Origin of the sequence: Pseudomonas sp. NPDC090201 (assembly GCF_044746825.1) — a bacterium.
In the GTDB taxonomy this organism is placed as follows: domain Bacteria; phylum Pseudomonadota; class Gammaproteobacteria; order Pseudomonadales; family Pseudomonadaceae; genus Aquipseudomonas; species Aquipseudomonas putida_AD.
The window spans coordinates 1-57220 of record NZ_JBIVCX010000002.1 but is presented as its reverse complement, the minus strand read 5'-3'; the positions used below and the strand labels follow the sequence as shown (position 1 = coordinate 57220).

Annotated in this window: 50 protein-coding genes, 2 tRNA genes, 1 other RNA gene and 1 pseudogene (1 of these 54 cut by a window edge); 31 read left to right on the top strand and 23 right to left on the bottom strand. The window is 59.8% G+C overall.

Going from position 1 to position 57220, the window contains the following annotated elements; all coding sequences use genetic code 11:
* A protein-coding gene (locus ACIPOO_RS06535) for a LysR family transcriptional regulator (RefSeq protein WP_274133616.1) crosses the window boundary here: on the top strand, positions 1-651 show its 3' portion. Its footprint begins 213 nt before the window's first position; the window shows 651 of its 864 coding nt (coding positions 214-864); its start codon lies off the left edge, out of view; it ends in the stop codon at positions 649-651.
* Between the two features lie 252 nt (positions 652-903).
* Here ACIPOO_RS06535 and ACIPOO_RS06530 read toward each other — a convergent pair whose 3' ends face one another.
* The 3 genes from ACIPOO_RS06530 to ACIPOO_RS06520 all read right to left on the bottom strand — a co-directional run bounded on the left by ACIPOO_RS06530 (position 904) and on the right by ACIPOO_RS06520 (position 3947).
* Positions 904-1770, bottom strand: a complete 867-nt coding sequence (locus tag ACIPOO_RS06530; RefSeq protein WP_274133615.1) for an HPP family protein — start codon at positions 1768-1770, stop codon at positions 904-906.
* A gap of 261 nt (positions 1771-2031) precedes the next feature.
* Complete coding sequence (locus tag ACIPOO_RS06525) at positions 2032-2313, bottom strand: hypothetical protein (protein WP_400605293.1); 282 nt, start codon at positions 2311-2313, stop codon at positions 2032-2034.
* 455 nt (positions 2314-2768) lie between these two features.
* On the bottom strand, positions 2769-3947 hold the full coding sequence (locus ACIPOO_RS06520; RefSeq protein ID WP_274133613.1) for a sugar transporter: 1179 nt from the start codon (positions 3945-3947) through the stop codon (positions 2769-2771).
* A gap of 358 nt (positions 3948-4305) precedes the next feature.
* On the opposite strand from ACIPOO_RS06520, the gene ACIPOO_RS06515 reads away from it, so the two are divergent.
* Positions 4306-6972, top strand: coding sequence for an autotransporter outer membrane beta-barrel domain-containing protein (locus ACIPOO_RS06515; RefSeq protein WP_400605291.1), 2667 nt, complete (start codon positions 4306-4308; stop codon positions 6970-6972).
* A gap of 48 nt (positions 6973-7020) precedes the next feature.
* Here ACIPOO_RS06515 and ACIPOO_RS06510 read toward each other — a convergent pair whose 3' ends face one another.
* Entirely contained in the window at positions 7021-7671 is a 651-nt protein-coding gene (locus tag ACIPOO_RS06510; protein WP_400605289.1) for a hypothetical protein, read from the bottom strand.
* A 240-nt stretch (positions 7672-7911) separates the two neighbouring features.
* On the opposite strand from ACIPOO_RS06510, the gene ACIPOO_RS06505 reads away from it, so the two are divergent.
* From ACIPOO_RS06505 to ACIPOO_RS06495, 3 genes are read left to right on the top strand one after another with little or no spacing between them, the layout of a single operon-like run.
* The gene (locus ACIPOO_RS06505) at positions 7912-8529 is read left to right on the top strand and encodes a tetratricopeptide repeat protein (RefSeq protein WP_400605287.1); all 618 of its coding nucleotides are present in this window, start codon (positions 7912-7914) and stop codon (positions 8527-8529) included.
* Complete coding sequence (locus tag ACIPOO_RS06500; RefSeq protein ID WP_400605285.1) at positions 8519-8776, top strand: hypothetical protein; 258 nt, start codon at positions 8519-8521, stop codon at positions 8774-8776. The genes ACIPOO_RS06505 and ACIPOO_RS06500 overlap by 11 nt, the downstream gene beginning before the upstream one ends.
* 56 nt (positions 8777-8832) lie before the next feature.
* Positions 8833-9033, top strand: a complete 201-nt coding sequence (locus ACIPOO_RS06495; protein WP_274133608.1) for a hypothetical protein — start codon at positions 8833-8835, stop codon at positions 9031-9033.
* 42 nt (positions 9034-9075) lie between these two features.
* On the opposite strand, the gene ACIPOO_RS06490 is transcribed toward ACIPOO_RS06495, so the two are convergent.
* Positions 9076-10107: a helix-turn-helix transcriptional regulator gene (locus tag ACIPOO_RS06490; protein WP_400605283.1), complete on the bottom strand. Its 1032-nt coding sequence runs from the start codon at positions 10105-10107 to the stop codon at positions 9076-9078.
* Between the two features lie 111 nt (positions 10108-10218).
* Between ACIPOO_RS06490 and ACIPOO_RS06485 the strand changes: the two genes are divergently transcribed.
* From ACIPOO_RS06485 to ACIPOO_RS06475, 3 genes are all read left to right on the top strand, one after another.
* Positions 10219-10416 carry a hypothetical protein gene (locus tag ACIPOO_RS06485; protein ID WP_400605281.1) on the top strand — a complete coding sequence of 66 codons (198 nt, stop codon included), beginning with the start codon at positions 10219-10221 and terminating at the stop codon, positions 10414-10416.
* Between the two features lie 196 nt (positions 10417-10612).
* Positions 10613-11743, top strand: coding sequence for a GTPase (locus ACIPOO_RS06480; RefSeq protein WP_400605279.1), 1131 nt, complete (start codon positions 10613-10615; stop codon positions 11741-11743).
* Positions 11744-11839: 96 nt separating this feature from the next.
* Positions 11840-12970: a GTPase gene (locus tag ACIPOO_RS06475; protein WP_400605277.1), complete on the top strand. Its 1131-nt coding sequence runs from the start codon at positions 11840-11842 to the stop codon at positions 12968-12970.
* 178 nt (positions 12971-13148) lie between these two features.
* Here the strand turns inward: ACIPOO_RS06475 and ACIPOO_RS06470 are convergent, their stop codons facing one another.
* The 7 genes from ACIPOO_RS06470 to ACIPOO_RS06440 all read right to left on the bottom strand — a co-directional run bounded on the left by ACIPOO_RS06470 (position 13149) and on the right by ACIPOO_RS06440 (position 20344).
* The gene (locus ACIPOO_RS06470; protein WP_400605275.1) at positions 13149-13454 is read right to left on the bottom strand and encodes a YkgJ family cysteine cluster protein; all 306 of its coding nucleotides are present in this window, start codon (positions 13452-13454) and stop codon (positions 13149-13151) included.
* Positions 13447-15081 carry a GTPase gene (locus ACIPOO_RS06465; RefSeq protein WP_400605273.1) on the bottom strand — a complete coding sequence of 545 codons (1635 nt, stop codon included), beginning with the start codon at positions 15079-15081 and terminating at the stop codon, positions 13447-13449. Before ACIPOO_RS06465 ends, ACIPOO_RS06470 begins: the two co-directional genes overlap by 8 nt.
* A complete protein-coding gene (locus ACIPOO_RS06460; RefSeq protein ID WP_400605271.1) occupies positions 15078-16841 on the bottom strand; it encodes a dynamin family protein in 1764 nt (587 codons plus the stop codon). Before ACIPOO_RS06460 ends, ACIPOO_RS06465 begins: the two co-directional genes overlap by 4 nt.
* 7 nt (positions 16842-16848) lie before the next feature.
* Positions 16849-17442 carry a hypothetical protein gene (locus tag ACIPOO_RS06455; protein ID WP_400605269.1) on the bottom strand — a complete coding sequence of 198 codons (594 nt, stop codon included), beginning with the start codon at positions 17440-17442 and terminating at the stop codon, positions 16849-16851.
* Positions 17443-17457: 15 nt separating this feature from the next.
* Complete coding sequence (locus tag ACIPOO_RS06450; RefSeq protein WP_400605267.1) at positions 17458-18324, bottom strand: GTPase; 867 nt, start codon at positions 18322-18324, stop codon at positions 17458-17460.
* Between the two features lie 207 nt (positions 18325-18531).
* Entirely contained in the window at positions 18532-18870 is a 339-nt protein-coding gene (locus tag ACIPOO_RS06445; RefSeq protein ID WP_400605265.1) for a YkvA family protein, read from the bottom strand.
* Positions 18871-19066: 196 nt separating this feature from the next.
* Entirely contained in the window at positions 19067-20344 is a 1278-nt protein-coding gene (locus ACIPOO_RS06440) for a DUF445 domain-containing protein (RefSeq protein ID WP_400605263.1), read from the bottom strand.
* Between the two features lie 479 nt (positions 20345-20823).
* Between ACIPOO_RS06440 and ACIPOO_RS06435 the strand changes: the two genes are divergently transcribed.
* Positions 20824-21354, top strand: coding sequence for a hypothetical protein (locus ACIPOO_RS06435; RefSeq protein WP_400605261.1), 531 nt, complete (start codon positions 20824-20826; stop codon positions 21352-21354).
* 413 nt (positions 21355-21767) lie between these two features.
* Here the strand turns inward: ACIPOO_RS06435 and ACIPOO_RS06430 are convergent, their stop codons facing one another.
* The 7 genes from ACIPOO_RS06430 to ACIPOO_RS06400 form a co-directional block, all read right to left on the bottom strand.
* A complete protein-coding gene (locus ACIPOO_RS06430; protein ID WP_400605259.1) occupies positions 21768-21926 on the bottom strand; it encodes a hypothetical protein in 159 nt (52 codons plus the stop codon).
* A gap of 451 nt (positions 21927-22377) precedes the next feature.
* Entirely contained in the window at positions 22378-22722 is a 345-nt protein-coding gene (locus ACIPOO_RS06425) for a hypothetical protein (RefSeq protein WP_400605257.1), read from the bottom strand.
* 1106 nt (positions 22723-23828) lie between these two features.
* Positions 23829-24220: a transfer-messenger RNA gene (gene ssrA, locus ACIPOO_RS06420) on the bottom strand.
* Between the two features lie 117 nt (positions 24221-24337).
* A complete protein-coding gene (locus ACIPOO_RS06415; RefSeq protein ID WP_274133596.1) occupies positions 24338-24622 on the bottom strand; it encodes a hypothetical protein in 285 nt (94 codons plus the stop codon).
* A gap of 200 nt (positions 24623-24822) precedes the next feature.
* The gene (locus ACIPOO_RS06410; RefSeq protein ID WP_400605255.1) at positions 24823-27633 is read right to left on the bottom strand and encodes an FAD-binding and (Fe-S)-binding domain-containing protein; all 2811 of its coding nucleotides are present in this window, start codon (positions 27631-27633) and stop codon (positions 24823-24825) included.
* A gap of 70 nt (positions 27634-27703) precedes the next feature.
* Positions 27704-28858, bottom strand: coding sequence for an FMN-dependent L-lactate dehydrogenase LldD (gene lldD, locus ACIPOO_RS06405; protein WP_400605253.1), 1155 nt, complete (start codon positions 28856-28858; stop codon positions 27704-27706).
* Between the two features lie 69 nt (positions 28859-28927).
* On the bottom strand, positions 28928-30622 hold the full coding sequence (locus ACIPOO_RS06400) for a lactate permease LctP family transporter (protein WP_400605251.1): 1695 nt from the start codon (positions 30620-30622) through the stop codon (positions 28928-28930).
* A gap of 419 nt (positions 30623-31041) precedes the next feature.
* Here ACIPOO_RS06400 and ACIPOO_RS06395 point away from each other — a divergent pair, with 419 nt between their 5' ends.
* The gene (locus ACIPOO_RS06395; protein WP_274133592.1) at positions 31042-31809 is read left to right on the top strand and encodes a GntR family transcriptional regulator; all 768 of its coding nucleotides are present in this window, start codon (positions 31042-31044) and stop codon (positions 31807-31809) included.
* Positions 31810-31946: 137 nt separating this feature from the next.
* Here the strand turns inward: ACIPOO_RS06395 and smpB are convergent, their stop codons facing one another.
* Entirely contained in the window at positions 31947-32429 is a 483-nt protein-coding gene (gene smpB / locus ACIPOO_RS06390; RefSeq protein WP_274135939.1) for an SsrA-binding protein SmpB, read from the bottom strand.
* Between the two features lie 127 nt (positions 32430-32556).
* On the opposite strand from smpB, the gene ACIPOO_RS06385 reads away from it, so the two are divergent.
* Genes ACIPOO_RS06385 through ACIPOO_RS06375 form a run of 3 tightly spaced genes read left to right on the top strand, consistent with a single transcriptional unit; the run spans position 32557 to position 34715 of the window.
* Positions 32557-33960: a sodium-dependent transporter gene (locus ACIPOO_RS06385; RefSeq protein WP_400605248.1), complete on the top strand. Its 1404-nt coding sequence runs from the start codon at positions 32557-32559 to the stop codon at positions 33958-33960.
* 7 nt (positions 33961-33967) lie between these two features.
* Entirely contained in the window at positions 33968-34402 is a 435-nt protein-coding gene (locus ACIPOO_RS06380) for a type II toxin-antitoxin system RatA family toxin (RefSeq protein WP_274135937.1), read from the top strand.
* On the top strand, positions 34395-34715 hold the full coding sequence (locus tag ACIPOO_RS06375) for an RnfH family protein (protein ID WP_400605245.1): 321 nt from the start codon (positions 34395-34397) through the stop codon (positions 34713-34715). Before ACIPOO_RS06380 ends, ACIPOO_RS06375 begins: the two co-directional genes overlap by 8 nt.
* A 99-nt stretch (positions 34716-34814) precedes the next feature.
* Here ACIPOO_RS06375 and ACIPOO_RS06370 read toward each other — a convergent pair whose 3' ends face one another.
* A complete protein-coding gene (locus ACIPOO_RS06370) occupies positions 34815-35339 on the bottom strand; it encodes an outer membrane protein assembly factor BamE (protein WP_274135934.1) in 525 nt (174 codons plus the stop codon).
* Positions 35340-35437: 98 nt separating this feature from the next.
* Here ACIPOO_RS06370 and fur point away from each other — a divergent pair, with 98 nt between their 5' ends.
* Positions 35438-35845, top strand: a complete 408-nt coding sequence (gene fur, locus ACIPOO_RS06365; RefSeq protein WP_108237931.1) for a ferric iron uptake transcriptional regulator — start codon at positions 35438-35440, stop codon at positions 35843-35845.
* Between the two features lie 180 nt (positions 35846-36025).
* Here fur and recN read toward each other — a convergent pair whose 3' ends face one another.
* Complete coding sequence (gene recN / locus ACIPOO_RS06360; RefSeq protein ID WP_274135933.1) at positions 36026-37699, bottom strand: DNA repair protein RecN; 1674 nt, start codon at positions 37697-37699, stop codon at positions 36026-36028.
* A gap of 276 nt (positions 37700-37975) precedes the next feature.
* Between recN and grpE the strand changes: the two genes are divergently transcribed.
* From grpE to greA, 7 genes and pseudogenes are all read left to right on the top strand, one after another.
* On the top strand, positions 37976-38539 hold the full coding sequence (gene grpE / locus ACIPOO_RS06355) for a nucleotide exchange factor GrpE (RefSeq protein WP_400605242.1): 564 nt from the start codon (positions 37976-37978) through the stop codon (positions 38537-38539).
* 103 nt (positions 38540-38642) lie between these two features.
* On the top strand, positions 38643-40559 hold the full coding sequence (gene dnaK / locus ACIPOO_RS06350) for a molecular chaperone DnaK (RefSeq protein WP_400605240.1): 1917 nt from the start codon (positions 38643-38645) through the stop codon (positions 40557-40559).
* A 324-nt stretch (positions 40560-40883) separates the two neighbouring features.
* The gene (gene dnaJ, locus ACIPOO_RS06345; protein ID WP_274135930.1) at positions 40884-42011 is read left to right on the top strand and encodes a molecular chaperone DnaJ; all 1128 of its coding nucleotides are present in this window, start codon (positions 40884-40886) and stop codon (positions 42009-42011) included.
* Between the two features lie 10 nt (positions 42012-42021).
* Positions 42022-42828 (top strand): 4-hydroxy-tetrahydrodipicolinate reductase, encoded by an 807-nt coding sequence (gene dapB, locus ACIPOO_RS06340; RefSeq protein WP_400605237.1) that lies wholly within the window; start codon positions 42022-42024, stop codon positions 42826-42828.
* 282 nt (positions 42829-43110) lie between these two features.
* Entirely contained in the window at positions 43111-44247 is a 1137-nt protein-coding gene (gene carA / locus ACIPOO_RS06335) for a glutamine-hydrolyzing carbamoyl-phosphate synthase small subunit (protein ID WP_400605235.1), read from the top strand.
* Positions 44248-44371: 124 nt separating this feature from the next.
* Positions 44372-47593, top strand: a pseudogene (gene carB / locus ACIPOO_RS06330) (carbamoyl-phosphate synthase large subunit).
* A 2-nt stretch (positions 47594-47595) separates the two neighbouring features.
* A complete protein-coding gene (gene greA / locus ACIPOO_RS06325) occupies positions 47596-48072 on the top strand; it encodes a transcription elongation factor GreA (protein WP_274135942.1) in 477 nt (158 codons plus the stop codon).
* Between the two features lie 130 nt (positions 48073-48202).
* Here the strand turns inward: greA and yhbY are convergent, their stop codons facing one another.
* Positions 48203-48511, bottom strand: coding sequence for a ribosome assembly RNA-binding protein YhbY (gene yhbY / locus ACIPOO_RS06320; RefSeq protein WP_274135926.1), 309 nt, complete (start codon positions 48509-48511; stop codon positions 48203-48205).
* 102 nt (positions 48512-48613) lie between these two features.
* On the opposite strand from yhbY, the gene rlmE reads away from it, so the two are divergent.
* The 10 genes from rlmE to nusA all read left to right on the top strand — a co-directional run.
* Positions 48614-49273 (top strand): 23S rRNA (uridine(2552)-2'-O)-methyltransferase RlmE, encoded by a 660-nt coding sequence (gene rlmE / locus ACIPOO_RS06315; RefSeq protein ID WP_274135925.1) that lies wholly within the window; start codon positions 48614-48616, stop codon positions 49271-49273.
* Between the two features lie 178 nt (positions 49274-49451).
* A complete protein-coding gene (gene ftsH, locus ACIPOO_RS06310; protein ID WP_274135924.1) occupies positions 49452-51362 on the top strand; it encodes an ATP-dependent zinc metalloprotease FtsH in 1911 nt (636 codons plus the stop codon).
* An 8-nt stretch (positions 51363-51370) separates the two neighbouring features.
* Positions 51371-52222, top strand: a complete 852-nt coding sequence (gene folP / locus ACIPOO_RS06305) for a dihydropteroate synthase (RefSeq protein ID WP_400605232.1) — start codon at positions 51371-51373, stop codon at positions 52220-52222.
* A gap of 16 nt (positions 52223-52238) precedes the next feature.
* The gene (glmM, locus tag ACIPOO_RS06300; protein WP_274135922.1) at positions 52239-53582 is read left to right on the top strand and encodes a phosphoglucosamine mutase; all 1344 of its coding nucleotides are present in this window, start codon (positions 52239-52241) and stop codon (positions 53580-53582) included.
* A gap of 66 nt (positions 53583-53648) precedes the next feature.
* Entirely contained in the window at positions 53649-54404 is a 756-nt protein-coding gene (gene tpiA / locus ACIPOO_RS06295; RefSeq protein WP_274135921.1) for a triose-phosphate isomerase, read from the top strand.
* 3 nt (positions 54405-54407) lie between these two features.
* Complete coding sequence (secG, locus tag ACIPOO_RS06290; protein WP_274135919.1) at positions 54408-54791, top strand: preprotein translocase subunit SecG; 384 nt, start codon at positions 54408-54410, stop codon at positions 54789-54791.
* A 45-nt stretch (positions 54792-54836) separates the two neighbouring features.
* A tRNA-Leu gene (locus tag ACIPOO_RS06285) sits at positions 54837-54922 on the top strand.
* Between the two features lie 97 nt (positions 54923-55019).
* Positions 55020-55096, top strand: a tRNA-Met gene (locus ACIPOO_RS06280).
* A gap of 129 nt (positions 55097-55225) precedes the next feature.
* On the top strand, positions 55226-55684 hold the full coding sequence (rimP, locus tag ACIPOO_RS06275; protein WP_274135940.1) for a ribosome maturation factor RimP: 459 nt from the start codon (positions 55226-55228) through the stop codon (positions 55682-55684).
* A 47-nt stretch (positions 55685-55731) separates the two neighbouring features.
* On the top strand, positions 55732-57220 hold a 1489-nt coding region (nusA, locus tag ACIPOO_RS06270), incomplete at its 3' end, for a transcription termination factor NusA (RefSeq protein WP_400605229.1).

The following is a 57220-nucleotide window of genomic DNA, read 5'->3' as shown; positions in this document are numbered from 1 at the left end:
GTCCAGACCTGGGACGCCGCGCGGCGCGACCTGCCGCTGCCCGATGGTTATCACCACGTGCTGCGTATCGGCGCGCAGATGAGCCTGTGCAATCCGCTGCTGCTCAGTTGGGTGCGCGAGATCAAGCGGGTGATCCCGGACCACGCGCTGCACGCCGAGGTCAAGGATGACGACGTGCTGATGAAGGATGTCGAACGCGGCGTGCTGGATGCAGCCCTGGTGTATCAACCGGCCTACTGGCCCGGGGTGCAGGTCGAGGAGTTGCTCGAAGAGAAGCTGATTCTGGTGCAGGTGGTGGGTCGGCCCGAGCCGTATGTCTACATCGACTGGGGTCCGGCGTTTCGTCGGCAACATGACGATGCCATGCCGGAAAGATCCAAGGCCGCCGTAGCCTTCAACCTGGGGCCGTTCGCCTTGCAGTACATCCTCGACAATGGCGGCTCCGGTTACTTTCGCACGCGAGTGGTGCAGTCCTACCTGGATCGCGGAATTGTCGAGCGGGTGCCGATGGCGCCGGAGTTCAGCTATCCGACTTATCTGATTTACTCGCGGGACAATCCCTCACCCACGCTGCAACCGGCGTGTGACCTGCTGCGCGATATCGTCAAGCAAGAGGGTGACTGGTCCCAGCGCTGGGATCCGCTCATTTGAGATAACCCGTAGCAGTCCGGCTTGCCGGCGACGGCGATCTCAAATACGCCCCCGCCGGCAAGCCGTGCTGCTACGGTCCCGCGCACCCCCCAATCCGTAGCAGTCCGGCTTGCCGGCGACAGCGATCTCAAATACGCCCCCGCCGGCAAGCCGTGCTGCTACGGTCCCGCGTCCCCCGCCAATCCGTAGCAGCCGGGCTTGCCCGCGGGGGCGATCTTGAGGGCGCCGACGCCGGCAAGCCGCGGTGAAGCTTCAATCCACCAGGCTGATGATTCCGACCACCTTGCGCTCGGCGTCGAGCACCGGCAGGTATTTGCTGCCTTGCTTGCTCAGCAGCTTCATCGCATCGGCCATCGAGTGCTCAAGGGACAGACTGGGCGCGGTGCGGGAAATGACCTGCCGTGTGTCGATGTCAGTGCGGTTGCGGTGCTGGGCGATGTCTTCAGCCTTGTGCAGGATGCTTTCAAGATCAGCGCGGGACACATCGACAAACGATCCGACCTCATCCAGCGCCTTGTCCAGATCCTCGCTGCTGAAACTCCCCGGCACAGGCGCGCCAGCCTGCGCAGGCTCGATCACCTGAGCCGCAACGGCCGGCTTGGCCTGCGCCCTGGGGTAGCGCATGCGGGTCAGGTTGTTGTAGACCAGAGCGAACAGCAACAGGCAACCGGCGTTGAACATCACCGGCAACAACACGTGCAGGCCAAGGGCCGAGAGATCGTGTTTCGACACGACAATGCTGATGGCAATCGCAGCACCCGGCGGATGCAGGCAGCGCAATATGCACATGACCACAATCGAGGACAGCACCGCGACACTGGCCGCCGCGACTGTGTTGCCGAGCATGTGCACACTCGCCAGGGCGACCAGTGCAGCGATCAGATAACTGCCGATGATCGACCACGGCTGGGCCAGCGCGCCGGTCGATACAGCGAACAACAGCACCGCCGACGCACCCAGTGGGCCGAGCAGATGCAGCGTGGCATCGGTGCCGAACAACTGCTGGCTCAACAGGGCGCTGAGCAGGATACCCAAGCACGCGCCGATGGCCGCGCGGGACCATTCAGCAGGGTGGGTATTGAGTGAATGAGGGATGAAACTGCGCAAAAGCGTTTTCAATCGAATCTTCCAGGGCGAAAAAAGGAGCTCGTCTCAAACGACTGAGCTCCTGCACAGGGAGGGCATGTGCCAAGTGTTTCAAAACAGCAGTGCGACAGTGGAAAGCTGTTGCGGCAACTTTCCGGTCACATTTGAAGCACGGCGATTGTGGTCAGAAACACGCTGTGAGGCAAATTCAAATTAATGCAGTCATCCATCAATAATTTTGCACTGAACGGCCGTCCCACGGATTTTTGGCGATCCAGGCGAAGAAATTTTGAATTACAGACTGCGTGCCTGGGCCGATTGGCGGCCCCTTCTGGCAGGACGTGCGTCTTCGACTTCCAGCAGGTGCATGGCCAGCGCGTCAGTCAGAAAACGGAACTGATCGTTGAAGCCCACCACCTCGTTACTGAAGTGCTGTTCCGCCGCCGGCATCATGAAGGCGTCGAAGCGTTTGTCCTCGATCAGGCTGTGACGGTTTTTGCGGACGACGACATGTTGTGAGTAATAGTTAGTACCAAAGTTGGGAAAACTAACGTGCAGGGTGACGTCTCGGGCCATGTCGAATGCTCCGCAAAAAACAGAAAGTTGAAGGGTAAAAGGTGCTGATAAGTTTCAGCTACTTGGGCGGCTGATAAGTAATCAGCGAACCCGTGCCATGACACGATGGCTGGTTTCGTCTGCGGTGACTGGCACCGGAGTCAGAGCGAAAAGTTTGAGGGCCACGACATAACTGGTCAGCGCTGTCAGTGACAAGCAAGTCAGAAGATGAATAACCATTTTTCCTGCCCTCGGTTCGTGTCTGGGTGTGAGGTGATAGTACGCCCATGGATTTTGAGCGGAAGGCAATCGGCGGAATGTTGGTTATCGATGGGAATGATGGTTGCGCAGGATGTTGATCGTGCCCACGCTCTGCGTGGGCATGTAGCCCAGGACGCTCCGCGTCCAGCGACGCGGAGCGTCGCAGGAGCCGTTACCACGCGGAGCGTGGGAACGATCAGAAGAGGCTGCGCCAATCAGGCGCGGATGCTCTCGGCATAGCGATACGATGCAAGGCACGCCAGCGCCAGGCCGCTGAGGGCCACCAGCCCACCCACCAGGCCGATATTGGCGATGCCCAACTGGCTGATGACCATGCTGCCCAGCAGCGCGCCGCCGCCGATACCGATGTTGTAGATCCCCGAGAACAGCGACATCGCGACATCCGTGGCGTCTGGCGCCAGGGCCAGTACTTTGGCCTGCATCACCAGGCCAAAGCAGATGATCGCCATGCCCCACACCACGCTCAGGATCGAGATCCACGAGCTGCTCCCCGACAGCGGCAACAGCAGGGTCAGGCACACCGTCAGCGCGCCAATTGCAGCGATCAGCAGGCCGCGTGGGTAGCGGTTGTTGAAGCGACTGAACGCCACCGAGCCCAGCAGGCCGGCGCCACCGAACAGCAACAGGATAACGGTGGTCATTTCACCGCTCATCTTCGCCACGACCTGCACGAAAGGTTCGATGTAGCTGTAGGCCGTGAACTGCGCGGTGATGACCAGTGCAGTCAGTACGTACACCGTCACCAGCGCCGGACGCTTGAACAGCATCGGCAGACTGCGCAGCGACCCCGAATTCTGGCTGGGCAGCAGCGGCAGCGATTTGATCAGAATCAGCACCGTCAGCCCCGACACGACGGCGATGGCGAGGAATGTCGTCCGCCAGCCCAGCGCCTCACCCAGCACCCGGCCCAGAGGGATACCCAGCACCATGGCCATGGACGTACCGGTGGCCAGCAGCCCCAGTGCCTGCACCTGCTTGCCCGCCGGCGCCACACGCACTGCAAGGGAGGCGGTGATCGACCAGAACACCGCATGGGCCAGGGCGATGCCCACCCGGCTGACCAGCAGCATTCCGAAGCTCGACGCCACGCTGGACATCACGTGGCTGGCAATGAACAGCAGGAACACGAAGGTCAGCAGCTTGCGCCGCTCGATGTTGCGCGTCATCAACATCATCGGCAACGACGCCAGCGACACGATCCAGGCGTAGACCGTGAGCATCAGGCCCACTTGCGCGGTGGTCATGTCGAAACTGTGGCCAATGGCGCTGAGCAGCCCCACCGGCACGAATTCGGTGGTGTTGAAGATGAAGGCCGCCAGGGCCAGCGCGATCACGCTGAGCCAACTTCCAGTGCGAGCATCGGTAGTGTTCATGTAAAAAGCGCAAGCCTCGGGCAAACATCGAAAAGCAGGATCGAGCCCCAGCCCATGAAAACGCCGACAAGCAGAAACGCCGCACGAGGCTCATGGCCTGGGCGGTGTAGGCGGTCAGCAAACTATTATGGGTATGGGGACGAGCGAATGAGGCGAATTCTACGCCGTTGTTATCGTTGTCACAACCGAGCCGCCCTGCGTCAAAAGCGCTCAGCGCGGCTTGTGGATAACTTGACGTTTTCTTGAGGTTGCTCTTAGCTGAATTAAATAAGGAAGTTAATTCGGTGCACGGCCTATAACGGGCGCCGGTTTCGAACGGATGCAACCCTCCCGGGCCATGCCCGCAGGAGTATTTCTGATGAAACGGCCCCTACGGGCTAGTGTCAGCAATATTCTCTATCTGTCTTGCGTATCTATGCTGTTATTGCTAGCCACGGAGATTAAGGCGGCCTGCACACTGATTGCCGGTGCAGGTAATGACAACTATGTCTGCGACAGCGGTACCAGCCCCGGCCTGACCGATTTGCTGGGCAACAACACCCTCACTTTTCCCGTCGGCGGCACCGGCGTCATCAATGGCAATGTGCTGTTTGGTGCGGGCGCCATCGTGCTGCAGATGGACTCGGGTTCCATTCGCGGCTCCATCGACCTGGGCGACGGTGGCAACGTCATCCGCATCGGCGGCGGGACCATCACCGGCGCGGTGATCCAGGGCAACGACATCGACAATTTCCTGATGACCGGCGGCACGATCCAGTCGCTGGCCCAAAGCGGCGGCCGCGATGTGTTCTCCATGACCGGCGGCACGATCATCGGCGCCTTCGAAGACGGCGATGTCGCGGCCATGAGCGGCGGCACCATCGGCCGCGTTGACATGAAGCTCGACGACAACATCTTCGACCTGTCTGGCGGGCGCATCATCGGCAACCTGGTCGCAGGCTTTGGCCGCGACACGATCAGGGTGTCCGGTGGCAGCATCGGCGGCAACCTCAGCGTCAGCGGGGGCGATGACCGGGTGACGGTCACCGGCGGCATCATCAGCGGGCAGATTCGCGCCAGCACCGGCAACGACATTTTCGTCTGGGACGGCGGCGGGCAAATCCAGTCGGCAGTGCTCATGGGCGACGGCAACGACACCGCGCAAATCGCCCGCCTGACCGAGAGCGCCCTGGCCCCGACGCACGCAATCGATGGCGGCCTGGGCGCTGACACCCTGACCTTCATCGACACCTCGTCTGCCACTGCGGCGCGCTACATCGGCTGGGAAACCGTCAACCTCACCAGCGGCTCGCGTTTCGATCTGGCCGACGATTTTTTCCTGGGTGACAGTGCCAGCAACACCGGCACCGTCAACATCGACGTCAGCAGCACCCTGACCGCCACCCAAGGCGCGATCCGCCCCTACGCCGCCGGGCAACTGGCGACACTCAACAACGCCGGGGTGATCGACCTGACTTCCGGCAGCACAGTCGCAAGCGACACCCTCAGCGTCTACGGCAACTACGTCGGCAACAACGGCCAGTTGCGGGTACAGACCGAACTGGGCGGCGACGGCTCGCCCAGCGACCGCTTGGTGGTGTCCCAGGGGGCCATCAGCGGCAACACCCAACTGGCTGTGACCAACCTAGGCGGCCTGGGCGGGCTGACCCGGTCCGACGGCATCGAAGTGGTCCAGGCCCTCAACGGCGCTACCAGCACCAGCGACGCCTTTGCCCTGCGAGGCTCGCTGTCTGCCGGCGCCTACGAGTACTACCTGTTCAAGGGCGGCGTGAGCGCAGGCACGGAAAACAACTGGTACCTGCGTTCATCGGTGGTCGCCGTGCCCGCACCAGTCGAGACGCCCGCGCCACCGGTGGTCGTCCCGCCGGTGGCGAGCCCGCCCATCGTTGCCGCCGCACCCACCGTCAGCCCCGACGAACCCCCGGTCGAGCCACCCACCGCGACACCGGTCGCCCCGGCGGATCCTCCGGCGGCGCCTGCGCAACCCGACACCCCGGCAGCCACGTCGCCCATCCCGGCCGTCAGCTCGCCGCCCATTCCACAGGCTGTCGCGGGCGCCGCCCCGATTCCACTCTATCGCCTCGAAGTACCGGTCTACTCCGTCGTCGTGCCCGCCGCCCAACTCATGACACTCACGGCACTCGGCACCTTTCACGAGCGCCAGGGCGATCAAAGCCTGCTCGGCGAAACCGGCGCCGTTCCCGCAGGTTGGGCGCGGATGTACGGCGGCGATATGAAGAAAAGCTGGTCAGGCACCGTCTCTCCGCGCCTCGACGCCTCCAACCAGGGCTACCAGATCGGTCACGACCTCTACAGCGTCACCACCGAAAGCGGCCAGACCCAACGCATCGGCCTGTTCGTCGGCCAAAGCCGCCTGCGCGGCGACGTCGACGGATTCGCCGAAGGCTTCCAGCACCGCAAGGCCGGCCATCTGAAACTCAACGGCGACCACTACGGCGCCTACTGGACCCTCGTCGATCCTCAGGGCTGGTACCTCGACGCCGTCGCCATGGGCACACGCCTGGACGGCAGCAACCGCTCGGATCGCGGCGTCAAACTCGACACCGAAGGCCACGCCATCACCCTGTCCCTTGAAGGCGGCTACCCGATCCCGGTCTCCGAGCATTGGGTGGTTGAACCACAAGCCCAGCTCATCCACCAACGCATCGACCTCGACAAACAGAACGACGGCATCTCCGACGTCTCCTTCGACTCACAGCCCTACTGGACAGGACGACTTGGCGCACGGCTAAAAGGGCGATATCTGATCGACAACCTGCCAATCGAACCCTACCTACGGACCAACCTCTGGCACAGCTTCGGCGGCAAAGACACCACGACCTACAACGGCCTGGACCGGATCAAGACCGAGCACAAGGCGTCGTCGATGGATGTGGGCATGGGGGTGGTGGCGAAGGTGTCGGGGAATGTGAGTGTGTATGTGACGGCGGATTATGCGGCGAATCTGGACAGCGAGGCGCTGGAAGGGGTGAGCGGGACGCTGGGGGTGAGGGTGAGTTGGTGAGCGTACACGGGGCGCTGCCGCCCTCGCGGGCGACGCGCAAACACCGCCTTACTGCTTGACCACCGGGTAGCAGGCGTCGCCCCAGAGTGTGTCGGGGTTGTCGAGCATCAGCAGGATAATCAGCGGCACCAGCTTGCCGAGCAGGCTGGAGCAGTCGCGCAACTGGGAGCGGTTGACGCTGCCCTCCCAGGTCGCCCCGCCGTGCATCACCTGGTTACGCAAGGTGTAGATGCGGTTGAACATCACGCCCAGCACCTTGGCCGTGTCGCGGTTGGCCAGCGCGGTCTGCGCGTTGCGCTTGCCGCTGCGCAGGCGCTCTTCCCACGTGGCTTCGGTGATCTTGCCGTTCTGGAAATCCCAGAAACTCTGGAACACATAAGGGTTGTCCAGCAGGGCGCGAATGCTTCCCGGGAATTCCGACCACACCAGTTTCTCGATCAGGTGTTCGCTGTCCAGCACGCAGAGCTTTTGCAGAAACGCCTTGAACGACTCCTGCTCGGACAGCCGATGCTGCTCGTCGATGTCGGTCGCATAGGCCGCGTTGAAAGCGATCCACAGGAAGATGAAACGGCCATCGACGTCTTCTGCCTGCTCGGCGCGGTTAAGCCAGCTCAGGGCTCGATGCACGCGCAGGGCGAGGTTGGGGTGGTGCGCATCGCGCTCGTTGCGGTGGCGGGTTTTGAGCGACTGGTAATCCATTCCGGGAAGATTCCTTAAACGCAGAAGTGTCTAGCCGTATCGGCCGTAGACCGCCGCGCTTGAGCCGTCGCGGGCATCCATGGCGGTACGTGGCTGGGTAAGGTGTGGCCAGATGCTACTGTGTTTAATGCCGACGATCCATCTGCGATTCGACAGCTACCGCAGTTTGCGCACGACACAAAATGACGCGCCACTGCGAATAATGGCACTCATCGAATGATGAATCACAAGGCTGTCCGAATGAGCCCTGCCGAGAAAGTGTTCCAGATGCTGGACACGCTGTTGCCTGATCCCCAGGCCATGCGTTTTATCGATTCCACCCGGGCGCCCGCTGCCAGCCCGAGCATTGGCATGCCGTCGTTGCGCGTCTTCAAGCCGGCCACGTGCGACACATTCACCTACCACAGGCTGCAAGCGCCCAGCCCGCTGGCAACCATGACCGACCCTGCGCTGCTGGGCTTTTTGTACCGCTCGTTGCGCGATGACGCGCTCGCCTCTGACCCCGACGCCCTCAACGATCTGGGCTGGCTGTGGATCAACGGCAGCCGCACGCCACAGGACACCGTACTGGCGCGACGCCTGTTCAAACTCGCCTATGTGCTGGGCTCGGCCGAAGCCGCGTTCAACCTGGCAGAGCAGGCCCTTCACGGGCAAGGCATGCGGGTGGATCAGGATTTGGCCGTCAGCTATTACGAACAGGCCTACGAGCGCGGCATCGTCCAGGCCGCGCGGGCCCTGGGGCGACTGCACGAGCAGGGCGTGGCAGGGCAAGCGCCGGATTGTCGCCAGGCGTTGCAGTGGTATCGACGGGCTGCTGAACATGCATTCGTGACAGGAGAGAAATGCTATGGGTATTGAGGCTTGGCTGACGCTGGCCATGCTGTGCGTGATTCTGGCGCTGCTGTCGGCGTTGTACCTGCAATGCCGCAAGTGCTGGCGCCTGCTGACGCATTGGCAGGACACCCCGTTCGGCGGCAAGACGCGGCCGGGCAGGCATGCCGAGGAAAACCGCGAACTGAAATCGGCGCTGCGGGCCCACAAGGCGCACGTCGCCCAGTTGCAGCGCAAGGTAGAACTGCTTCAGGCCCTCGTGCCTGCTGCCTGACACAATTGAATTGACCATCCCCGCGTGGCGGCCACGCGGGACAAAGGAGCGATGAGATGCCCGTAAGACCCCAACCCTTTACCTTCACCTGCGACAGTTGCGGCTGGAAGAAAACCATCGCACCCCGCAGCGACGCCCTGGGCCCAGGCGAATGGTGCGACCGTTGCGAGCGCTGCGGCAGCACGTCTTTGAGCTTCAAGACCGCAGGCGTGATCGACCGCACCCTGGCCCAGTGGTTTGCACGGCTGCGTCGATAGGCAGCCTGCCGATGCCGCGCAATCATCCGCGCGGCACCAGGATTACAGCGAGGCCGCCTCGACGGCCTCATCGGCATAGGCCGCCGCTGCACGGCGCAAGGTGTCGCCAACGTGCCGGCGCAAGTCCGGCGGCTCCTGCACCACCAATGCGTCACCCAATGACAGAATCCACCACTGCAACTGCCAGGTATTGCTCACCGTCGCCTGCAACTCGAAACCGTTGGCCAGCGCCTCCAGCGTCATGTCCGCGCTCAACGGCGTCTCCCGGATCAGACGCGCCTGATGCTCACTCACCCAGGCCTTGAAACGAATCTTCTCCGGCTTGCCGAACTGCAGCGCATCACTGTCCAGATAGCCCTGCAACTCAAACGAATCCAGCCCCTGACACGGCGTGTCCAGCGCCGAGACCGCACGAAAGCGATGCACCGCAAACTGACGAATGTCAGTGTAAGGCGCAGCCGTGGCAATGAGGTATGTGATCAAACCGCGCTGCACGATTGCCAGCGGGTTGAGCGTCAATTCGCTTTCTTTATTGGTATGCGCCGAATAGTACTGACAGTGCAGCTGCTGCTCGCTAATCACCGCATGCTGCAACGCCTCCAGAATATCGGCACGAATCTCCGGCGCCCGCAGATTGAAGTCCGGCCGCACACTGGCCACCTTGTCCGGCCAGCGCGCCGTAGGATTACCCTCGCCCAGCCCCTTGAGTTTCTGCCGGGCGTGCTCGAAACGCGGCTCCAGCACACTCAACATACTGCCCGGCAACAACGGCCGCACCGCATCCTCCACCAACGCCAGACTCACCGCCTCCGTCAGCGTGATCCCCTGCAACTCCACGCTCACACCCGGCTGCCAATACCAGCCAAACGGCGTACCACCGTCATTGCACTGCAACGGAAACACCGACGACAGATCCCGCAAATCCCGCTCGACACTGCGCCGACTGATCGAATAACCGGCGGCAGTCAGGCGAGCCAGCAACTCGGTGACCGTGATGCCAGGGGAACGCTTGGGGAGGTGCTGCAGCAGCTCCCACTGACGGCTTAGGGCGGTGTGGATTTTGGCTGAGGGCACGGGAGTCTTCCTTTCAATGTTGATGCTGGCTGCGGGCCAGCTAAAAATTCCTTCGTCTGCCTATCGGCGATACCCGGGCAACCTTTAACCACTTGGTGCACGGCTGCGCGATTGACCCCGACGCAATTTGTCGCGGTTCAACGGCATGGTGTGAGCACATTGCAAACAGAGGAATGGGTCATGGTGAGGAATGTGCTGGCGGCGGTCGGGTTGGCGGTGGTGGTGAAGGCCGGGTTTGATGCGTATGTGGAGTACCGGCGGATGGCGCGGGAGAATGAGGCGTTGAGGCAGGCGGCGATGGGGGAGTGAGACCTGCTCTGAGGGTCGAGTGGTGCTGTCCCTGAAAGAGGCGGCGCGTCGAATGACGTTCAAGTTCCTGGCTGAAAACCTGTGTCGTTAATGGCAGTTTGCAATTGGTGCCTAAAGGTTTTCGGATCCAAACCGATGTATTTTTAATGCGTGAAATATGGGCGCACACACGTGGCGCGGTGACGGAGACGAATCTATGGCAAGTATGGAAACGCGGTTCGAAGAGCAGTTCGACAATGAGATGGCTCAGGTCAAAAAACCCAACCTGATGATCGTTGGCGGAACCGGGGTGGGCAAAAGCAGCCTGATCAATCATATCTTCGGCAAAGCCATTGCCAAGGTGGGTACAGGGCAGCCGATCACTCGCGGCTGCGACCGCTACGAGGATCCCAAGGTGCCGTTGGTTATCTTCGATACCGAAGGTTACGAGGTAGCCGAAGGCAAAGCGTCGGCGGGCAATTTTCGGGAAAAAATCATCCCTGAAATCAAGAAGCGCAAAAGCCAGGCCCTGAATGAGCAAATCCACCTCATTTGGTACTGTCTGTCAGTTGCCAATCACCGCATCACTGATTTTGATCTGGACAACCTGAGGTTGATCACTGGTGAACTGGATGTACCGGTGGCCGTTGTCCTGACGCAATGCGACTCCGAGCCAGTCGACGAACAAGGTAATGGTCTGACTTCCCAGGCGTTTCGCAAAGTCCTGCGCGAAAACGGAGTGAGCTGCAAGGTTTTCGAGACCTGTGCCGAAAATCCCAGCCATGATCCAGAGCTGAAGCTGGACCTTGAAAAACTGATCGACTGGTCCAGCGCATCGCTCAAGGATGATTCGTTGCGCCAGTCGTTTATCGCCGCGCAAATTGCCTCGCTCCCTGCCAAACGCAGCGAGGCCATGACCATCATCATGACCTACAGCGCCACGACTGCCACCAGTGCCGGTCTCAATCCGGTGCCGATGTCCGATGCATTGCTCATCGTGCCTCAGCAGATCGCCATGGCCGCCTCGCTGGCCAAACTCTATGGTTTCGATTCGATGGGCGAAATCGCCGTAAGTATGCTCAAGGGGCAGATCCTGAGTTTGATGGGGCGCCAGTTGGCAGCCAGTCTTACCAAGTTCATCCCAGTGCTGGGGCAGGTCATCAATGCGGGCGTGGCGGGGGTCATCACCGGCGGACTGGGACTGGCTTTGGTGGAGGTATATGAGCGTGCCATCGATGGCTATCTGAAAACCGGCAAGTCGCCGGACTGGACCAAGTTACTGTCCAGTGAGCTGTTCATGCAGGCTTTCAGCAGCGGGTTGAGTAAGTGGAAGTCGGGTAAAGCCTGATCCCTGCTCGTGCACGCCAAGGGCTGGGGAGGCGCGAACCGCCGCGCTTTCTCCCCAGGCTTTCTACGATTACAGCTGTTCAGGGTTTTCAAGTTAATGGATCAGTTCGCAATCAATCTCATCGTGTTGGGCAAAAGTGGCGTAGGCAAAAGTAGCTTCTGCAATTACCTGTTCGACAAGCCCGGCCTATTTGAGACCGGAAGTGGCAAGCCTGTCACCACGTGGGAAAAAAATTTCCAGTCGCATACTTTTGAGCACAAGATGCACTTGTTGAATGTGTTCGACAGTGTGGGTTTGGAGGCTGACAACCACACACGGTGGCTAGAACAGTTTGACCGCTTCATGCACGAGCGACGTGCACGGCCCATGCAGCCGGAAACCTGGATACATGGCGCTTTTTATGTCATTAACGCCAGCTCCGCACGGCTTGAGCCCGTGGACTTGTCCTTGATCAGAGTGATCGGCCAGGATGAGCGAATCCCCCTGCAAGTGATCCTGACCAATGCTGATGTGGCAGGGGACAAAGTCGAGGCCCTGACGCGGGAAATTCATAAACAGTGCCCAGGTGTGGCGGTAACACCTCTATGTTCCGTGTCGATTCGCAAGCGCGGTGGCCAGTCGACGCAGGCGTTCGGCCGTGAAGAAGTGCTTGCTCTGTACCTTGAGCAATCTCACGCCTTTCTGAGCAAGCGCCTGGCGGCGATGAGCTGCTTGAACTTCAAGCGTCTACTCACCGACATGCGTAATGCAGTGGTTCGCAAGATTGAGCAGGCGGATCTGAGTCTGTTGAAAATCGCCGATCTTGATCTGGACGGCGAGATTGAACTACCCAACTTTGACGAGCTGCTCGGCGACCTGCAAGGCTTTGATGATTACCTTTCGTCCTTCGGGTTTGTCGGGGACTGGGAAACCAGCGATGAGTTGGAAAGCACGATGACTCGTGCATTCGACGACTTCCAGGCCGAGATGGAGGGCCGATTCAAAGAGATAGAAGACGGGTTTGAGTCGGACAGCCTTCTAAGTAAAGTGGGTGCGCTCTATGAGATGGCAAAAATTATACTGACCTTGAAATCGACTCTGATCGGTTGGTTTGACGAGGGCTTTGGTCGGGTGAATGCTGAGCTCGACCGATTGTTCGTCAAGTACGCCGAGCAAGACCAATTCTTTGCCCGCTGCCTTCCGCTGTCCGGCGTGGTTATCAAACCCAAGTTGTTTGGCATTTTCTAACCCAGGTGCTGCTGCGCTGCCAGTCCTCTCGCTACGCAGCGCTTGCCAACCGCTCTGTTCGAGCAGTTCTACCCGGGCTGCTCGCTCGGCGTCTGAAGATGCTGAAAGTGTTCTGCAGGGTATGTGCGAGTTCGATCAATAGACTGAACTCGCTTCTCCTCGTGTTGAACGGGTCTGATCAGGCAGCAGGGGCGGCGCAGATCGTTTGGGCGAGCGCCAGTACCTGCAACTGTTTGCACCCATCCTCGTTCATCTTGACGTACGCGTCCCACGTCATCGTCTGCTGATAGTGGAGCGCGTATTGCCGATCAACGCGGCAGATATCCGGTCGGTCGTCATAGATGCGACACGCGCCCTCGACTTCATCAAGGTGCCGGCATGCACCATCGCCGCGGTCCATCGCGGCGGTTTCAGGAAGCAGGTTCACCCGCCGGCAGCACTCCATGCACCGGTTGCAGGCGAATGCCCGAGGAGTTTCAGGCATATTCGTCCATGGCAGCCTGGCATCTCACCAGACGTTCACGATCTTCGCTGAGGCCGCGTTGATTCTGGCTGAGGCTGCCGCGCAGGCTTTGCAGTTTTTCCTTGATCTCGGCAAAGCTGGCTTTCAAATGGGTATCGACAACCGAGTTGAGCGATTGAGAGAACTCCCAGGCCGTTTCCTCACCGAATGCCTGAATGGCCTGGTCACGACGCTCCCGCTCCTGGGCTTCCCGTTGGGCCTGTTGATTCAATCGCTGCTGCTCTGGGTCGCCGGCGAAAGCCGAATATAGTGTGCTGCCCACCTGGAAGGCGATACCGATGACCGGGATGACCTTGCCGATGATCTGCTCGGCCATCTTTCCCATCGTTACGGGGCCGATGCCCTTGAACAGGGTAGGCAGCCACTCCTTGCCGACCTTCAGCACACTGACCACATGTTCAGCCTTCAGCAGGCCACTTGCCTGGCGCACACCCGATTCAAGCAGGGTCAGGTCGATACCGGACGATGCCGGCCCCTGAGCCGTTTCATTGCCCTGCGCATCGAGGTCCGGCGCAGCCTGGCCATTGTAGGCCTGGGGCTGGATTCGTACTTCGCGGATGACCTCTTCGAGCATTTCGGAAGCGTCCAGGCCCAGGCGGGTAAGGGCTTCTTCAAGCTCGGTGCACACCTCGTGGTTCGCCTGGCCGATGATTTGCTCGATCTTGGCTTGCGCGCCGTCGCTGTTGAGGTGCAGTGCATTGATCGTGCTCTTGCTGATATAGGCCGCCTTGGCTTCGATCAGTGATTTCAAGCCACGGCGGATATCGAGTTCTCGACGTGCAATGTCTGCGTAGAAAGTGTCCAGGCGCTTGATCGAGGCGTGGTCTTGCTGCTCATCCAGTGCATCCACGGTCTCCTGGATGAAACCGCGCAGTTCGGTGGCGACCCGTGCAACGATTGCCTTTTGTTCGACCGATGCGAAGAACTCGGCAAGTGCGCTCTCGAATTTCGGGAAGCCCGAACTGTTCAGCAGATTCTGCTTGTTCTCCAGTTTTGCCTTGAGCGCAGAGCGGGCGTTCACATCGACGATCGGGATGTGATCCAGTAGCTGCCGGGCGCCTGCCTTGAGCTGGATGCGCTCGCGCAACTCATCCTTGACCTTCGCAAGATCGATCGGATCAAAGCGGTTTTTGCAGTTGAGCACCAGGAAGATCATTTTGCCTGCCAGCACGAGCTCAAGCAGTACATCGAGGGTCTTTTCTTCTTCAACGACGCCTAGCGGGTTGACGACGAACACCACGACATCCGACTGAATCAGCTGCTCGCGAGTGATTTCTTCGTGCTCAAGTGGCGCGTCGATACCGGGTGTATCCAGGACTTCGAAATCGCCCCAGCGATAGCCTTGTACCCGCGCAGTCTCGGGCACATCAGCCACTGCAGCCAGCTCCTGGCCGAGAAGGGCGTTGATCAAGGTGCTCTTACCGGCGTTGTAGACGCCATACACCATGATGGTCGCACCGGCTTGGGCCTTCTTCGCCCGAGTCAACTCGCGAATGCTGGCGATGTCGTTCGGGTTGTAGGTTTCGCACAGCGGATCTACTTCGTCGTAGAGGGCCAGCAACTGTGTCATCGGACCTGGTTTTGTCATTGCACGGTGCTCGTTTCTAGAGTGTTGAGAGCCTGGCGCAGGCGCTGCATTTCGATGGTCAGGACCTGACAGTATTCGAGCATGGAGTCGCGATGGGGCTCGTAGATGCCCAGCACTTGCTCGTTCAGATAGGTGGGCAGCGCGTTCGCGTACTGCTCGATTGCAATCTGGCGTTGCTCTTCGAGGTTATCGCCGACGACCACGTTGTGTTTGGCCATGATGGCCTCTGCGCTTCGTCCGATCATGCTGGCAGCGCCACCAAGGGAAGCCCCTGCTGCAGCGCCCGCAGGGCCGCCGACGAAGAAACCGATGGTGCCGCCAATGACGGCGCCGGCGGTCCCCCATGCAGCTTTGGTACTGCTCCGGGTGCCGCTCATGTATTCCTTCTCGACCGTGACTTCCTGATAGTCCGGAATCGCACCGAGGCGGCTCATGTCGAAGGCGCGTTTCAGCGCATTCTGCTGCGTTTCACCAATGGTCTTCATTGCCTCACTGGTCAGTTGGCCGACAACCTTGGCCAACTGCTCCTGCAACTGCGCTTGAACGTTGGCAGGGCGAAGGCCGTTGAACAGTTGATTGATGAAACTGCGCATCTGCGTCGTGCCTTTCTGGCCGAGCATGTGCAGTTCCCGCTCCACCGTCTGGTCCTGTTTCTGGATCTGCTCTTCGAATGATTCGGTCAGTTCCTTGATCAGGCCCAGATCGTCGTTGGTTTCCTTGACGGCCTTGCGCAGGTTGTTCAGCGGCGTGTTCAGCTTGAGCTGCAAACCCTGGCCCTCAGAAAGGGTCTTGAGGGTCTGGAACAATGTTCCCAAACCACTTTCCTGCAAGTGCGAAGGATGCCGTTCAGCGAAGCGGGTAGAGATGGGCAGTATGCTGATTTTATCCACAGCATCGTGCTCCATCGCCACGAGGTTGTTAGCGACCTCCTTGATCTGGCGCTGCTGCGTCTCTTTGGATTTCATCAAAACTTCGGTGACGAGCTGCCCGTCGTCATCCTCATCTTCGTCGGTAAGGTCGCTACCGGTCAGCAGGACCATCAGCGAACGCTGGCCGCTCAGCAGGGCGCTGACTTCGCTCATATCCGACTGGCGGCCAGGGGCTTGCGAGTTCATGGTGTAGAGGATCAGGTCCGCCTGATCGACGTACTTGCGCGCAAGGTCACCGTTGGCGCTGTTGGTCGAGTGCAGCCCGGGGGAATCGACCCAGGTGAAGCCCGGCAACTTGAAGCCCTGGATAGAACTGGTGGCCTCGGTTGCGCCCACTCGGAATTGCTCCGAACGGAACGCTTCACCTTCCTGATCACCGCTGGCGACAGAGGTGCGCTCATGGGAAAAGTAAGCGGGTTTCAGGGCGGCCTCTGCTTTCAAATGAGCAGAAGGCTCACTATGTCCCCAGGCCACGTAGTTGCCCAGCGAACTCTTGCCGGACTTGACCTTGCCGTAAACGAATACCAACAGAGAATCGTTGTAATTTTCCCGAAACGCCGCTCCACTGGCCCGCAGCTTTGCGCGTTTTTCCCAGACGCAGAACTGGTCCGTCAGGCGCTGTGCGAGCTGAGCGGCGTCATTTGCAAGCGGGTTCTGCTTGTTGACCGACGCGGCCATGCGTTCCGTATTCTGGCGCATCAGCTCGACGAAGCCTGTGCGCAGCGTATCGAAGCGCTGCTGGGTATCGGCAAGGCTCTGTTTCTTGCTGGAGAATTGCCCCTGCAATTGCTGAAAGACCTGCATCAACTCATCGCGAGTAACAGTGCTCATGGATCGTTTACGCCTGGGCTAGAAGTTGACGTTTGAGCTGCTGTAGCCGCTCGATGCGTTGCTGGGCGGCCTGTGCCTTGGCCAGTGCTGCAAGGTCGCTGGCAGAGGCATCGGCGGGCGCGGTCACGGTTTCAAGCAGATTCATCCCTTGCATGAAGTTCACGACCTGTTCGCCTTCCAGAGCCGGTGACGCCTGGAGGATGGCTTTGACGGTCTTGCCGTAACCGGACGTAGAAGACGCGGTGCTGCGGATACGTTGTTCAAGCTGATCGCCCGTCACACCTTCTAGCGTGAGCCTGGTCATCTTGCTCAAGCCTTCGGAAACCGGATTGTGCTTGTCCGATGTTGCCGCCAGTGTCGTCGCCGCCGCTCTGAGTCCGGTCTTGAGCTGTTCACGGCGCTCCCCAGCAAGCGACCCAACTCGGGCCTTGAGGTTATCGCGTTCACGCTGGCGTTTGGCTTCCTCCTCCTGCTTGCGCCGGTGACTATCGTCGTGGGTCGTCGTGCTGCTGGAAGAGGAGGGGCTGTCATCGGAAACAGCTTTGGCAATGGCGGCTACGGCAGCGACTGCTGCGGCGCCGATCAACCAGGGTAGAGGCATTGCAAGTCTCCTTACTTAAAGGCTCTCGAGTTTTTTGCGGGCTTTCTGCATGTCTGACGTGTGGGTCCTGAACGTCTGACGGGCACCGTCGATGAGTTCGACGAACGCTTTGGCCTTCACTACGTATGGCTCGGTGATCTGCTCGATCAGCTTGATCTCCTGTTCCATCGCCAGGTCGATACGCTGGCAGAGATCAAGTGCCCGGCGCGCCAGGCGTTTTTGTCGTGCTTCTTCCAGCGAGCGGGTGAGGCTTTTCGATAGGGCCTGCAGATGTTCCGTCAGTTGCGGAATCCCGCTTTTGCTGCGCAACCCTTCCTTGTCCTTCTCAACTCCGCTTTTGAAGCGAGTGTTGGAGATAACGAAGCACTCGGGCATGGCACCGAGATGAATCAGAGCCTGACGCTCGATGGTCTGTCTGACGTCAGTCAGATCGGCGTCCTGGAGTTTGTCCAGTTGGCTTATTACCAGCACCACGCGCTCGCCGACATCGTCACCATAGGTCTCGCGCAGCTGATCGAGCAGGGCCACTTCTTCCTCGTCCAGCTCGCCCGGTGGCGCGTGAACGAAAAGCACGACATCAGCGCTGTCGAGCCCCTCGTTGGCCTGCTGAGTGTCACTTGCATCAAAGCCCAGGCCCGGCGTATCGATCAGTACGTAATCATCAAGCTCAAGGGCCTGATTGGTGCGGGTGGTGCGGGTATCCCCCGTCTTGAAATGCTCATCGCTGGCGTGCCCGCTCAACATGTTGAGCAAAGAGCTTTTTCCCGCCTTAACAAGACCCCAGGCGGCGATGCGCGGCTTGGCCGGAGCGGTATCACCGCGCTGGCTGGCGAGCTGCGCGTATTCCGCCTCAAAACCCTCGACCCTTTGTGTTCGATCCATCAACTGCGTCTCCTGTCGCATGCATCACTGTCCAGGCAGCGCTCCTGTGCGCCGCTAAAATTCAGGGCAAGGCCAATGATGTCATATGGCCGCATACTTTGCAGCGTGGTCCAACAGCTTTTCCGGATGCTCTAGTCAGCGCCTTCTAGCCACGCCGAGGATAGATTGCGATAGCCTCGCCGGTTCAAGTGAGCCCCTGCAGGCCAATCAAGAAAACCACTGCCTCAGCGTTTCCTTCGCCCGCGTCACATGCTCATCCTTGATATGGCTCGCCGTCGCAGCCAATGCTGCGCACAGCACGCCGATGTCGTCGGTGTAGCCCACGATTGGCGTCAGGTCCGGAATCACGTCGATAGGCGAGATGAAGTAACCCAGCGCGCCGTAGATGGTGGTCTTGGCCCAGGTCGGGGTGTCTACGTCGGTGGCGGCGTAGTACATCTTCAACGCAGGTTCCAGAGCCGCTTCGCCGGCGGATTTCGCATAGTTCTTGACCTTGTCCCAGAACGAGTCGTCCGAGTAGTTCTTTTCAAATGATTGGTCTGCCATGGTGCTCTCTTCGATGTGTTGTGTTGTTCGAGTGTTGGCGGTGCGGCGTCAACCGGTGTGGCGTGGGTTGACCGAAAAGCGAGGCATGCGCAACGTCCCTGTGCGTTTAGGAAAGAGTGTCTAAAAGAGTGTTTCGGCCTGGATCCAATAAAGTTGAGCCCTTGAGCCAGCCGCTCGATCGCCCGGAATCAGTCGATCAAACTCCTGCCAGCAACTGCGTCCCACCATGGATCATCAACCCTGCAAGGCCGCCCACCAGCGTGCCGTTGATCCGGATGAACTGCAGATCTTTGCCGACCTGAGCCTCCAGTTGCTCGACCAACTCGTGCTCGTTCCAGGCGTCGATGCGTTCGGAGATGTAGTTGCCGATCTGCGCGCGATAGCGTTCAACCATCGGGCCGGCCGCGATGAGCAATTGCTCGTTGATCCAGCTACGCATCGCCGGGGCCTCGCGCAAGGCTTCGCCCAGCTTCAACACTCCGCTGTTCAGATGCAGGCGAAGGGTGGAGTCGTCGCTGCGGATATCGGTTTCGAACCAGTTGACCAGATCGTCGACCAGCCCCGTCAGATAACCATGAAGCGCTGGATGCTGAACCAACTGCGCCCGCAGTTGACTGGCGCGCAGGCGAAACGCCGGGTCCTCTTTCAGCTTCTCGATCAACGTGTGCAGTTGCTCATCGAAAGCCTTGCGCAACTCATGCTCGGGGTCCGCGTTCACCTCACTGATGACCGTGGAAATCTTCCTGACCAGCTTGTCCGAACTCCAGTTACCCGCCATGCCACTGAACGAAAACTCCTTGCCGAACACGCTGAACCGCAACACATCCAGCTCCGCCGCGATCATCTGCGCAATCCGCTGTTGCGTCGTCTCGCTCTGCATCATGGCGTCCACCTTGTCGAGGACGCCCTCCAGCACCTCCTGAGCCCGGCCGTCATCGGTCAGCACCTCCAGCAACTGCCCACTCATACGCGCCAGATCCACCTGCTCCAGCCGAGCCAACGCCGTGGTTCGCACAAACTGCCGCACCCGCTCATCCCGCAAAGCCCCCACTCCATGCCCCGCCAGACTCACCGCCAAACCGGACAGTTGCGTCGCGTTAGCGGGAATAGACAGCCACTCCGACATACGTTTCGCCGCATCGAACTCACTGACCTTCGCCAGCACCTGCTCACGGGACAGAAAGTGCGTGCAGATGAAATCACCCAGGTTCGACCCGATCCGAGCCTTGTTGCGCGGGATGATCGCCGTATGGGGGATCGGCAGGCCCATAGGACGGCGGAACAGCGCCGTGACGGCGAACCAGTCAGCGATCGCACCGACCATGGCCGCCTCGGAGAAGGCTTTTAGGTAACTGGCGAAGGTGGGGTAGATGTGGGTGAGCTCCAGCGCGGTGATGTAAAGGCAGGCGGCGATCAGGAGCAAGCCGCTGGCAACTGCTTTCATTCGGACCAGAGGGGTTTGGGGTTTGAACATCGATGGTCCTTGGTGCGGATGGGGGCGTTTTAGATCAGTTGATCGTTACGGCGTGTCAGTGATCTCTCCTGACCTCTCGGATGGTGCTCGGGCAGTTCGAAGACTGGGTATCTGAATGGTGCTCATCGAGGGGGTTAGGCTGGGGCGGCTGATGGTGGAGAACAGCATGGGTGCTAGCATCAGGCAGGTGTATCAGGTAAGGCAACTGGACAGCGAATAATTCGCAGCCGGGGGAGGGGGCGTGCTCGATCCGGCAACTTTTGTATTCGGCTTGCTTGTGTTTGAGGAATTCCAGACACAAAAAAAGACGTCCGTGGACGTCTTTGATTGATCATTTGGTGGAGCCGGGGGATTTGAACCCGTGTCTAGGGTCCATTTTACGAGACTATGAGGCCGAAGGCGGGCATAAAGCTGTTATCCTCGATTCTGTACAAAGTAAGCGTGTATGATCCGGCGTGGAACATTAGGAACTTGATGCCATGCCTCTGGGCGAACCCAACCCGAATGATGTTTTTTCCCTTCTAGGCTTCGCGGTCTGTCATGCCCAGACGGTAGAGGGGATGCTGCGCTTCTGCATCACTTTTGTTCTGCAAAAAAAAGACGGCCCGCTCACCATGGAGAAGCTGCAAAGCATAAGGTCAGATGAGCGAAAAAAAGGACTTGGCTATTTTCTAGAGCAGGTCCGACGCCGATCGAGTATTCATCCAAAATTTGCAGAAACTCTAGAGACCTATCTGCAGCAACGGAATGACATGGTCCACAACCATAAAAATATTTCAGGATGGGATTTGGATACAGAAGATGGAGTTAAAGTTATCCAGCTGTTCCTTATTAATTTCATTCGTCGCGGTAATCACATACTAGAAATCTTTACAGCATTGACTAGAAGTTGGGAAAATCAGGCAGGTCTTCAGACCTCATTCCCCGTTGATGTTGACAGCTATGTTGAAGAAATCGAAAAGAAATCCGGTCATCTCATAGACGATTTGTTTGGTCACGAAGAGTCTTGATTGTGGAAATTAGATATGTACGCAGCCTCTACTTTCCATAGTTTTTCCGCTTTTCCGCCGGTGCCTACATTTGCGTCGGGCGTCCATCGTCCGTACCCCGCGCAATCATAGTCCAATCGCTATGTCCCATCTGCTGTGCTACTCACACCAGATGCTCGCTAGCCTAGATCATCATCGAGGCACAGGCGCGCCGAGTTTGACACGGACGCCGATACCGAACGCCAGCCTTCTTCAACGCGTGCGCCCGCATACCCCCAATCCAGCGCGATCAGCTCACTTGTCTGTAGCTCGGTCCAGAGTGCGAACCGCACCAAGTTGGCGGGCTGGCCAGTGAGCGTTGCGATAATCGCGTGTTGCTCCTCGGGACTGAACTGATCGATATCGTCATCTTCAGTCTGCGCGGCCTTGCGCTTTTAGGTACAGCCGGCCAGCGGGTTGCCCTCGATCAGTTCATCCATTGCGTCGGTCAGCCCCGACCTAGGGCAGTTTTGGATATTGCTCAGCGTTTTCTCGCCGATCTGAAGCGTGTCGAGCCAGTCCCTGATCGTCTTCCGCTTCAAATCGACCATCATGTGTGCGTACAGCTCCGGCCCAAGCGATGCTCGAGGATTTTACCATAGCCTTCGAAAGAACCGCTTGAAAGGTGCCTTGTCTTGGATGCGAGCCACCTGGTCAGAAACACCGCGACAGTCTCTCGCGAAGCTCAGGCGCGAACTTCGCGAACCTGGCCGAGCTTGGGAAGGTAACCGAGTAATCGAAGCGGATGACTTGGCGCTAACCGTGACGGTGCTGTGACCCGACTGAGCAAGCGCGATACGCCAGTAGGTGACTTCGTCTGGATTTACTTCGGAATGAGGTACTCTGCTTTGCGGGGCGGGCGCGAGACAGGCGTGGGGAGTATACGATCAGCGAGATTATCAAGGCCGGCGTACCGGGGGGCGATTGCGCGATAGAGGGACTGCTAGAAGCTTCTCAATAGGCTGATTAAAAAACAGGCATGCAGATCTGCATGCCTGTTGGTTCCTACTTCTTGTAATTGACATACAGGGTAGGTGATATTGGATTCTTGCCAATCTCATAATCTGGGGACCACGTGGCGATGTTGTGAGCGGCAATAGCGATGCCAGAGGCTGCTGCTGCGATGGTTCCGAATCCCGTCCAAACTGCAGCCCCCATCGCTGCGGCTCTTCCCACCATGTAGATTCTGACCTTCATGCCCTGGTCTTCTATGTTTTTTTCAAGCCATTCCAGCGTACGCGAATACCGTTCGGCGTCGCCGCATTCGAGCGTAAATGATTCATGATTCTTGATTTTCTGCAGAATCTGCTCGTTGGTCACTTCTGCAATTTTAAAGACATTGACGTCCATGTATGGCTCCGAGGTGATGGTCATGGTTATGGGCTATTTCGCAGTCTATCGTCCAGTTTTCAAAATACTTTAGAAATCTCTTTCCTCGCGACTCAAACCCCTATTTTCAGAGTCGGGTTTTTGCTTTCTAGAGTCTCTGTTGCAATAATCTGCTCCTTTCGTAATGAGGTGGGAATGCAATGCAAGCAAGGAACATGGCGGCAGAGATCTTTTTCAGTTTTCCGAGTCATTTGTGGGTGATTATGGCTGCTGGGGCGATTACGTATATTGGTTTGAGGTGGGCGGATAGCTCTTACCAACATGGCGACAAAATCAAGTGGGCGACGTATGCCTTACTTTTCGCTTTGGCGGTTTTGCCTAACGGGTTCTTCGCATTGTTCACGCCAGGCCCCGAGATGGGCAGCCTGATCGAGAGCCGGCAGTTACCCCATAACTATGTAGGGCTATTTTACCTTGACGCATTTTTGACTTTTGTAGGATGGGCCTTAGCCAGCTTCTTCAGGCCTCGATACTAATAATTTGTGATTTGAGCCTCGCTGACGGCGAGGTTTTTTATTTTTGAGAGCAACCTCATGTCCGGGGGGGGGGGGGCGCGATCCCAATAAATGGACAGACAAAAAATTAGGCCGCTTCCACGGAAGCACTCAGACGTTTACCGAGCGCTGCCTCGACCTGTTCGATTTTTGAGTTGTGCTCGAAATCATCCACTTGGGAGGCAGGGATGGTGGCCCTTGTCTAGTCGACCCGTAATCGGGTTGACATCGTTCTGCACAATGGAGGCAAGGCTGATTTGTGGGGTGGGGGCTACGTCGATGTCTGCCAAAAGCCCTGGCAGTTCGTCTGCTGGAAAAAAAGCGACCCGAATCAGTCATACCTGACCGGCGCCAAGGCAATCCTATTCCGCTCCTCCCGCAAAGCTTCGCTCCCTGCTTATATCAGATGAAGGCTCTCTGCTTCAGAATCAACGCTCATCGTGATGGGGTGCATGAGGTATCGCTAGATCCGGTTCGCGGCAAAGACGCTACTCACATTCCCAAGCCAAAACAGCCCCGCGCAGGCACAAAAAAAGCACTTGCGAGATACGCTAAGTGCTTGATTTGCTTGTGTGGTGGAGCCGGGGGGATTTGAACCCCCGTCCGCCAGTACTCCGCTTTCGGGCCTACATGCTTAGCCGTGTCTATTAAGTTAACCCTCAGCGACCCGACGGGCAGGGTGCTTTGGGCGAGCTGTGTAAGTTTTAGCCGATTCGTCCACAGCGTACTGCACGGCGATCCTGTTCTGTATGACAATCATTTCGGGTTTACAGGCATCCCCTGATGATTGCTGGAGCCGAAGCTACCAGAAGGAAGGCTAGCGCCGCTTACGCAGCGAGAGCTTGTTCCCCGTAGGTTTCGTCATTGGCAACTATAGAAAGTTGCAACAGTGGATTTACGACTTCTGTTACCAAGTCGGCATGCCCCTAGAGTTTCATCACCGGCGTCGAATCCTAATCGGCCCCAATTCTGCTGCTCCAGGCAGTCAGGGGACGGAGTCTACCCGAATCAATGGGATACGTCACCTTGTGCGGGATGCGACCTGCGCTGGACAGGTCGAACCCCGTTTGCCGAGGCGAAGGTTACTTCGCGCCTTCGCTGCCCGAGCCCATGGTTTTCAGCTCTTGAATGGTCTTGCTGGTTTCGGCGATGCATTTCTTGTCGTCGCCGGCTTTTTGCGCGGCTTCGCCGGCCATCATGGCGCGTTCGACCTCTTCCTTTTTGTCCGGGCTGAGGTTGGTGGCCGATGAAGTGTGGGCGTCCTTGAGGGTTTGCAGGTTGGTGCCGCACAGGTCATCGGCAGCGAATACCGGGGAACCCAACAGTGCAGCGGTCAGAAACAAGCCAGTCAGTGCTGTACGTTTCATGTGTATCTCCTTAAGCCTGTGGACTGGGCATTCAATGGGGCCGATGCCCGGATAGGGAATGACAAGCAGCCATGTGTGGCGCTTAAAGAGATGGACTGTCCGCCGTCGCAGGGGTTCTATTTTTTTCGCAGGTGGTGTGAAAAAGCCATGTTGCGAGATGTGTCGGGGAAATGGGGCGATTGTCGCCCCATTTGGGTGCATCAAGCGGTTCTTGGTCGGGTGACTCTGTCCACGAGATAAACCAGCCCGTGGTAGTCGATGCCGCCGTGTTGGGTGAGGCCGATTTCGCAGGTGCGGCTGGTGGAGATGCCTTCGCTGCAGTACTGCACGGCGTCTTTTAAAGTGCGCAGGGAGTGGGCGTTGAGCTCGGGTGTGGTGAAGCCTTTGTCGCCGGCGAAGCCGCAGCAGTGAATGCCTTCCGGGATTACCACGTTGAGGCTGCACATGCGCGCCAGTTCGATCAGCGCCTGGCTTTCGCCCAGATGCTGGGTGCTGCAGGTGACGTGGACGGCAATGGCTTCCTGTTGCGGGGTGAACACCAGTTTGTCGAGCAGGTGGGTGCGGATGAAGCGGACCGGGTCGTAGAGGTCCAGGCGGGTGTCCTTGAGGTCCTGCACCAGGCGCAGGGTGCAGGGGCTGGTGTCGCAGTAGATCGGGTCGAGGCCGCCGCGGCTGGCTTTGGTCAGCGCTGCGAGCAGTTGCTGGCGTTTTTCTTCGGCCTGTTCGGCGTAGCCTTTTGAGGCGAAGGGTTGGCCGCAGCAGAGGGCGTCCTGGTCTTCGGGGAAGACGACCTGGTAACCGGCTTTTTCCAGCAGGCTGCGGGTTTTGTCCATCAGCGAGGTCTGTTCCTGGTCGGCGGCTGCCGGGCCCATGACGCGCGATACGCAGGCTGCCAGGTAGACGACGCGTGGGCGTTGATCCTCAACCGGCGGGGTGAAGCGGATGGCGTTTTCCGCTTGCGGCATGGCCGGGGTCCACAGGGGCATGCGGCCTGAGGATGCCTTGGTCAGGGCGGCGGAAATCTTCGCCAGGCGAGGGGCGCCCAGCAGCATGCGTGCGCCGTTGGCGGCGTGCAGGGTGAAGCGTGCGCCTTTGAGGGCGGTGGTGAAGTGGTCGGCCAGCCAGTCCGCGGTCTTGCCGTGGGTGGCTTGCTGGGCGCGCAGTTTTTTCACCAGCTCGCCGGTGTTGATGCCGACCGGGCAGCGTTGCGCGCACAGGCCGGTGGCGGCGCAGGTGTCGATGCCCTGGTAGTGGTAGTCGCGCTCCAGTTCGGTGGTATCGATGCCGCTGCGTTTTTTGGCCTGGATGTCGCGCCACATGACGATGCGCTGGCGCGGGCTGAGGGTCAGTCCTTTGGACGGACACACCGGCTCACAAAATCCGCATTCGATGCATTTGTCGACGATGGTGTCGGCGGCGGGCATGGGCTTGAGGTGTTTGAGGTGGATCTGCGGGTCTTCGCTGAGCACGACGTCCGGGTTGAGGATGCCGGTGGGGTCGAGCAGGCGTTTGAGTTGCCACATCAATTGGTAGGCTTCGCTGCCCCATTCGAGTTCGACGAAGGGCGCCATGTTGCGGCCGGTGCCGTGCTCGGCCTTGAGCGAGCCGTTGAATTCCACCGCGACCAGTTGCGTGACGTCGTCCATGAAGGCCGAGTAGCGGGCGATTTCTTCAGGGTCGTTGAAGCCCTGGGTGAACACGAAGTGCAGGTTGCCCTCCAGCGCGTGGCCGAACAGGATCGCTTCGTCGTAGTGGTGTTTGTCGAACAGCTCGATCAGGCGTCGCACGCCGATGGCCAGTTGCTCGACCGGAAAGGTGACGTCTTCGATGATGACCGTGGTGCCGGTTTCACGTACCGCACCGACGGCGGGGAAGGTGTCCTTGCGGATGGCCCAGAGGCGGGCGTTTTCGCCGGGGTCTTCGGTGAAATCGACCTGTTTCTCCACCGGAAAATGCGCGATAGAGGCCATGATTTGTGCCAGTTGCTCGTGCAGCAACGGCTGGGTGGCGGCACGGGCTTCGATCAGCAGGGCGCAGGCGCTTTCCGACAGCTCTCGTACGAAAGCGGGCATGCCGGGTTTGTTCTGCACGGAACGCATGCTGCGCCGGTCGAGCAATTCGACGGCTGAGACAGGCTGTGTCTTCAGCACGGTTACCGCGTTGCAGCAGGTTTCCACGTCGGGGAAGACGATCAGCGCCGAGGCCTTGTTCGGGTGGTCGGGCACGGTGTCGTAGGTCACGGCGCTGATGAAGCCCAGCGTGCCTTCGGAGCCGACCAGCAGGTGGCTCAGGATATCCAGCGGCTCGTCGAAATCGACCAGGGCGTTGAGTGACAGCCCGGTGGTATTTTTCAGACGGTATTTGTGGCGAATCTTTGCAGCCAGTTCGGCGTTTGCCCGGGTCTTGCGGCCCAGTTGCGCAAGGCTCTCCAGCAGCGCGCCGTGGCTTGCGCGAAAGGCGGCGACGCTGGCGGCGTCTTCGGTGTCGATGCGCGTGCTGTCGGCCAGCACCATGCGGATGCCCGCCAGGGTGTGGTAGGTGTTCTGGGCAGTGCCGCAGCACATGCCGCTGGAGTTGTTGGCGACGATGCCGCCGATCTTGGCGGCGTTGATCGAGGCCGGGTCAGGGCCGATCTTGCGTCCGAACGGCGCGAGCCAGGCGTTGGCCTGGGCGCCGATGACGCCGGGTTGCAGGCGGATTTGCGCGCCTTGCCCACGAATTTCACGGCCGTTCCAGTTGTCGCCCAGCACGATCAGCACCGAGTCGCTGATGGCCTGGCCGGACAAACTGGTGCCGGCGGCGCGAAAGGTCACCGGGACGCGATCGACGCGGGCGTGCTGCAGCAGCGCAACCACTTCGTCTTCGGATTCGACACGAATCACCAGCTTGGGAATCAGCCGGTAGAAGCTCGCGTCAGTGCCGAAGGCCAGGGTCGAGAGCGGGTCGTCGAAGCGGCGTTCGGCGGGGATCAGGCGTTTCACATCGGCCAGGAAGGAGGCGGGCAGGCTCATGCGGTCTTCCTCTGCAGCCGCGGCATCTGGCGTGCCGCGTGCGTGGTGCGTTATCTGAAAGGGTGGGCGCTCAGGCGCCCAGTTCACGCAGCTCTCGGACGAGGGAGTCGCGGGTGATTTCGCTGATGGATTTGGCGCCTGTCAGCACCATGGCCACGCGCATTTCTTTCTCGAAAAGATCGAGCAGATGTTTCACGCCGGCTTCGCCGTGGGTGGCCAGGGCGTAGATGAAGGCGCGGCCGATCATCACGGTGTCGGCGCCCAGGGCGATCATGCGCACCACGTCCAGGCCGCTGCGAATGCCGGAGTCGGCGAGGATTTTGATATCGCCCTTCACCGCGTCGGCGATGGCGGGCAGGGCGCGGGCGCTGGACAGCACGCCGTCGAGCTGGCGGCCGCCGTGGTTAGAGACAACGATGCCGTCGGCGCCGAATTTCACCGCGTCGCGGGCGTCGTCAGGGTCGAGGATGCCTTTGATGAGCATCGGGCCGTCCCAGTAGTCACGAATCCATTCCAGATCCTTCCAGGAAATCGACGGATCGAAATTGTTGCCCAGCCAGGCGATGTAATCGGTCAAACCTGTCGGGCTGCCACGGTAGGCGGAGACGTTGCCCAGGTCATGGGGGCGGCCGTTGACGCCGACGTCCCAGGCCCATTGCGGATGAACCATGGACTGCAGCACGCGACGGATCGGGCCGTTGCTGCCGCTCATGCCCGAATGCAGGTCGCGGTAGCGGGCGCCGGGCACTGGCATGTCGACGGTGAACACCAAGGTCTTCACCCCGGCGGCCTTGGCGCGTTCCAGCGCGTTGCGCATGAAGCCGCGGTCCTTGAGCACGTACAACTGGAACCACATGGGGCGGTCGATGGCGGGCGCGACTTCTTCAATCGGGCACACCGACACCGTCGACAAGGTAAAAGGAATGCCTTTGCTGGCAGCGGCGCGGGCGGCCTGCACTTCGCCACGACGGGCATACATGCCGCAAAGTCCTACAGGAGCCAGGGCGACAGGCATGCTCAGGGTTTCATTGAACAGCGTGGTTTGCAGGCTCAGTTCCGACATGTTTTTCAGAACGCGCTGACGCAAAGCGATGCCAGCGAGATCGGAAACGTTGTGGCGCAGGGTGTGTTCGGCGTAGGCGCCACCGTCGGCGTAGTGAAACAGGAAAGGCGGCAGCTTGCGCTGTGCAGCGGCGCGGTAGTCGGTTGCGGCGGAAATGATCATGGGGTCTCGCAGCGTTGAATGAGCAGGGCAGCAGCCGGGCGCACGCAGTGGCGCCCGGTGCTCGTCTCGTTAGTGAACCAGCATGCCGGTGAACCAGTACGCCTGGGCGTAAGTGATGCAACCGACGATGGCGGCGAAGAAGATGCTGTGCTTGAGGGTGAAGCGGAACAGATCGGACTCTTTACCCACAAGACCTGTGGCCGCACAGGCGACCGCGATCGATTGCGGGGAAATCATCTTGCCGGTCACGCCGCCGCTGGAGTTGGCGGCCACCATCAGCACGTCGCTGACGCCCACCTGGTGCGCGGTGGTCGCTTGCAGCGAGCCGAACAGGGCGTTGCTCGATGTGTCGGAACCGGTCAGGAACACACCCAGCCAGCCCAGGAAGGGCGAGAAGAACGGGAACGCAGCGCCCGTACCTGCCAGCACCAGGGCCAGTGTGGTGGACATGCCCGAGTAGTTCATGACGAAGGCGAAGGCCAGCACCATGCCGATGGACACGATGGCCCAGCGCAGCTCGATCAGGGTTTCCTTGAAAGTGGTCAGACCAGTTTTTGCGCCGATGCGCAGCACGATCATCGCCAGAATCGCCGAGACCAGAATCGCGCTGCCCGATGCGGCCAGCAGGTCGAACTTGTACACGGCTGGCATGGCGGTCGGGTTGGCCACGATGGGGGCGGCCTTCATGACCAGTTGATCCAGGTGCGGAACCGGGAAGTTCATGGTCAGGGCTTGCAGCGGGCCGCCAGCGGCGAACAATGCCTTGAACGGCTTGAGGGTCCAGATCGTGACGATTACGGTCAGGATCAGGAACGGCGACCAGGCCTTGATGATGGTGCCGGCGGAGTACGGGGATTTCTTGGTGGTGCGCGGCTGGCCGAAACCGCCAGGGCCGCCCATCACCACGGCACCGCCGCCTGCGCTGGCGACTTGCATGTCGGTGGCGCGGGCCGGTTGCCAGACTTTCAGGAAGAAGGTCAGGGACACCAGGCTCACAAGTGCCGAGGTAATGTCAGGCAGTTCCGGGCCAATGTAGTTGGAGGTCAGGAATTGCACGATGGCGAAGCTGCCGCCTGCGACCAGCGCTGCGGGCCAGGTCTCTTTCACGCCCTTGACGCCGTCCATCATGAACATCAGCCAGAACGGCACGAACACCGACAGCAGCGGCAGTTGCCGACCGGCCATGGCGCCGATCTTGAAGGCGTCGATGCCCGACACCTGGCCGGCAACGATGATCGGAATGCCCAGGGCGCCGAACGCCACCGGCGCGGTGTTGGCGATCAGGCACAGGCCGGCTGCGTACAGCGGGTTCAGCCCCAGGCCTACAAGCAGCGCCGCGGTGATCGCCACCGGCGCACCGAAACCTGCCGCACCTTCCAGGAAGGCACCGAAGCAGAAGCCGATCAGCAGGACCTGCAAGCGCTGGTCATCGGTGATGGACATGACGGAGCTTCGAATGATCTCGAACTGGCCGCTCTTGACGGTGAGTTTGTAGAGGAACACCGCCGCGATGATGATCCAGGCGATGGGCCACAGGCCGTACAAAAAGCCGTAGATCGCCGAGGCGATGGCCATGTCGGCTGGCATTTTGAACGCGAAGATCGCGATCAGCACGGCAAGCAACAGGGTGATGGTGCCCGCAATGTGTCCTTTGAGCCGAAAGACCGCCAGCGCAAGAAAGAAGAACACGATCGGGATGACTGCAGCGAGCGCCGAAAGGCCCAGGCTGCCCAAGGGTGTGTAGAACTGTTGCCAGGTTTGCATGTAGGAGGCCCCTAGTTGTTTTTGGTTAGGCCCGATGTCCGTGTCCTGCGTGCGCGGCTCCAGCGGACGACGGCCTGTTGGCCTCTGTCCTGCCGGTGCTGACGAACGAATCGCACAGCTCACCAGCTCAAGCGTTGCGCCGTCGCGAATCGCTTGCGGCGTGTCGTGGGGATGGCCACTCGTCGCCGGCATTCATAAATTGGTAAGACCAATTTACAATGTCTTGTCGCTAGGTTAAAAGCCTTGGTGTTGATGTGTCAATTTCAGGCTCTAGAACTTTTGTAGCAGTTCGTCCGGCATTTGCCTGAAATGGTGATTCGGATTGCATCTGCCGGGTGAATGTCTGGCCACAATCAGTGAGAATATGCGCCCCCGTTTTTATGTCAGGCGGGGCGGCAGGTGATGTGGAGTGATGGGGTATGGGCTTTGATCAGGTGCGTCAGCGCCGGTTGTCAGACGATATTGTCGAACAGCTCGAACGAATGATTCTCGAGGGCACGCTCAGGGCCGGTGGGCGTTTGCCTGCCGAACGGGCGCTTGCCGAACAGTTCGGCGTGTCGCGCCCGTCCCTGCGCGAGGCCATCCAGAAACTCACCGCCAAGGGGCTGCTGGTCAGTCGCCAGGGCGGGGGCAATTATGTGGTGGAGAACCTGGGTTCGACTTTCAGCGATCCTTTGCTGCATCTGCTGGAAAGCAGTTCCGAGGCGCAGCGCGACCTGCTGGAATTTCGCCACACGCTGGAAGCTTCTTGCGCGTATTACGCAGCGATCCGCGCCACCGACGTGGACCGCATTCGGCTGCGTGAGGCGTTCGATGCCCTGCAGGACTGCTACACCCGGGTCGATGAGGTGAGCCGTGCCGAAGAGGGTGCGGCGGATGCGAACTTTCATCTGGCGATTGCCGAAGCGAGCCACAACGCGGTGTTGTTGCATACCATTCGTGGGTTGTTCGACCTGTTGCGGCGCAATGTGGTGACCAACATCGGGGGCATGTATCAGCAGCGCTCGGAAACGCGCGACATGCTGATCAGCCAGCATCGCGAGTTGTACCTGGCGATCATCGAAGGCCGGGCCGACGACGCCCGTGAGGTGTCCAGCCGTCATTTGCTGTATGTGCAGGAAGTGCTGGAAGAAGTGCGCCAGCAGGTGCAGCGAACGGCCCGTGCCGAGCGGCGTAACGGGATTTAAAGAAGCAGCGACCGCACACTTGTAGGAGCGCGCTTGCCCGCGACGGCGTCGTGCCAGATGAAAACCATCGGGCTGACACACCGCAGTCGCGGGCAAGCGCGCTCCTACAGTAAGGAGTAGCGCGGCTTATCTCGGGCTCAGTCTTCCTTGCCCTTGTTGCGCACTGCGCGTTGCAGTTCGCGGTCGGAGTCGCGGGCGCGTTCGGTGTCGCGCTTGTCGTACTCTTTCTTACCCTTGCCGAGTGCAATTTCACACTTGATCAGGTGCGCCTTCCAATACAGGGCGAGAGCGACGGCCGTGTACCCTTTTTGTGCCACGGCAGCGTTGAGCCTTTCGAGCTCGCGCTTGTTGAGCAGCAGTTTACGGGTGCGTGTCGGGTCAGCGATGACGTGGGTACTGGCTGTCGTCAGCGGCGTGATATGACTGCCCATCAGCCATGCCTCACCGTCCTTGAGCAGCACGTAACTGTCCACCAGCTGCACCTTGTTGGCACGCAGGCTTTTTACTTCCCAACCGGACAGGACCAGACCGGCCTCGAACTTGTGTTCGATGAAGTAATCGTGACGCGCCTTTTTATTTTGCGCGATGGTCCCTGTGGGATGTTTCTTGAGCTTGGCCATAGGCGACGCATTATAGGGATCAACGGTGCTCTCGGCTATGGGCTCGCAACAGTGACCTGCGTGCTTGAGCGCACTGAGTGAATCCCGGACAATGCGCGATCTTTTTTTGCGTGTTGGACGTGTCACGATGTCGACGGACAAGGTTTCAGTTCACGGAAGCTGGGCAAGCCGCTGGGTGTTCATCCTGGCCGCCACTGGTTCGGCCGTGGGGTTGGGCAGCATCTGGAAATTCCCGTACATGGTCGGCGTCTATGGCGGCGGTGCATTCGTGCTGGTGTTCCTGGCGTGCATCGCACTGATCGGCATTCCGGTGATGATCGCCGAGACCCTGATCGGCCGCCGCGCCCGGCAAAGCCCGGCCAATGCCCTGAAAGTGCTGGCCCGCGAGGCGGGGCATTCGGGCAAGTGGTCCTGGGGTGCGTTCGCCGGGATGATTACCGCGCTGCTGATTCTGTCTTTCTATAGCGTGGTCGGTGGCTGGTCCCTGGAATACATCATCGATGTGGGCAAGGGCGACTTCCAGTCGGTGACCCCTGATGGCGTGGGCGCATTTTTCGGTGAGATGATCGCCGATCCGTGGCGTCTGGTGGCCTGGCATACGTTCTTCATGCTGCTGTCGGCCATTACTATTGCCAAAGGTGTCAACGCGGGTCTGGAGCGCAGCCTGCGCATCCTGATGCCGCTGCTGTTCGTGCTGATGGTGATCCTGCTGGGCTACAGCCTGACCACCGGGCATTTCATGGAAGGCGTGCATTTCATGTTCGACTTCACCCCTGAAAAGCTGCTCGACGGCCTGCTCCCGGCGATGGGGCATGCGTTTTTCTCGCTCAGCGTGGGTGTCGGCTCGATCATGATCTACGGCGCCTACATGACCAAGGAAGCCTCCATCAGCGCCACCGTCGTGGGCGTAGCGCTGCTGGACACCTTCGTGTCGCTGCTGGCAGGCCTTGCGCTGTTCCCGATTGTCTTCGCCGCGGGGCTGAACCCCAGCGAAGGCCCGGGGTTGATGTTTGTCACACTCCCTTACGCTTTCGGTAACGTGGCCTTCGGCACGGTGATGGGCGTGGTGTTCTTCATCCTGGTGGCCGTGGCCGCGTGGAGTTCGGCGATTTCGCTGCTGGAGCCTATGGTCGCCTATCTAGTGGAGCGCACTAAGGTCCGTCGCGGCTGGGTCACGTTCTGGCTGTCGTTCATCTGCTGGTTCGTTGGCCTGGGCACGGTGTTCTCGTTCAATATCTGGAAAGAAGCCAAGTTCTTCGTGAACGAAGGCGGCGCGTTTCACCTCTACCAATGGGGCGCGACTGCGGGCCTGGATTTCTTTGGCGTGATTGACTTCTTCACGTCGCGGATCATGCTGCCTCTGGGTGGATTGTGTTTCGTGATCTTCGCTGGTTGGGTGATGGGCCGTGAGGCGGTGCGCGACGAGTTGTCAGTGCGCAGTCCGGTCTTGTTCGCTCTGACGTTCTTTTTGATGCGCTATGTGGCGCCGATCGGCATTCTGATTGTGTTTGCCGCTCAGCTTTGGAAATGACGCTGAAATGACTACCCATATTCAACGCTCTGCCCTGTTGCCTTATCCCGCCCAGGCGCTTTATGACCTGGTCAACGACGTATCCCGTTACGCGGAATTCTTGCCATGGTGCTCTGGCACCGCGGTGCTCGAGCAGAGCGATACCGCGATGCGGGCCCGGGTCGATGTCGCCAAGGGTGGGCTGAGCCAGCACTTCGTCACGCGCAATACGCTGACCCCGGGCCAGATCATCGAGATGAACCTCGAAGAAGGCCCGTTCAGCCAGTTGCACGGCATCTGGACCTTCAAGGCACTGGGCGAGAAAGCCTGCAAGATCAGCCTGGACCTGTCGTTCGACTATTCGGGTGCCATCGTGCGTGCAACCTTGGGGCCGCTGTTCAACCAGGCGGCCAATACGCTGGTGGACGCATTCTGCCAGCGCGCCAAAGAACTGTATGGCTGAGGCGCTGATCAGCGTCGAAGTGGTGTACGCCGCTGTCGATCGCCAGGAACTGCTCAAGCTGCAAGTGCCGGCCGGTGCCACGGTGCTCAGTGCCGTGCAGGCTTCGGGGATAAGCGCGTTGTTTCCGGATCTTGATCTCTCGGCCTGTGCATTGGGCATTTTCGGCAAGGTAATCGCCGATCCCAAGGTGCGCCAGTTGGAGGAGGGGGATCGCGTCGAGATCTACCGACCTCTGCTGGCCGACCCCAAGGAGGTGCGGCGTTTGCGCGCAGAGAAGGCTGCGAAGGCGCGAAAGGGGCAGAAATCGATTTAAGTTTTTCATCGCTGCAATTGATGGACATAAAAAAACCCGGGCTGGCCGGGTTTTTTTGTGCCGCCTTCCCGGAGGGGGAAGGGGCGGTACAGCGCGGAATCAGCGTGGATTGGTGTCCAGCGGTTCCTGGTTCGGGACCGGAACGGTTTCGACCTTGTCGACGTCGTTCTGGATCTGCTCGAGCAGCGAGCCTGGCTTTGGCGGCTCTTCTTTCTTCGGCTGTTCCCCAGTGTTTTCGGGGGTGACAGTGGTATCGCTGCCTTTGCCGAGGATGGCTTCGTCGCGGCTCACGCCTGGCTTGAAGTCACCGGAAAGGCTGGCCAACTGGTCATTGCCGTTGAAGGTCAGGCTGATGCGTTCCTGCTGGCGTTCACCGCCACCTGGCTGAAGACTGTATAGGTAGTCCCAGCGCTCAGGGTGGAACGTGTCGGTCAGCAGGGGGTTACCCATGATAAACCTTACTTGCCGACGGGTCATTCCGGGCCTTAACTGGTCTATCATGTCCTGCGTGACGACATTGCCCTGTTGGATGTCGATTTTATAAACCCCGGGGAATGAACAACCGGCGAGTGCGAGCAGTCCCACGAAGGTGAAACTGGTTAGCAAGAGCTTGGTGTTTTGCATCGGTGGGCGACTTCCACTATCTTGGCTGGGACAACGTAAACCCCGATCATACCTGCATTAAGAGAAGCTGCGAAGCAGCGTCTGCGAGAAAGCTGACCATGGTTGAAAATAGCGAACTACGCAAAGCTGGACTTAAAGTGACCCTGCCACGGGTCAAGATCCTTCAAATGCTCGATTCTGCAGAGCAGCGCCACATGAGCGCGGAAGACGTCTACAAGGCGCTTATGGAGGCCAACGAGGACGTCGGTCTGGCGACGGTTTACCGTGTTTTGACTCAGTTCGAAGCAGCCGGGTTGGTGGTTCGCCACAACTTCGACGGCGGTCACGCCGTATTCGAACTGGCCGACGGAGGCCACCACGACCATATGGTCAACGTGGATTCCGGTGAAGTGATCGAGTTCTTCCACAAGGGCATCGAAGAGCTTCAGAAGCAGATCGTCGCCGAACACGGCTTCGAGCTGGTGGATCACAATCTTGTGCTCTACGTACGCAAGAAAAAGGCGTAAGTCTTTTTTTGAAACAAAACAAAGGCGACCTCAGGGTCGCCTTTGTCGTTTTCGGGAGTTTGCCCCTTTGGTCGCATCTGCGCTGATCCTGTAGCAGCACGGCTTGCCGGCGGGAGCGGTGGGTCAGGCGAATTCTTCGTCACAGGCACACCGCCCCGCCGGCAAGCCGTGCTGCTACGTTTAGGATTTTGCTGCCACCACCATCTTCTTCGCGTGAGCCAGGGATTCCTTGGTCAGGTCGATGCCGCCGAGCATCCGCGCCACTTCTTCGACTCGCTCGGCCTTGCTCAGCTTGGATACGGCAGTGCGGGTGGCCTCGGCTTCACGGACCTTGTGCACGAACAGGTGCTGATGCCCCTGGGCGGCGACCTGGGGCAGGTGGGTCACGGTCATGACCTGGCCGCGTTCGCCCAGCCTGCGCAGCAGTTGCCCGACGATTTCTGCGGTCGGGCCGCCGATGCCGACGTCCACTTCGTCGAACACCAGGGTCGGAATGCGCGAGGTTTGCGCGGTGATGACCTGTATCGCCAGGCTGATCCGTGACAGTTCACCCCCCGACGCGACTTTCGCCAGTGCCTTGATCGGCTGCCCCGGGTTGGCGCTGACCAGCAACTCGACCAGCTCAAGCCCGTGGGGTGACAGTTCCTTGTCGGCGTTCTGCCGCAGCTCGATGTTGAACCGCCCGCCGGGCATGCCCAGGCGCTGAATCTCGGTTTCAACTGCATGGGCCAGTTCAGGCGCTGCGCGGTGGCGCAGGTCGCTCAGTTCCCGGGCCTTTTCCTGGTAATGACGCGCGTAGGAGCCCAGTTCGTGCTCCAGGCGTTCGATGGCCTCGTCGTTGGCGTTGAGGGTTTCGATCTCATCCAGCAGCTTCTGATGCAGCGCCGGAACTTCGGTCGGCTGGACCCGGTGTTTGCGCGCCAGGGTGTAGATGGTGTCCAGGCGTTCTTCGATTTGTTGCAGGCGCGCCGGGTCGGCCTCGAAACGATCAAGAAACCGGTTGATCTCACCGACCGCTTCCTCGACCTGGATCTGCGCACTGGAGAGCAGGTTGGTCGCCTCGTTCAGGGCGTCCGGCGAGTTGTTCACGCTGGTCAGGCGGTTGAGGCTGGCGGTCAGCGCGTTCAGTGCGTTGCCTGAATCGCTTTCGCTGCACAGTTCGACCACCTGTCGGCAAATGCCCAGCAGGCTTTCGGCGTTGGTGAGAGTGGTGTGTTCCTGCTCCAGATGCTCCAGCTCGTTTTCGCCCAGGCTCAGGCCTTCCAGTTCTTCGAGCTGGTAGCTGAGCAACTGATGCTTGGCGCGCTGTTCGTCACCGGAGTTGGCCAGGCGTTCCAGTTCCTGGCGGGTCTGGCGCCAGCGCTGGGCCGCAAGGTGTACCTGGCGAGCGAGGTCGGTGGCCCCGGCGTATTCGTCCAGCAGGCGGCGATGGGTGTCGGTCTTGAGCAGCGACTGGTGCTCGTGCTGGCTGTGGATGTCGATCAACAGCTCGCCCAGCGCTTTCAGGTCACCTTGCGGGCATGGCGTGCCATTTATATAGGCGCGGGAACGGCCCTCGGCGGTGATGACCCGGCGCAGGATGCACGGCCCGTCGGTTTCCAGATCGCGCTCGGAGAGCCACGCCTGCGCTTCCGGAATGTCGGAGACGTCGAAGGTGGCGAGGATGTCGGCCTTGTCGGCGCCCGGCCTGACCACGCCGCTGTCGGCGCGATCGCCCAGGGTCAGGCCCAGCGCGTCGAGCATGATCGACTTGCCGGCCCCGGTTTCCCCGGTGATCACGCTCATGCCGCGATCCAGTTCCAGATCGAGGTGTTCAACGATGGCGTAGTTGTGGATGGACAGGTGCACCAGCATAGGGGCGGCTCCCAAGAAATTGTCTGGTTATTTATACAGTGTTTTGCTTCGGACTGACAATGCCCGTGCTTAGCTCGATTTGGCAGGTTGGAGGGATGTTTTTAGCACCACCAATCATCAATCGCCGGCAACGACTGGAAAAACGCCATGTCGGAAAATTTGTAGGGTCTTTCGCCTGATCCTGCATCGAATGCCCTTGAAGCCGAAAATTAAGGCCCCATATAGCCGGGCAGAAGCGTGAGTTGAGCTCACGGACGTAATTTGGAGGAGAGAACAATGGCTGACGAACAGAACCCGGATACGCAGGCTCAGGATCAGGCTGCAGACGCGGCGTCCGGAGAAGATTTGGCAACCCGCGTACAAGTGCTCGAAGAGCAACTGGCCGCAGCGAAGGACCAGTCCCTGCGTGTCGCTGCGGATCTGCAGAACGTCCGCCGCCGCGCCGAGCAGGACGTCGAGAAGGCCCACAAATTCGCGCTGGAGAAGTTCGCAAGCGACCTGCTGCCGATCGTCGACAGCCTGGAGCGTGGCCTGGACCTGTCCAACCCGGACGACGAAAGCATCCGCCCGATGCGTGAAGGCATCGAGCTGACCCTGAAAATGTTCGGCGACACCCTCAAGCGCTACCAGCTGGAAGCCATCGACCCGCACGGCCAGCCGTTCAACGCCGAGCACCACCAGGCGATGGCCATGCAGGAAAGCGCCGACGTCGAGCCCAACAGTGTGCTCAAGGTGTTCCAGAAGGGTTATCAGCTCAACGGTCGTCTGCTGCGCCCGGCCATGGTCGTGGTCAGCAAGGCACCGTCGCCTGTTGCACCGTCAATTGACGAGCAGGCTTGAAATCAGCTGAACGGGCCCCATCTAAGGGCCATGGTTTAAAGAATTACCGCAATTTGTAAACGCAGTTGCGGCAACCAAATTCAAAGTTTCGGGAGAGTCAAACATGGGCAAGATTATCGGTATCGACCTGGGGACCACCAACTCCTGCGTCTCGGTTCTGGAAAACGGTGTTGCGAAGGTCATCGAAAACGCTGAAGGCGCACGTACCACGCCTTCGATCATCGCTTACGCCAACGACGGCGAAACCCTGGTAGGCCAGTCGGCCAAGCGCCAGGCGGTCACCAACCCGCACAACACCCTGTACGCGGTAAAGCGTCTGATCGGTCGCAAGTTCGACGAAGACGTCGTACAGAAAGACATCAAGATGGTGCCTTACACCATCGCCAAGGCCGACAACGGCGACGCCTGGGTTTCGGTCAACGACAAGAAGATGTCGCCTCCTCAGATTTCCGCTGAAATCCTGAAGAAGATGAAGAAGACCGCCGAAGACTACCTCGGTGAGTCCGTTACCGAAGCGGTCATCACCGTTCCGGCCTACTTCAACGACAGCCAGCGCCAGGCGACCAAAGACGCCGGCCGTATCGCTGGCCTGGACGTGAAACGTATCATCAACGAACCAACCGCAGCCGCTCTGGCCTACGGTATGGACAAGGCGAAGGGCGACCACACTGTCATCGTTTATGACCTGGGTGGCGGTACTTTCGACGTTTCGGTCATCGAAATCGCTGAAGTCGACGGTGAGCACCAGTTCGAAGTACTGGCCACCAACGGCGACACCTTCCTGGGTGGCGAGGACTTCGACATTCGTCTGATCGACTACCTCGTTGACGAATTCAAGAAAGAAAGCGGCATGAACCTCAAAGGTGACCCGCTGGCCATGCAGCGCCTGAAAGAAGCCGCTGAGAAAGCCAAGATCGAGCTGTCTTCCAGCCTGCAGACCGACGTCAACCTGCCGTACATCACTGCAGACGCCACCGGTCCGAAGCACCTGAACGTGAAGATCTCCCGCGCCAAGCTGGAATCGCTGGTAGAAGACCTGGTTCAGCGCACCATCGAGCCTTGCCGCATCGCTCTGAAAGACTCGGGCATCGACGTCGGTTCGATCAACGACGTGATCCTGGTCGGCGGTCAGACCCGTATGCCGCTGGTTCAGCAGAAAGTGACCGAGTTCTTCGGTAAGGAAGCGCGCAAGGACGTCAACCCTGACGAAGCCGTTGCCATGGGTGCTGCGATTCAAGGTGCTGTACTGGCCGGTGACGTCAAGGACGTTCTGCTGCTGGACGTCAGCCCGCTGACCCTGGGTATCGAAACCATGGGTGGCGTGATGACCGCGCTGATCGAGAAGAACACCACGATTCCTACCAAGAAATCGCAAGTGTTCTCGACTGCCGACGACAACCAGAGCGCCGTGACCATTCACGTGCTGCAAGGTGAGCGCAAGCAGGCTTCTTCGAACAAGTCCCTGGGCAAGTTCGACCTGGCCGAGATTCCACCAGCACCACGTGGCGTGCCTCAGATCGAAGTGACCTTCGACATCGACGCCAACGGCATCCTGCACGTCGGCGCGAAAGACAAGGCCACCGGCAAGACTCAGTCGATCGTGATCAAGGCCAACTCCGGTCTGTCGGATGAAGAAATCCAGCAGATGATTCGCGACGCTGAAGCGAACTCGGACGAAGACCGCAAGTTCGAAGAACTGGCCGCTGCCCGTAACCAGGGCGACGCACTGGTTCACTCGACTCGCAAGATGGTCGCTGACGCAGGTGACAAGGTCACTGCCGAAGAGAAGACCGCGATCGAAGCTGCCGTGGTTGCCCTGGAAGCCGCTGTCAAAGGCGACGACAAGGCTGCCATCGACGCGAAAGTCGAAGAACTGTCGAAAGTCTCCGCTCCGGTTGCTCAGAAGATGTACGCCGAGCAGGCCGAAAAACCTGAAGCCGGTGCTCAGGCCGCCCAGGAAGAGCACAAGGCTGACGACGTCGTCGATGCCGAGTTCGAAGAAGTGAAAGATCACAAGTAAGCGCGAGCTCACTTGATCGCCGGTTGAACACTTTTTGGTGGTCGCTGGTAGGATGTCGCCGCGCGGGAGCTTGCTCCCGCGTTGGCGTGTCTGGAATACGCGAATTTTTTCAAGGTTTTGCGAACCCGTTCGCAAGGCCCGTGGCAAAGCCGGAAGCTCCTGCAACCCGGCTTGTTCTGCCGCTTTTCTCGGTCGTTGAAGGCCGTTGAACCAAGACCAGGATCGTTGAATTGACGTGAGTTGGGTCCGGGCCTGAAAGGGGCTCAACGAGTTCGGCAAACTCAGGAGGGTTATGTCGGACGTCCTCAAGAGTGCAGAAAACTTATGTCAAAGCGTGACTATTACGAAGTGTTGGGGGTCGAACGCGGCTCCAGCGAGGCGGACCTGAAAAAGGCGTACCGTCGTCTCGCGATGAAATACCACCCTGACCGCAACCCGGGCGACAAAGCCTCGGAAGATGCGTTCAAGGAAGCCAACGAAGCCTATGAAGTGCTGTCCGACGCCAGCAAGCGTGCGGCCTACGATCAGTATGGCCATGCCGCCATGGATCAGGGCATGGGCGGCGGTGGAGGCTTCGGCGGCGGCGCCAACTTCTCCGATATCTTCGGCGATGTCTTCAGTGATTTCTTCGGCGGCGGCCGTGCCGGCGGTGGTCGTGGCGGCGCCCAGCGCGGCAGCGACCTGCGTTACACCCTGGAGCTGAACCTGGAAGAAGCCGTGCGCGGCACGACCGTCAGCATCCGCGTGCCGACGCTGGTCAACTGCAAACCGTGCGATGGCAGCGGCGCCAAGAAAGGCTCCTCGCCCGTTACCTGCCCGACCTGTGGCGGTATTGGCCAGGTGCGCATGCAGCAGGGTTTCTTCTCTGTCCAGCAGACCTGCCCACGTTGCCACGGCAACGGCAAGATCATCTCCGACCCTTGCGATTCCTGCCATGGCGAAGGCCGTGTCGAAGAGTACAAGACGCTGTCGGTCAAGGTGCCGCCGGGTGTCGATACCGGCGACCGCATTCGCTTGTCGGGCGAAGGCGAGGCGGGTGTTCAGGGTGGCCCGACGGGCGACCTGTACGTCGTGATCAATGTGCGCGAGCACGATATTTTCCAGCGCGACGGCAAGCACCTGTACTGCGAAGTGCCGATCAGCTTCACCGATGCAGCGTTGGGTGGCGAGCTGGAAGTGCCGACCCTGGACGGCCGCGTCAAGCTGAAGATCCCTGAGGGTACCCAGACCGGCAAGCAGTTCCGTCTGCGTGGCAAGGGCGTTGCCCCTGTGCGTGGCGGCGGTGCGGGCGACCTGATGTGCCGTGTGGCGGTCGAAACGCCGGTCAACCTGAGCCGTCGTCAGCGCGAACTGCTCGAAGAGCTGCGTTCGTCCCTCGAAGGTGACAGCTCGCATTCGCCCAAGGCCAGTGGCTGGTTCGAAGGCGTGAAGCGTTTCTTCGGCGACCTCTAAGGAGCAGGGCATGCGACGTATTGCTGTGATGGGCGCCGCCGGGCGGATGGGCAAGAATCTGGTGGAGGCCGTTCAGGAACGTGCGCCACTGACGGGGCTGACGGCGGCGATCGTTCGTCCCGGCAGCACCATGATTGGTGCCGATGCCGGCGAACTGGCTTCCCTGGGGCGTATCGGTGTGCAGTTGACCGGCAACCTGGAACAGGTGATCGACGAGTTCGACGTGCTGATCGACTTCACCCTGCCGGACGTGATGCTGAAAAACCTGGCGTTTTGCCGCAAGGCAGGCAAGGCCATGGTCATCGGCACCACGGGCCTGAACCCCGAGCAGAAGCATCTGCTGGAAGAGGCGAGCAAGGACATTCCGATCGTCTTCGCCTCCAACTTCAGCGTCGGCGTGAACCTGTCGTTCAAGCTGCTGGATCTGGCGGCGCGGGTGATGGGCGAAGATGCGGACATCGAGATCATCGAAGCCCATCACCGCAACAAGGTCGATGCCCCTTCGGGTACCGCCGTGAGCATGGGTGAGGTGGTCGCCAAGGCCCTGGGGCGTGACCTGAACAAGGTCGCGGTCTACGGGCGCGAAGGCAACACCGGCGTGCGCGAGCGCGAGACCATTGGCTTCGCGACCGTTCGCGGTGGTGATGTGGTGGGCGATCACACGGTGCTGTTCGCAGCCGAAGGCGAGCGCCTGGAAATCACCCACAAGGCGTCGAGCCGCATGACGTTTGCCAAGGGTGCAGTGCGTGCCGCGCTGTGGCTTGATGGCAAGGCGGCGGGGCTTTATGACATGCAGGATGTGTTGGACCTGCGCTGAAATGGAACGGTAGTTCCTGCAAGAATGCGGGCGGAGAAGGGCTTTTCCCTGTATCCTGCCCGCAGTTTTTAACCGCTACGCGATGTCCTGTCGCATTCTTGAGCCTGAACGGCGTTTTAGCGGTGGATTAAAAATCCCTTTTTCTGTAAGCTACAGCTTTAGTGTGTCCACTAAAAGCGCGCAGATAATTCGATGAAAAAAAGCGGGGTGACGTGTCTATACGTCATTCCGCTTTTTTACAACCTGCGATCGCCCTTTCAGGCTTTATTACGGGAGGTCTTCTTGACTAAGCCAGCCATACTCGCCCTTGCTGATGGCAGCATTTTTCGCGGCGAAGCCATTGGAGCCGACGGTCAGACCGTTGGTGAGGTGGTGTTCAACACCGCAATGACCGGCTATCAGGAAATCCTTACCGATCCTTCCTATGCCCAGCAAATCGTCACCCTGACTTACCCGCACATCGGCAACACCGGCACCACGCCGGAAGATGCCGAATCCGATCGCGTCTGGTCCGCGGGCCTGGTGATTCGTGACCTGCCACTGGTAGCGAGCAACTGGCGTAACAAGATGTCCCTGGCTGACTATCTGAAAGCCAACAATGTCGTCGCCATCGCCGGCATCGACACCCGCCGCCTGACCCGCATCCTGCGTGAGAAAGGCGCACAGAACGGCTGCATCATGGCCGGTGACAACATTTCCGAAGAGGCCGCCATCGCAGCAGCCCGCGGCTTCCCGGGCCTGAAGGGCATGGACCTGGCGAAAGTCGTCAGCACCAAGGAAAGCTACGAGTGGCGCTCCAGCGTCTGGAGCCTGAAAACCGACAGCCATCCTGAAATCGCTGCCGCTGACCTGCCGTACAACGTGGTTGCCTACGACTACGGCGTCAAGACCAACATCCTGCGCATGCTGGTCGAGCGCGGCTGCCGCGTGACCGTGGTGCCGGCCCAGACGCCAGCCAGCGAAGTACTGGCGCTCAACCCGGACGGCGTGTTCCTGTCCAACGGCCCTGGCGACCCCGAGCCGTGCGACTACGCTATCCAGGCCATCAAGGAAGTCCTTGAGACCCAGATTCCGGTGTTCGGCATCTGCCTGGGCCACCAGTTGCTGGCCCTGGCCTCCGGTGCCAAGACCGTCAAAATGGGCCACGGCCACCACGGCGCCAACCACCCGGTCCAGGATCTGGACACCGGCGTGGTCATGATCACCAGCCAGAACCACGGTTTTGCGGTGGACGAAGCCACTCTGCCGGGCAATGTGCGCGCCATCCACAAGTCGCTGTTCGACGGTACCCTGCAGGGCATCGAGCGCACCGACAAGGACGCGTTCAGCTTCCAGGGTCACCCTGAAGCGAGCCCGGGCCCGAACGACGTCGCGCCGCTGTTCGATCGCTTCATCACAGCCATGGCCAAGCGCCGCTAAGCGGCTGACTTGCGACTGTAGCGAGCAGGTGCTGCGGCGCCGGACCCACGTCCGACTGCGCCCGGCACCTCAGAGAATGTTCAAGACGGCTCAGCCGACTGACACAGGATTCGAGTGACAACCCATGCCAAAACGTACAGACATTAAAAGCATCCTGATTCTTGGCGCTGGCCCGATCGTGATCGGCCAGGCCTGTGAATTCGACTACTCCGGCGCCCAGGCCTGCAAGGCCCTGCGCGAAGAGGGTTACCGCGTCATTCTGGTCAACTCCAACCCGGCGACCATCATGACCGACCCGGCCATGGCCGACGCCACCTACATCGAGCCGATCAAGTGGGCGACCGTCGCCAAGATCATCGAGAAAGAGCGTCCGGACGCCCTGCTGCCGACCATGGGTGGCCAGACCGCACTGAACTGCGCCCTGGACCTGGAGCGCGAAGGCGTTCTGGAGAAGTTCGGCGTAGAAATGATCGGTGCCAACGCTGACACCATCGACAAGGCCGAAGACCGTTCGCGCTTCGACAAGGCCATGAAAGCCATCGGCCTGGAATGCCCGCGCTCGGGTATCGCCCACACCATGGACGAGGCCAACGCGGTCCTCGAAAAGCTGGGCTTCCCGTGCATCATTCGTCCGTCCTTCACCATGGGCGGCACCGGTGGCGGTATCGCCTACAACCGTGAAGAATTCGAAGAAATCTGCGCCCGTGGTCTGGACCTGTCCCCGACCAAGGAACTGCTGATCGACGAATCGCTGATCGGCTGGTAATAATACGAAATGGAAGTTGTCCGCGACAAAAAGGACAACTGCATCATCGTCTGCTCCATCGAGAACTTCGACCCGATGGGCGTGCACACCGGTGACTCGATCACCGTCGCGCCTGCGCAGACCCTGACCGACAAGGAATACCAGATCATGCGCAACGCCTCCCTGGCGGTGCTGCGCGAGATCGGCGTTGAAACCGGCGGTTCCAACGTACAGTTCGGCATCTGCCCGGACACCGGCCGCATGGTCGTGATCGAGATGAACCCGCGCGTATCGCGTTCCTCGGCACTGGCCTCCAAGGCTACCGGTTTCCCGATCGCCAAGATCGCGGCCAAGCTGGCTGTCGGCTACACCCTGGACGAACTGCAGAACGACATCACTGGCGGCCGCACTCCGGCGTCTTTCGAGCCGTCGATCGACTACGTCGTGACCAAGCTGCCGCGCTTCGCCTTCGAAAAATTCCCGAAAGCCGACGCCCGCCTGACCACCCAGATGAAATCCGTGGGTGAAGTCATGGCCATCGGCCGTACCTTCCAGGAATCCCTGCAGAAAGCCCTGCGCGGCCTGGAAGTGGGCGTCTGCGGTCTGGACCCTAAAGTGGACCTGACCAGCGCCGACGCCAGCAGCATTCTCAAGCGCGAGCTGACCGTTCCGGGTGCCGAGCGTATCTGGTACGTCGCCGATGCCATGCGCGCCGGCATGACCTGCGATGAAATCTTCGCCCTGACCGGCATCGACCACTGGTTCCTGGTGCAGATCGAAGACCTCATCAAAGACGAAGAGAAGGTCAAGACCCTGGCCCTGTCGGCCATCGACAAGGACCTGATGCTGCGCCTCAAGCGCAAGGGCTTCTCCGACCAGCGTCTGGCCAAGCTGTTGGGCATCACCGACAAGAACCTGCGCCGTCATCGCCACAAGCTCGAAGTGCTGCCGGTCTACAAGCGCGTTGATACCTGCGCCGCCGAATTCGCCACCGACACTGCCTACCTGTACTCCACGTACGAGGAAGAGTGCGAAGCCAATCCGTCGACTCGCGACAAGATCATGATCCTGGGCGGCGGTCCTAACCGTATCGGCCAGGGTATCGAGTTCGACTACTGCTGCGTACACGCCGCCCTGGCGCTGCGTGAAGACGGTTACGAGACCATCATGGTCAACTGCAACCCGGAAACCGTGTCCACCGACTACGACACCTCCGACCGTCTGTACTTCGAGCCGCTGACCCTGGAAGACGTGCTGGAAGTCTGCCGCGTCGAGAAGCCAAAAGGCGTGATCGTCCAGTACGGCGGCCAGACCCCTCTGAAGCTGGCCCGTGCGCTGGAAGAAGCCGGCGTGCCAATCATCGGCACCAGCCCAGACGCCATCGACCGCGCCGAAGACCGCGAGCGCTTCCAGCAGATGGTTCAGCGCCTGAACCTGCTGCAGCCGCCAAACGCCACCGTGCGCAGCGAAGACGAAGCGATTCGCGCTGCCGGTTCCATCGGTTACCCGCTGGTGGTGCGCCCGTCCTACGTACTGGGCGGCCGTGCGATGGAGATCGTCTACGAACTGGACGAGCTCAAGCGCTACCTGCGTGAAGCGGTACAAGTCTCCAACGATAGCCCGGTGCTGCTGGACCACTTCCTCAACTGCGCCATCGAAATGGACGTGGATGCGGTCTGCGACGGCACTGACGTAGTCATCGGCGCGATCATGCAGCACATCGAACAGGCGGGCGTTCACTCCGGTGACTCCGCGTGCTCGCTGCCTCCGTACTCGCTGCCGGCCCACGTTCAGGACGACGTCCGTGACCAGGTGCGCAAGATGGCCCTGGAACTGGGCGTGGTCGGTCTGATGAACGTTCAGTTGGCCCTGCAGGGCGACAAGATCTACGTGATCGAAGTCAACCCGCGCGCCTCGCGTACCGTGCCTTTCGTGTCCAAGTGCATCGGCACCTCGCTGGCGATGATCGCCGCGCGCGTCATGGCCGGTAAGACCCTGAAAGAACTGGGCTTCACCAAGGAAATCATCCCTAACTTCTACAGCGTGAAAGAGGCGGTCTTCCCGTTCGCCAAATTCCCTGGCGTTGACCCGATCCTGGGCCCGGAGATGAAGTCCACCGGTGAAGTCATGGGTGTCGGTGACACCTTCGGCGAAGCGTTCGCCAAGGCACAGATGGGCGCCAGCGAAGTACTGCCTACCGGCGGCACTGCGTTCATCAGCGTGCGTGACGACGACAAGCCTCTGGTAGCCGGCGTTGCCCGCGACCTGATCGGTCTGGGCTTCGAAGTGGTTGCCACCGCCGGCACCGCCCGCGTCATTGAAGCGGCCGGCCTTAAAGTCCGTCGCGTCAACAAGGTGACCGAGGGTCGTCCGCACGTGGTCGACATGATCAAGAACGACGAAGTGTCGCTGATCATCAACACCACCGAAGGTCGTCAGTCGATCGCTGACTCCTACTCGATTCGTCGCAATGCGCTGCAGCACAAGATCTACTGCACGACCACCATTGCGGCTGGTGAAGCCATCTGCGAGGCGCTGAAATTCGGTCCGGAAAAGACCGTTCGTCGCCTGCAGGATCTGCATGCAGGACTCAACGCATGAGCATTACCAAATACCCGATGACCGTTCAGGGCGCTCGCGCCCTGGAAGAGGAGCTTCATCATCTGTCCAAGGTTGAGCGCCCGCGCTTGAGCCAGGCAATCGGTGAAGCCCGCGAGCTGGGCGACCTCAAGGAAAACGCCGAGTACCATGCTGCCCGCGAAGAGCAGGGCATGGTCGAGGCGCGTGTCCGCGACATCGAAGGTCGTCTGCAGAACTCGGTGGTGATTGACGTCACCACCATCGCCCACACCGGCAAGGTGATCTTCGGTACCACCGTGGATCTGGCCAACGTCGAGACTGACGAGCAGGTGACTTACCAGATCGTGGGTGAAGACGAAGCCAACATCAAACTGGGCAAGATTTCGGTCGGCGCGCCGATCGCCCGGGCGATCATTGGCAAGGAAGAAGGTGATGTCGTGGCGATCAAGACCCCGAGCGGTGTGATCGAGTACGAGATCGTCGAGGTCAAGCACATCTGATCGATGCCTGCGTGCAGGTCGCCTGGCGGTGGCCTGTTTCGCGGGCAGATGTGTCGGTATTGGCAGGTCTTGCCGGACGTGTCCGGTTTCGGTCAGGGCGCGCAGGTCGCGCCGCTGACCGGAATCACCGTTACTTGTAGCGGTGAATGTTGGACAGTTGCTTGTTCGGCTGAGGGTTCTTGCGGTAGATCAGCGCCATCTTGCCGATGGTCTGAACCAGTTCCGCACGGCCCTGCTTGCACAGCTCTTCGATCACGGCACGACGCTCGTCGCGATCTTCGAGCTTGATCTGGACCTTGATGAGTTCATGATCGACCAGGGCGCGTTCAAGTTCGCCCAGCACGCCTTCGCTCAGGCCGTTGCCTGCAACCATCAGGACCGGCTTCAAATCATGTCCAATGGACTTGTACTGTTTCTTCTGCTCGTTATTGAGCGGCATAATCTGACCCTTATCGTCTGATTCTGTAAAATTGGTGGCCATTTTACCCGACGGCCCGTGGCTCCGCCCAATTAATCACGACGCTTATCATCGAGGTGCCCAGTGGCGCAGCGTTCCAAAAGCAGCCATAACTGGCTGAGAGAACATTTCAACGATCCTTTCGTCAAACAGGCGCAGAAGGACGGCTACCGCTCGCGTGCGAGCTACAAGCTTCTTGAGATCCAGGAAAAGGACCGGCTGATCCGTCCCGGCATGACCGTGGTCGACCTCGGCGCGGCGCCCGGAGGCTGGTCCCAGGTGACCAGTCGTCTGATTGGTGGGCAAGGCCGGCTGATCGCATCCGACATCCTTGAGATGGACAGCATCCCTGATGTGACCTTCATTCAGGGGGATTTCACCGAGGATGAAGTGTTCCGCCAGATCCTCGCGGCTATCGGTAATACGCAAGTAGACCTTGTGATTTCCGATATGGCCCCCAATATGAGTGGATTGAGCGCCGTGGATATGCCACGCGCCATGTTCCTTTGTGAGCTGGCGCTTGACCTTGCAGGTCGGGTTCTGCGTCCGGGTGGTGATTTTCTCATCAAGGTCTTCCAGGGTGAAGGCTTCGATGTCTACCACAAGGAAGTGCGCAAAATGTTCGACAAGGTGCAGATGCGCAAGCCGACGTCGTCCCGCGACCGTTCCCGCGAGCAGTACCTGCTGGGGCGCGGTTTCAAGGGCGGTTATGAGGCACCGGCCGACTTTGAGCAAGGGCAATAGCTTTTTTCAAATGGCTTTATTTACCAAGCGTAACGAACATCTTGTAGTCAATGTTTCACAAAGGGTTACAGACGCCGCCTGCCACACCTGTAGGATCTGTAGTAAGTTAGGCCGGTGAATATCATGCGAGGCGCGCTCCAGCGTGGAGCTCGCTTCAGAGGGTAGCTAATTGAACGATATGGCAAAGAATTTGATCCTGTGGTTGATCATCGCTGCGGTCCTGGTGACCGTGATGAACAACTTCTCCAGCCCGAACGAGCCGCAGACCCTCAACTACTCCGAGTTCATCCAGCAAGTGAAGGATGGCAAGGTCGAGAAAGTTGCCGTCGACGGATTCGTCATTACAGGCAAGCGCAGCGACGGCGACACCTTCAAGACCATTCGTCCGAACATTCCGGACAACGGCCTGATCGGTGACCTGGTCGACAACAACGTCGTGGTCGAAGGCAAGCAGCCAGAGCAGCAGAGCATCTGGACGCAATTGCTGGTCGCCAGCTTCCCGATCCTGGTCATCATTGCCGTGTTCATGTTCTTCATGCGCCAGATGCAAGGTGGCGCCGGAGGCAAGGGCGGGCCGATGAGTTTCGGCAAGAGCAAGGCGCGCCTGCTGTCCGAAGATCAGGTCAAGACCACCCTGGCCGACGTCGCAGGTTGCGACGAAGCCAAGGAAGAAGTCGGCGAACTGGTCGAGTTCCTGCGCGATCCGGGCAAATTCCAGCGTCTGGGCGGCCGCATTCCTCGCGGCGTGCTGATGGTCGGTCCTCCGGGTACCGGTAAGACCCTCCTTGCCAAGGCCATCGCCGGCGAGGCGAAGGTGCCGTTCTTCACCATTTCCGGTTCTGACTTCGTTGAAATGTTCGTGGGTGTCGGTGCAAGCCGTGTCCGTGACATGTTCGAACAGGCCAAGAAACACGCACCTTGCATCATCTTCATCGACGAAATCGATGCCGTGGGTCGCCATCGTGGCGCCGGGATGGGCGGCGGTCACGACGAGCGCGAGCAGACTCTCAACCAGTTGCTGGTCGAGATGGACGGCTTTGAAATGAACGACGGCATCATCGTGATTGCCGCTACCAACCGTCCTGACGTACTAGACCCTGCGCTGCTGCGTCCTGGTCGTTTCGACCGCCAGGTGGTGGTCGGCCTGCCGGACATCCGTGGTCGCGAACAGATCCTCAAGGTGCACATGCGCAAAGTGCCAATGGGTGACGATGTGCAACCTGCCGTCATCGCTCGCGGTACTCCGGGCTTCTCCGGTGCGGACCTGGCCAACCTGGTCAACGAAGCCTCGCTGTTCGCTGCTCGTGTGGGCAAGCGCATTGTCGAGATGAAGGAATTCGAACTGGCCAAGGACAAGATCATGATGGGCGCCGAGCGCAAATCCATGGTCATGTCCGAGAAAGAGAAACAGAACACGGCGTACCACGAAGCCGGTCACGCCATCGTCGGTCGCGTCGTGCCTGAGCATGATCCGGTCTACAAGGTGTCGATCATTCCTCGCGGTCGTGCGTTGGGCGTGACGATGTTCCTGCCCGAAGAAGATCGCTACAGCCTGTCCAAGCGCGCATTGATCAGCCAGATCTGCTCTCTGTACGGCGGCCGTATCGCTGAAGAGATGACCCTGGGCTTCGACGGTGTGACCACCGGTGCGTCCAACGACATCATGCGTGCCAGCCAGATTGCCCGGAACATGGTCACCAAGTGGGGCCTGTCCGAGAAGATGGGCCCGCTGATGTACTCCGAGGACGAAGACGGCGGTTACCTGGGACGTGGCGGCGGCGGTCAGAGCTCCAGTCTTTCGGGTGAAACCGCGAAGATGATCGATCTGGAAGTGCGCAGCATCATCGACCAGTGCTACGGCACCGCGAAGCAGATTCTTACCGACAACCGCGACAAGCTGGATGCAATGGCTGACGCGCTGATGAAGTATGAAACCATCGATGCCGAGCAGATCGACGACATCATGGCTGGCCGCACGCCTCGCGAACCGCGGGACTGGACCGGTGGTACGGGTAACTCCGGTACGCCGACTGCTCCTGCCGGCCCGCGTCCGGAAACACCGATTGGCGGTCCAGCTGCTGAACACTAAGGCCTGACATGACTTCTGCGCTGTACCCGACCCGGTTGCCTTGCGGCAACCGGGTTCTTGATTTGTCCCGGACCCACGTCATGGGAATCCTCAACATCACCCCGGATTCGTTCTCCGATGGCGGGCGTTTCGCCCAGCGCGATCTTGCGTTGCGTCACGCCGAAGAGATGGTTGCGGCAGGGGCGACCCTGATCGACGTCGGTGGTGAGTCCACCCGTCCTGGCGCCCGTGCGGTATCGCCTGTCGAGGAAATGGAGCGTGTTGCGCCCATCGTCGAAGCGATCAATCGCGAACTCGATGTGGTCATCTCGGTGGATACCTCGACGCCAGCTGTGATGCGCGAAACGGCCCGCCTGGGTGCCGGTCTCATCAACGACGTGCGTTCGCTGCGTCGTGACGGGGCCCTCGATGCGGCTGTGGCCACCGGTCTCCCGGTGTGCCTGATGCACATGCGTGGCGAGCCGACCGACATGCAGGACGCGCCTCATTACGATGACGTGACGGGCGAGGTCGCCTCGTTCCTGCGTGAGCGTCTGGACGCCTGTATCGCGGCGGGGATCGCGGCCGAGAAGATCATCCTCGATCCCGGCTTCGGCTTCGCCAAGACGCTGGACCACAACCTGAGCCTGTTCAAGCACATGGAGGCCCTGCACGCACTGGGGCGGCCTTTGCTGGTGGGCGTATCGCGCAAGAGCATGATCGGCAAGGTGCTGGACAAGCCTGTGGATCAGCGTCTTTACGGTGCGCTCGCCCTGGCGGGCATGGCCATGGCCAAGGGCGCGAAAATTTTACGTGTGCATGACGTGGCGCAAACCGTCGATGTCGTGCGCATGATTGCTGCTGTTGAATCGGCAAAATAAGAAATCTGGAGCACCCATGAGTACTAGAAAATATTTCGGAACAGACGGCATTCGCGGTCGTGTAGGCCAATTCCCGATCACTCCCGATTTCATGCTCAAGCTGGGCTGGGCGGCCGGCATGGCCTTCCGCAAGATGGGTGCGTGCAAGATCCTGGTGGGCAAAGACACGCGGATTTCCGGCTACATGTTCGAATCCGCGCTTGAGGCCGGCCTGTCTGCCGCTGGCGCCGACGTGATGCTGCTCGGCCCGATGCCGACGCCTGCCATCGCCTACCTGACCCGCACGTTCCACGCCCAGGCGGGGATCGTCATCAGCGCATCGCACAACCCTCATCACGACAACGGCATCAAGTTCTTCTCGGGCCAGGGCACCAAGCTGCCTGACGAAGTGGAAATGATGATCGAAGAATTGCTCGACGCGCCGATGACCGTCGTGGAGTCCGAGCACCTGGGCAAAGTATCGCGGATCAACGACGCCGCAGGCCGCTACATCGAATTCTGCAAGAGCAGCGTGCCGACCAGCACCAACTTTGCCGGCCTCAAGCTGGTGATCGACTGCGCCCATGGCGCCACCTACAAAGTGGCCCCGAACGTCTTCCGTGAACTCGGCGCCCAGGTCACCGTGCTGTCGGCTGCGCCCAATGGCCTGAACATCAACGATGACTGCGGCTCGACGCACATGGGCGCCCTGCAGGCGGCCGTCGTTGCCGAGAAAGCGGACCTTGGGATTGGCTTCGACGGCGACGGCGACCGGGTGTTGATGGTCGATCACACCGGCGCGATCGTCGATGGTGACGAACTGCTCTATGTCATTGCCCGTGATCTGCATGAGCGCGGCCGCTTGCAGGGTGGCGTCGTCGGCACCCTGATGAGCAACCTGGGGCTGGAGCTGGCGCTGGCGGACCTGAACATTCCGTTCGTGCGCGCCAACGTCGGCGACCGCTATGTGATCGCCGAGCTGCTGGAGCGCAACTGGCAGGTCGGTGGCGAGAACTCCGGCCATGTCGTGTGCTTCCAGCACACCACCACCGGTGATGCGATCATCGCCGCGCTGCAGGTATTGCTGGCGCTCAAGCGCACCGGTCAAAGCCTGGCCGAGTCGCGTCAGGGCCTGAAGAAATGCCCGCAGGTACTGGTCAACGTCCGCTTCGAAGGCGGCAGCGTGGACCCTGTGCAGCACCCGGCCGTCAAGGAAGCCTGTGACCGTGTCACCGCGGCCATGGGCGGTCGTGGCCGCGTGCTGTTGCGTAAGTCCGGGACAGAGCCTCTGGTGCGTGTGATGGTCGAAGGCGAGGACGAAACACAGGTCGCCGGCTACGCCGATGAACTGGCAAAACTGGTTGCTGAAGTTTGTGCCTGATTTCGGCTTGCCAGTGTTGAAACTGTTGGGTAACATCTGCGCCCACTTTGACCGACGAGGTACAGCATGCGTCGCCCTATGGTAGCTGGTAACTGGAAGATGCACGGTACCTGCGCCAGCGTCGCTGAGCTGGTCGAGGGGTTGGCCAACATGGCTATTCCCGACGGTGTCGACGTTGCAGTGTTTCCTTCGAGTCTGCACCTCAGCTTCGTTGTTGAGTGCCTTGAAGAGCAACCGATCTCTGTGGGTGCGCAGAACTGCGCACACGAAGCAGGGCAGGGTGCGCTGACTGGCGAAGTGTCGCCGACTCAGCTGGCTGATGCAGGTTGCAAGCTGGTGCTTGTAGGTCACTCGGAACGTCGCCAGATCATGGGCGAAGGTAACGGGGTCCTGAACCGCAAGTTCGCGGCAGCCCAGGCAAGCGGCCTGGTGCCGGTGCTCTGCATCGGCGAGACGCTCGAAGAGCGCGAAGCTGGCAAGACGCTTGAAGTTGTCGGGCAACAGCTCGACAGCATCATCGAAGAGCTCGGCATCGAAGCTTTCGTGAATGCGGTAGTTGCCTACGAGCCGGTCTGGGCCATTGGCACCGGGCTGACAGCCTCGCCGGAACAGGCGCAGGAAGTGCACGCAGCGATTCGTGCGCAGTTGGCGAAAGAGAATTCTGAAGTCGCGCAAGGTGTGCGGCTTCTATATGGCGGCAGCGTGAAGGCGGCCAATGCGGCTGAGCTGTTCAGCATGCCGGATATCGATGGGGGGCTCATTGGTGGAGCTTCCCTGAATGCAGATGAGTTCGGTGCGATCATTCGCGCCGCGGGAAACTGAAAAATGCTGGAAACAGTCGTAGTCGTTCTTCATCTGCTGGGTGCGCTGGGCGTTGTTGCTCTGGTATTGCTGCAGCAGGGTAAAGGTGCGGACGCTGGCGCGTCGTTCGGAGCAGGTGCATCAAATACTGTCTTCGGAAGCCAAGGTTCCTCTACCTTTCTTAGTAAGTTTACTGCTATACTAGCTGCATGTTTTTTCATAACCAGCTTGGGGTTAGGTTACTTTGCTAAAGAGAAAGCTCACCAGCTGACTCAAGTAGGTTTGCCAGATCCAGCGGTACTTGAAGTGAAACAAAAGCCGGCAGCAGATGATGTTCCGGTCCTGGAAGGGCAACAGAAACCAGCCGCTGCTCCAGCTGACGTTCCTGCCGCTCCAGAACAGAAGTAACACGGGATTCGCAGCTGATATATTGGGGCTGCAAAAAGAGTTAATGCCGAGGTGGTGGAATTGGTAGACACGCAACCTTGAGGTGGTTGTGCCCATAGGGTGTAGGGGTTCGAGTCCCCTTCTCGGTACCAATTAACAAGTGAGCCCGCAATAGCGGGCTTTCTTGTAGGTGGATGTGTCAGATTGACCCCGAGCGGGTTCGGTCGTATACTTCCGCCCCAGCTTTGTCGCGGGGTGGAGCAGTCTGGTAGCTCGTCGGGCTCATAACCCGAAGGTCGTTGGTTCAAATCCAGCCCCCGCAACCAGTTTTAGCGGAGCCCCTTTTCAGGGGCTTTTTGTTAGCTGGACACTCTATTACGCCGTTTTTCGACGGCGTTTTTCATGATGGGCGCTTTGCCCATTTTTTATTGCACAGCATGCACGAGGGGGTTCAGGTGTCGAGCAAGCTAGAACAGTTGCAGGCCTTGTTGGCCCCGGTGGTCGTGGCCCTTGGCTATGAATGCTGGGGTATCGAGTTTTCGGCCCAGGGTCGTCACTCAATGTTGCGCGTTTATATCGATAAAGAGGGCGGCGTGCTGGTGGACGATTGTGCCATCGTCAGCCGTCAGATCAGCGGTGTTCTGGACGTAGAAGATCCGATCAGCTCCGAATATACGCTCGAAGTTTCTTCTCCTGGCATGGAACGCCCGCTGTTCACGATCGAGCAGTTTGCAGCCTTTGCCGGGGAACAAGTGAAGATAAAGCTGCGTTCGCCCTTCGAGGGTCGTCGCAACTTTCAAGGCCTTCTCCGCGGGGTGGAGGAGCAGGATGTCGTGGTGCAAGTGGATGCCCATGAATACCTGTTGCCGATCGATCTGATCGACAAAGCCAACATTATTCCCACGTTTGACTGAGACGCGGATCCCGCGGATCCAATGGCTTGCGAAAGGCGAGGCGTACGATGAGCAAAGAAGTACTGCTGGTTGTTGAGTCGGTATCGAATGAAAAAGGCGTACCGGCCGGTGTAATTTTTGAAGCGCTTGAAATTGCTTTGGCCACGGCCACCAAAAAGCGTTTCGAAGACGAAGTTGACCTGCGTGTGGAAATCAACCGCCACACCGGTGCCTATGAGACTTTCCGTCGCTGGACGGTCGTCGAAGAAGACGATCTTGACGATCCTGCCATCGAAACCTGGCCGAGCAAGGTAGCCCAGACTCATCCGGGCGCCGTTGTTGGCGACGTCGTGGAAGAGAAGATCGAGTCCATCGAGTTTGGTCGTATCGCTGCCCAGACTGCCAAGCAAGTCATTGTGCAGAAAGTTCGCGAAGCCGAGCGTGCTCAAGTCGTCGATGCTTATCGTGAGCGTCTGGGCGAAATCATTTCCGGTACTGTTAAGAAAGTGACGCGTGACAATGTCATCGTGGACCTGGGTAACAATGCCGAGGCGCTGCTGGCGCGTGAAGACATCATTTCGCGGGAGACTTTCCGCGTCGGTGTCCGCGTTCGAGCACTGCTCAAAGAAATCCGCACCGAAAACCGCGGTCCTCAGCTGATCCTGTCGCGTACTGCGCCTGAGATGCTGATCGAGCTGTTCCGGATTGAAGTTCCGGAAATTGCTGAAGGTCTCATCGAGGTGATGGCCGCCTCTCGTGATCCTGGTTCGCGTGCAAAGATTGCAGTTCGCTCCAAGGACAAGCGCATCGACCCTCAGGGTGCCTGCATCGGTATGCGCGGTTCGCGCGTCCAGGCAGTCTCCGGCGAGTTGGGCGGCGAACGTGTGGATATCGTGCTGTGGGATGACAACCCGGCGCAGTTCGTCATCAACGCCATGTCGCCTGCGGAAGTCGCAGCGATCATCGTCGATGAAGACGCTCACGCCATGGACATCGCGGTAGGTGCAGACAACCTGGCCCAGGCGATTGGTCGCGGCGGTCAGAACGTTCGCCTGGCAAGTCAGTTGACTGGCTGGACCCTGAACGTGATGACTGAGTCGGACATCCAGGCCAAGCAGCAAGCGGAAACCGGTGACATCCTGCGCAACTTCATCGACGAGCTGGAAGTCGACGAAGAGCTGGCTCAGGTGCTGGTAGACGAAGGCTTCACCAGCCTGGAAGAGATTTCCTACGTACCGTTGGAAGAGATGCTCAACATCGACGGCTTTGACGAAGACTTCGTCAACGAGCTCCGCGCTCGTGCCAAGGATCGCCTGTTGACCAAAGCCATCGCTACAGAGGAAAAGCTGGCAGACGCCCATCCGGCCGAAGACCTGCTCTCGCTTGAGGGTATGGACAAGGATCTGGCGATGGAACTGGCGGTGCGCGGCGTTTTTACCCGCGAAGACCTGGCCGAGCAGTCTATTGACGATCTGCTCGACATCGACGGCATTGACGATGATCGTGCCGGCAAGTTGATCATGGCGGCCCGAGCCCACTGGGTCGCGGAATTAGGCG

What these genes read in the sequence shown, in the direction of transcription:
- ACIPOO_RS06525 (WP_400605293.1), bottom strand. Translation starts at nt 2,313, where the DNA reads ATGGCCCGAGACGTCACCCTGCACGTTAGTTTTCCCAACTTTGGTACT.
- ACIPOO_RS06520 (WP_274133613.1), bottom strand. Translation starts at nt 3,947, where the DNA reads ATGAACACTACCGATGCTCGCACTGGAAGTTGGCTCAGCGTGATCGCG.
- ACIPOO_RS06515 (WP_400605291.1), top strand. Translation starts at nt 4,306, where the DNA reads ATGAAACGGCCCCTACGGGCTAGTGTCAGCAATATTCTCTATCTGTCT.
- ACIPOO_RS06510 (WP_400605289.1), bottom strand. Translation starts at nt 7,671, where the DNA reads ATGGATTACCAGTCGCTCAAAACCCGCCACCGCAACGAGCGCGATGCG.
- ACIPOO_RS06505 (WP_400605287.1), top strand. Translation starts at nt 7,912, where the DNA reads ATGAGCCCTGCCGAGAAAGTGTTCCAGATGCTGGACACGCTGTTGCCT.
- ACIPOO_RS06500 (WP_400605285.1), top strand. Translation starts at nt 8,519, where the DNA reads ATGGGTATTGAGGCTTGGCTGACGCTGGCCATGCTGTGCGTGATTCTG.
- ACIPOO_RS06495 (WP_274133608.1), top strand. Translation starts at nt 8,833, where the DNA reads ATGCCCGTAAGACCCCAACCCTTTACCTTCACCTGCGACAGTTGCGGC.
- ACIPOO_RS06480 (WP_400605279.1), top strand. Translation starts at nt 10,613, where the DNA reads ATGGCAAGTATGGAAACGCGGTTCGAAGAGCAGTTCGACAATGAGATG.
- ACIPOO_RS06475 (WP_400605277.1), top strand. Translation starts at nt 11,840, where the DNA reads ATGGATCAGTTCGCAATCAATCTCATCGTGTTGGGCAAAAGTGGCGTA.
- ACIPOO_RS06470 (WP_400605275.1), bottom strand. Translation starts at nt 13,454, where the DNA reads ATGCCTGAAACTCCTCGGGCATTCGCCTGCAACCGGTGCATGGAGTGC.
- ACIPOO_RS06465 (WP_400605273.1), bottom strand. Translation starts at nt 15,081, where the DNA reads ATGACAAAACCAGGTCCGATGACACAGTTGCTGGCCCTCTACGACGAA.
- ACIPOO_RS06460 (WP_400605271.1), bottom strand. Translation starts at nt 16,841, where the DNA reads ATGAGCACTGTTACTCGCGATGAGTTGATGCAGGTCTTTCAGCAATTG.
- ACIPOO_RS06455 (WP_400605269.1), bottom strand. Translation starts at nt 17,442, where the DNA reads ATGCCTCTACCCTGGTTGATCGGCGCCGCAGCAGTCGCTGCCGTAGCC.
- ACIPOO_RS06450 (WP_400605267.1), bottom strand. Translation starts at nt 18,324, where the DNA reads ATGGATCGAACACAAAGGGTCGAGGGTTTTGAGGCGGAATACGCGCAG.
- ACIPOO_RS06445 (WP_400605265.1), bottom strand. Translation starts at nt 18,870, where the DNA reads ATGGCAGACCAATCATTTGAAAAGAACTACTCGGACGACTCGTTCTGG.
- ACIPOO_RS06440 (WP_400605263.1), bottom strand. Translation starts at nt 20,344, where the DNA reads ATGTTCAAACCCCAAACCCCTCTGGTCCGAATGAAAGCAGTTGCCAGC.
- ACIPOO_RS06435 (WP_400605261.1), top strand. Translation starts at nt 20,824, where the DNA reads ATGCCTCTGGGCGAACCCAACCCGAATGATGTTTTTTCCCTTCTAGGC.
- ACIPOO_RS06430 (WP_400605259.1), bottom strand. Translation starts at nt 21,926, where the DNA reads ATGATGGTCGATTTGAAGCGGAAGACGATCAGGGACTGGCTCGACACG.
- ACIPOO_RS06425 (WP_400605257.1), bottom strand. Translation starts at nt 22,722, where the DNA reads ATGGACGTCAATGTCTTTAAAATTGCAGAAGTGACCAACGAGCAGATT.
- ACIPOO_RS06415 (WP_274133596.1), bottom strand. Translation starts at nt 24,622, where the DNA reads ATGAAACGTACAGCACTGACTGGCTTGTTTCTGACCGCTGCACTGTTG.
- ACIPOO_RS06410 (WP_400605255.1), bottom strand. Translation starts at nt 27,633, where the DNA reads ATGAGCCTGCCCGCCTCCTTCCTGGCCGATGTGAAACGCCTGATCCCC.
- lldD (WP_400605253.1), bottom strand. Translation starts at nt 28,858, where the DNA reads ATGATCATTTCCGCCGCAACCGACTACCGCGCCGCTGCACAGCGCAAG.
- ACIPOO_RS06400 (WP_400605251.1), bottom strand. Translation starts at nt 30,622, where the DNA reads ATGCAAACCTGGCAACAGTTCTACACACCCTTGGGCAGCCTGGGCCTT.
- ACIPOO_RS06395 (WP_274133592.1), top strand. Translation starts at nt 31,042, where the DNA reads ATGGGCTTTGATCAGGTGCGTCAGCGCCGGTTGTCAGACGATATTGTC.
- smpB (WP_274135939.1), bottom strand. Translation starts at nt 32,429, where the DNA reads ATGGCCAAGCTCAAGAAACATCCCACAGGGACCATCGCGCAAAATAAA.
- ACIPOO_RS06385 (WP_400605248.1), top strand. Translation starts at nt 32,557, where the DNA reads ATGTCGACGGACAAGGTTTCAGTTCACGGAAGCTGGGCAAGCCGCTGG.
- ACIPOO_RS06380 (WP_274135937.1), top strand. Translation starts at nt 33,968, where the DNA reads ATGACTACCCATATTCAACGCTCTGCCCTGTTGCCTTATCCCGCCCAG.
- ACIPOO_RS06375 (WP_400605245.1), top strand. Translation starts at nt 34,395, where the DNA reads ATGGCTGAGGCGCTGATCAGCGTCGAAGTGGTGTACGCCGCTGTCGAT.
- ACIPOO_RS06370 (WP_274135934.1), bottom strand. Translation starts at nt 35,339, where the DNA reads ATGCAAAACACCAAGCTCTTGCTAACCAGTTTCACCTTCGTGGGACTG.
- fur (WP_108237931.1), top strand. Translation starts at nt 35,438, where the DNA reads ATGGTTGAAAATAGCGAACTACGCAAAGCTGGACTTAAAGTGACCCTG.
- recN (WP_274135933.1), bottom strand. Translation starts at nt 37,699, where the DNA reads ATGCTGGTGCACCTGTCCATCCACAACTACGCCATCGTTGAACACCTC.
- grpE (WP_400605242.1), top strand. Translation starts at nt 37,976, where the DNA reads ATGGCTGACGAACAGAACCCGGATACGCAGGCTCAGGATCAGGCTGCA.
- dnaK (WP_400605240.1), top strand. Translation starts at nt 38,643, where the DNA reads ATGGGCAAGATTATCGGTATCGACCTGGGGACCACCAACTCCTGCGTC.
- dnaJ (WP_274135930.1), top strand. Translation starts at nt 40,884, where the DNA reads ATGTCAAAGCGTGACTATTACGAAGTGTTGGGGGTCGAACGCGGCTCC.
- dapB (WP_400605237.1), top strand. Translation starts at nt 42,022, where the DNA reads ATGCGACGTATTGCTGTGATGGGCGCCGCCGGGCGGATGGGCAAGAAT.
- yhbY (WP_274135926.1), bottom strand. Translation starts at nt 48,511, where the DNA reads ATGCCGCTCAATAACGAGCAGAAGAAACAGTACAAGTCCATTGGACAT.
- ftsH (WP_274135924.1), top strand. Translation starts at nt 49,452, where the DNA reads ATGGCAAAGAATTTGATCCTGTGGTTGATCATCGCTGCGGTCCTGGTG.
- folP (WP_400605232.1), top strand. Translation starts at nt 51,371, where the DNA reads ATGACTTCTGCGCTGTACCCGACCCGGTTGCCTTGCGGCAACCGGGTT.
- glmM (WP_274135922.1), top strand. Translation starts at nt 52,239, where the DNA reads ATGAGTACTAGAAAATATTTCGGAACAGACGGCATTCGCGGTCGTGTA.
- tpiA (WP_274135921.1), top strand. Translation starts at nt 53,649, where the DNA reads ATGCGTCGCCCTATGGTAGCTGGTAACTGGAAGATGCACGGTACCTGC.
- secG (WP_274135919.1), top strand. Translation starts at nt 54,408, where the DNA reads ATGCTGGAAACAGTCGTAGTCGTTCTTCATCTGCTGGGTGCGCTGGGC.